General features: G+C 40.3%; 50 protein-coding genes (1 of these 50 only partly in view). 15 read left to right on the top strand and 35 right to left on the bottom strand.

Annotated features, from left to right (window positions below):
- Nucleotides 1–93 precede the first annotated feature (93 nt).
- The 5 genes from prfA to B3P16_RS14805 form a co-directional block, all read right to left on the bottom strand.
- Nucleotides 94–1,167: a peptide chain release factor 1 gene (gene prfA, locus B3P16_RS14785; protein WP_070563288.1), complete on the bottom strand. Its 1,074-nt coding sequence runs from the start codon at nt 1,165–1,167 to the stop codon at nt 94–96.
- Between the two features lie 98 nt (nt 1,168–1,265).
- Nucleotides 1,266–1,595 carry a DMT family transporter gene (locus tag B3P16_RS14790; RefSeq protein ID WP_070563291.1) on the bottom strand — a complete coding sequence of 110 codons (330 nt, stop codon included), beginning with the start codon at nt 1,593–1,595 and terminating at the stop codon, nt 1,266–1,268.
- Between the two features lie 66 nt (nt 1,596–1,661).
- Nucleotides 1,662–2,252: a Crp/Fnr family transcriptional regulator gene (locus B3P16_RS14795; RefSeq protein WP_286843418.1), complete on the bottom strand. Its 591-nt coding sequence runs from the start codon at nt 2,250–2,252 to the stop codon at nt 1,662–1,664.
- Nucleotides 2,234–2,989: a UDP-2,3-diacylglucosamine diphosphatase gene (locus tag B3P16_RS14800; protein WP_070563293.1), complete on the bottom strand. Its 756-nt coding sequence runs from the start codon at nt 2,987–2,989 to the stop codon at nt 2,234–2,236. Before B3P16_RS14800 ends, B3P16_RS14795 begins: the two co-directional genes overlap by 19 nt.
- 59 nt (nt 2,990–3,048) lie before the next feature.
- Nucleotides 3,049–5,217 (bottom strand): M1 family aminopeptidase, encoded by a 2,169-nt coding sequence (locus B3P16_RS14805; RefSeq protein WP_286843419.1) that lies wholly within the window; start codon nt 5,215–5,217, stop codon nt 3,049–3,051.
- Between the two features lie 321 nt (nt 5,218–5,538).
- On the opposite strand from B3P16_RS14805, the gene B3P16_RS14810 reads away from it, so the two are divergent.
- On the top strand, nt 5,539–7,662 hold the full coding sequence (locus B3P16_RS14810) for a prolyl oligopeptidase family serine peptidase (protein ID WP_286843420.1): 2,124 nt from the start codon (nt 5,539–5,541) through the stop codon (nt 7,660–7,662).
- 111 nt (nt 7,663–7,773) lie between these two features.
- Here the strand turns inward: B3P16_RS14810 and B3P16_RS14815 are convergent, their stop codons facing one another.
- The 19 genes from B3P16_RS14815 to B3P16_RS14905 all read right to left on the bottom strand — a co-directional run bounded on the left by B3P16_RS14815 (nt 7,774) and on the right by B3P16_RS14905 (nt 27,336).
- Nucleotides 7,774–9,012 (bottom strand): thioredoxin family protein, encoded by a 1,239-nt coding sequence (locus B3P16_RS14815; RefSeq protein ID WP_286767610.1) that lies wholly within the window; start codon nt 9,010–9,012, stop codon nt 7,774–7,776.
- A gap of 53 nt (nt 9,013–9,065) precedes the next feature.
- Nucleotides 9,066–10,304, bottom strand: coding sequence for a thioredoxin family protein (locus B3P16_RS14820; protein WP_070563305.1), 1,239 nt, complete (start codon nt 10,302–10,304; stop codon nt 9,066–9,068).
- A gap of 111 nt (nt 10,305–10,415) precedes the next feature.
- Nucleotides 10,416–11,603: an aminopeptidase C gene (locus B3P16_RS14825; protein WP_286752243.1), complete on the bottom strand. Its 1,188-nt coding sequence runs from the start codon at nt 11,601–11,603 to the stop codon at nt 10,416–10,418.
- A 266-nt stretch (nt 11,604–11,869) separates the two neighbouring features.
- Nucleotides 11,870–12,922, bottom strand: coding sequence for a TerC family protein (locus B3P16_RS14830; protein WP_286752244.1), 1,053 nt, complete (start codon nt 12,920–12,922; stop codon nt 11,870–11,872).
- Between the two features lies 1 nt (nt 12,923).
- Nucleotides 12,924–13,895, bottom strand: coding sequence for a polyprenyl synthetase family protein (locus B3P16_RS14835; RefSeq protein ID WP_070563314.1), 972 nt, complete (start codon nt 13,893–13,895; stop codon nt 12,924–12,926).
- Nucleotides 13,896–13,945: 50 nt separating this feature from the next.
- Complete coding sequence (locus B3P16_RS14840) at nt 13,946–14,509, bottom strand: DUF3109 family protein (RefSeq protein ID WP_070563316.1); 564 nt, start codon at nt 14,507–14,509, stop codon at nt 13,946–13,948.
- Nucleotides 14,510–14,514: 5 nt separating this feature from the next.
- Complete coding sequence (locus B3P16_RS14845) at nt 14,515–15,300, bottom strand: DUF3108 domain-containing protein (protein WP_070563318.1); 786 nt, start codon at nt 15,298–15,300, stop codon at nt 14,515–14,517.
- A 117-nt stretch (nt 15,301–15,417) separates the two neighbouring features.
- Nucleotides 15,418–15,939, bottom strand: a complete 522-nt coding sequence (locus tag B3P16_RS14850; protein ID WP_286767611.1) for a DUF2480 family protein — start codon at nt 15,937–15,939, stop codon at nt 15,418–15,420.
- A gap of 62 nt (nt 15,940–16,001) precedes the next feature.
- Complete coding sequence (locus B3P16_RS14855) at nt 16,002–18,107, bottom strand: peptidylprolyl isomerase (protein ID WP_070563322.1); 2,106 nt, start codon at nt 18,105–18,107, stop codon at nt 16,002–16,004.
- Nucleotides 18,108–18,400: 293 nt separating this feature from the next.
- Nucleotides 18,401–19,030, bottom strand: coding sequence for an LPS export ABC transporter periplasmic protein LptC (lptC, locus tag B3P16_RS14860; protein ID WP_286752246.1), 630 nt, complete (start codon nt 19,028–19,030; stop codon nt 18,401–18,403).
- An 8-nt stretch (nt 19,031–19,038) separates the two neighbouring features.
- Entirely contained in the window at nt 19,039–20,364 is a 1,326-nt protein-coding gene (locus B3P16_RS14865) for a membrane protein (RefSeq protein WP_046672330.1), read from the bottom strand.
- A gap of 175 nt (nt 20,365–20,539) precedes the next feature.
- Nucleotides 20,540–21,523 (bottom strand): DUF6427 family protein, encoded by a 984-nt coding sequence (locus tag B3P16_RS14870; RefSeq protein ID WP_070563329.1) that lies wholly within the window; start codon nt 21,521–21,523, stop codon nt 20,540–20,542.
- A 20-nt stretch (nt 21,524–21,543) separates the two neighbouring features.
- On the bottom strand, nt 21,544–21,753 hold the full coding sequence (locus tag B3P16_RS14875) for a CcmD family protein (RefSeq protein WP_046672332.1): 210 nt from the start codon (nt 21,751–21,753) through the stop codon (nt 21,544–21,546).
- Nucleotides 21,754–21,900: 147 nt separating this feature from the next.
- Nucleotides 21,901–22,563 carry a cytochrome c biogenesis protein gene (gene ccsA, locus B3P16_RS14880; RefSeq protein ID WP_046672333.1) on the bottom strand — a complete coding sequence of 221 codons (663 nt, stop codon included), beginning with the start codon at nt 22,561–22,563 and terminating at the stop codon, nt 21,901–21,903.
- Nucleotides 22,564–22,600: 37 nt separating this feature from the next.
- Nucleotides 22,601–23,260 (bottom strand): heme exporter protein CcmB, encoded by a 660-nt coding sequence (locus B3P16_RS14885; RefSeq protein ID WP_046672334.1) that lies wholly within the window; start codon nt 23,258–23,260, stop codon nt 22,601–22,603.
- Nucleotides 23,261–23,337: 77 nt separating this feature from the next.
- Nucleotides 23,338–23,736, bottom strand: coding sequence for a hypothetical protein (locus B3P16_RS14890; RefSeq protein WP_070563336.1), 399 nt, complete (start codon nt 23,734–23,736; stop codon nt 23,338–23,340).
- 103 nt (nt 23,737–23,839) lie between these two features.
- On the bottom strand, nt 23,840–25,675 hold the full coding sequence (locus B3P16_RS14895; RefSeq protein WP_286752247.1) for an ABC transporter ATP-binding protein: 1,836 nt from the start codon (nt 25,673–25,675) through the stop codon (nt 23,840–23,842).
- Between the two features lie 160 nt (nt 25,676–25,835).
- A complete protein-coding gene (locus B3P16_RS14900) occupies nt 25,836–26,390 on the bottom strand; it encodes a hypothetical protein (protein WP_286752248.1) in 555 nt (184 codons plus the stop codon).
- A gap of 157 nt (nt 26,391–26,547) precedes the next feature.
- Nucleotides 26,548–27,336: an SAM hydrolase/SAM-dependent halogenase family protein gene (locus B3P16_RS14905; protein WP_046672337.1), complete on the bottom strand. Its 789-nt coding sequence runs from the start codon at nt 27,334–27,336 to the stop codon at nt 26,548–26,550.
- Nucleotides 27,337–27,687: 351 nt separating this feature from the next.
- On the opposite strand from B3P16_RS14905, the gene B3P16_RS14910 reads away from it, so the two are divergent.
- The 13 genes from B3P16_RS14910 (at nt 27,688) to B3P16_RS14970 (ending at nt 39,419) form a co-directional block, all read left to right on the top strand.
- Nucleotides 27,688–28,653 carry a PhoH family protein gene (locus B3P16_RS14910; protein ID WP_046672338.1) on the top strand — a complete coding sequence of 322 codons (966 nt, stop codon included), beginning with the start codon at nt 27,688–27,690 and terminating at the stop codon, nt 28,651–28,653.
- A 200-nt stretch (nt 28,654–28,853) separates the two neighbouring features.
- Nucleotides 28,854–29,804, top strand: a complete 951-nt coding sequence (locus B3P16_RS14915; RefSeq protein WP_286752378.1) for a phosphoribosylaminoimidazolesuccinocarboxamide synthase — start codon at nt 28,854–28,856, stop codon at nt 29,802–29,804.
- Between the two features lie 33 nt (nt 29,805–29,837).
- On the top strand, nt 29,838–30,218 hold the full coding sequence (locus B3P16_RS14920; protein WP_046672339.1) for an STAS domain-containing protein: 381 nt from the start codon (nt 29,838–29,840) through the stop codon (nt 30,216–30,218).
- A 1-nt stretch (nt 30,219) separates the two neighbouring features.
- Nucleotides 30,220–31,131, top strand: a complete 912-nt coding sequence (locus B3P16_RS14925) for a ribonuclease Z (RefSeq protein WP_046672340.1) — start codon at nt 30,220–30,222, stop codon at nt 31,129–31,131.
- A gap of 118 nt (nt 31,132–31,249) precedes the next feature.
- Entirely contained in the window at nt 31,250–32,308 is a 1,059-nt protein-coding gene (gene hisC, locus B3P16_RS14930) for a histidinol-phosphate transaminase (RefSeq protein ID WP_286752249.1), read from the top strand.
- A 4-nt stretch (nt 32,309–32,312) separates the two neighbouring features.
- On the top strand, nt 32,313–33,452 hold the full coding sequence (gene hisB / locus B3P16_RS14935; RefSeq protein WP_286752250.1) for a bifunctional histidinol-phosphatase/imidazoleglycerol-phosphate dehydratase HisB: 1,140 nt from the start codon (nt 32,313–32,315) through the stop codon (nt 33,450–33,452).
- Between the two features lies 1 nt (nt 33,453).
- Complete coding sequence (gene hisH / locus B3P16_RS14940) at nt 33,454–34,053, top strand: imidazole glycerol phosphate synthase subunit HisH (RefSeq protein WP_286752251.1); 600 nt, start codon at nt 33,454–33,456, stop codon at nt 34,051–34,053.
- A 12-nt stretch (nt 34,054–34,065) separates the two neighbouring features.
- Nucleotides 34,066–34,818 (top strand): HisA/HisF-related TIM barrel protein, encoded by a 753-nt coding sequence (locus tag B3P16_RS14945; RefSeq protein WP_046672344.1) that lies wholly within the window; start codon nt 34,066–34,068, stop codon nt 34,816–34,818.
- A 1-nt stretch (nt 34,819) separates the two neighbouring features.
- Nucleotides 34,820–35,572 carry an imidazole glycerol phosphate synthase subunit HisF gene (gene hisF / locus B3P16_RS14950; RefSeq protein ID WP_286752252.1) on the top strand — a complete coding sequence of 251 codons (753 nt, stop codon included), beginning with the start codon at nt 34,820–34,822 and terminating at the stop codon, nt 35,570–35,572.
- A 123-nt stretch (nt 35,573–35,695) separates the two neighbouring features.
- Complete coding sequence (gene hisIE, locus B3P16_RS14955) at nt 35,696–36,280, top strand: bifunctional phosphoribosyl-AMP cyclohydrolase/phosphoribosyl-ATP diphosphatase HisIE (protein ID WP_115047132.1); 585 nt, start codon at nt 35,696–35,698, stop codon at nt 36,278–36,280.
- Nucleotides 36,281–36,538: 258 nt separating this feature from the next.
- On the top strand, nt 36,539–37,441 hold the full coding sequence (locus tag B3P16_RS14960) for a WD40 repeat domain-containing protein (protein ID WP_286767615.1): 903 nt from the start codon (nt 36,539–36,541) through the stop codon (nt 37,439–37,441).
- Nucleotides 37,442–37,564: 123 nt separating this feature from the next.
- Nucleotides 37,565–38,785, top strand: coding sequence for an LVIVD repeat-containing protein (locus tag B3P16_RS14965; RefSeq protein WP_286843421.1), 1,221 nt, complete (start codon nt 37,565–37,567; stop codon nt 38,783–38,785).
- Between the two features lie 31 nt (nt 38,786–38,816).
- Nucleotides 38,817–39,419, top strand: a complete 603-nt coding sequence (locus B3P16_RS14970; protein ID WP_286843423.1) for a hypothetical protein — start codon at nt 38,817–38,819, stop codon at nt 39,417–39,419.
- 136 nt (nt 39,420–39,555) lie between these two features.
- Here the strand turns inward: B3P16_RS14970 and B3P16_RS14975 are convergent, their stop codons facing one another.
- The 5 genes from B3P16_RS14975 to dacB all read right to left on the bottom strand — a co-directional run bounded on the left by B3P16_RS14975 (nt 39,556) and on the right by dacB (nt 47,141).
- The gene (locus B3P16_RS14975) at nt 39,556–40,032 is read right to left on the bottom strand and encodes a GAF domain-containing protein (RefSeq protein ID WP_286843424.1); all 477 of its coding nucleotides are present in this window, start codon (nt 40,030–40,032) and stop codon (nt 39,556–39,558) included.
- Between the two features lie 178 nt (nt 40,033–40,210).
- Nucleotides 40,211–42,067 (bottom strand): beta-N-acetylhexosaminidase, encoded by a 1,857-nt coding sequence (locus tag B3P16_RS14980; RefSeq protein ID WP_286752255.1) that lies wholly within the window; start codon nt 42,065–42,067, stop codon nt 40,211–40,213.
- Nucleotides 42,068–42,726: 659 nt separating this feature from the next.
- On the bottom strand, nt 42,727–43,308 hold the full coding sequence (gene ruvA, locus B3P16_RS14985; protein WP_046672352.1) for a Holliday junction branch migration protein RuvA: 582 nt from the start codon (nt 43,306–43,308) through the stop codon (nt 42,727–42,729).
- A 32-nt stretch (nt 43,309–43,340) separates the two neighbouring features.
- A complete protein-coding gene (locus tag B3P16_RS14990; protein WP_070563373.1) occupies nt 43,341–45,623 on the bottom strand; it encodes an NADP-dependent malic enzyme in 2,283 nt (760 codons plus the stop codon).
- Nucleotides 45,624–45,716: 93 nt separating this feature from the next.
- The gene (gene dacB, locus B3P16_RS14995) at nt 45,717–47,141 is read right to left on the bottom strand and encodes a D-alanyl-D-alanine carboxypeptidase/D-alanyl-D-alanine endopeptidase (protein WP_286752256.1); all 1,425 of its coding nucleotides are present in this window, start codon (nt 47,139–47,141) and stop codon (nt 45,717–45,719) included.
- 234 nt (nt 47,142–47,375) lie between these two features.
- Here dacB and B3P16_RS15000 point away from each other — a divergent pair, with 234 nt between their 5' ends.
- Complete coding sequence (locus tag B3P16_RS15000) at nt 47,376–49,151, top strand: aminopeptidase P family protein (RefSeq protein ID WP_286752257.1); 1,776 nt, start codon at nt 47,376–47,378, stop codon at nt 49,149–49,151.
- A 103-nt stretch (nt 49,152–49,254) separates the two neighbouring features.
- On the opposite strand, the gene B3P16_RS15005 is transcribed toward B3P16_RS15000, so the two are convergent.
- From B3P16_RS15005 to B3P16_RS15030, 6 genes are all read right to left on the bottom strand, one after another.
- Nucleotides 49,255–49,662: a response regulator gene (locus B3P16_RS15005; protein ID WP_286752258.1), complete on the bottom strand. Its 408-nt coding sequence runs from the start codon at nt 49,660–49,662 to the stop codon at nt 49,255–49,257.
- 158 nt (nt 49,663–49,820) lie between these two features.
- A complete protein-coding gene (locus B3P16_RS15010; protein WP_286843426.1) occupies nt 49,821–51,689 on the bottom strand; it encodes a sensor histidine kinase in 1,869 nt (622 codons plus the stop codon).
- Between the two features lie 240 nt (nt 51,690–51,929).
- A complete protein-coding gene (locus B3P16_RS15015; protein ID WP_286752260.1) occupies nt 51,930–53,723 on the bottom strand; it encodes an alpha-L-fucosidase in 1,794 nt (597 codons plus the stop codon).
- Nucleotides 53,724–53,888: 165 nt separating this feature from the next.
- On the bottom strand, nt 53,889–55,742 hold the full coding sequence (locus B3P16_RS15020; protein ID WP_286752261.1) for an alkaline phosphatase: 1,854 nt from the start codon (nt 55,740–55,742) through the stop codon (nt 53,889–53,891).
- Complete coding sequence (locus tag B3P16_RS15025; protein WP_286752262.1) at nt 55,736–57,256, bottom strand: RagB/SusD family nutrient uptake outer membrane protein; 1,521 nt, start codon at nt 57,254–57,256, stop codon at nt 55,736–55,738. Before B3P16_RS15025 ends, B3P16_RS15020 begins: the two co-directional genes overlap by 7 nt.
- A 53-nt stretch (nt 57,257–57,309) precedes the next feature.
- A protein-coding gene (locus tag B3P16_RS15030; protein WP_286752263.1) for a SusC/RagA family TonB-linked outer membrane protein crosses the window boundary here: on the bottom strand, nt 57,310–57,671 show its final stretch. Its footprint extends 2,983 nt past the window's final position; the window shows 362 of its 3,345 coding nt (coding positions 2,984–3,345); its start codon lies off the right edge, out of view; it ends in the stop codon at nt 57,310–57,312.

The following is a 57,671-nucleotide window of genomic DNA, read 5'->3' on the forward strand; positions in this document are numbered from 1 at the left end:
ACCAGCTGAACTACCAGACCTCAACCCTTCTCCTCAGAAGGTGTGCAAATATAGCGTTTGTTTACGTATCTGCAAAGATTTTTTGAAAAAAAACTAATCTACTTGACCGTCTTTCATCTTCTCTGCATTCTCCGCAAACTGCAATGCATCGATAATACCTTGAATATCACCGTCCATAATTGCCGGTAAGTTGTACATCGTCATTCCAATACGGTGCTCCGTTACGCGACCTTGTGGATAGTTATAGGTACGAATTTTTGCCGAACGGTCTCCAGTAGATACCAAAGTTTTTCTTTTTGCAGCGATGTCGCCGTTCTTTTTGTTCAACTCGAGCTCGTAAAGTTTGTTCCGCAACATCTCCATCGCTAACTCACGGTTGGCTAATTGGGAACGTTCTACCTGACAAACCACAACGATACCACTTGGTTTATGCGTCAACTGCACTTTTGTTTCAACCTTGTTGACGTTCTGTCCACCAGCACCACCTGAACGGGATGTCTGTAATTCAATATCACCCGGATTGATCTCAACATCGACATCTTCAGCTTCAGGAAGAACTGCAACAGATGCTGCAGAAGTATGTACACGACCCTGTGTCTCCGTATCCGGAACGCGTTGTACACGATGTACACCTGATTCGTATTTCAATTGTCCGTAAACGTCTTCACCGATGACTTTTAAGATCACCTCCTTATAACCGCCAGAAGTTCCTTCGGTAACGTCCATTACTTCGTTGCGCCAGCCTTTGGTTTCGAAATAACGTGTGTACATGCGGTAAAGGTCGCCAGCGAATAAGGCTGCTTCATCACCACCTGATCCACCACGAATTTCGATAATGGCATTTTTCGCATCTTCAGGATCCTTAGGAATCAACATTAAGCGAATTTCTTCTTCTTTTTCTTCTTTTGCTACGTATAAAAGATCCAATTCCTCTTTAGCCATCTCACGAAGTTCTTGATCCTTCTCGTTCATGATGATGTCCTTATTGGTATCAATATTACTCACCATATTTTTGTAAATATGGTACTGATCCACGATTTTGCCCAAATCTTTGTACTCTTTATTCAATTTGGCAAAACGTTTCATATCTTGCATGGTATCAGGGTTGCTCAATTCAGCTTCCACTTCTTCCCATCTTTCTTTTATCGCTTGTAATTTATCTAACATATATCAAAAATGCTTCTTCTAGGAATGTATGACCTAGATTACTATTGAGTGTACAAAAGTAAGGAAATTTTGTTGCTTTTAAACAACCTAGCCTGCTATTAATGAGAGGAAACTGCTTTTAGTCCCACGATGGAAGCAATCAGCGTGAAAATAAAGAATATGCGCCAAAAATCTGCAGGCTCCTTAAAGAAGATGATCCCCATTAAAACTGTGCCTACTGCACCTATTCCGGTCCAAACAGCATAAGCTGTGCCTAAGGGAAGTGTCTGTGTAGCTTTGATCAATAAGCCCATACTTGCAAATAAGAATACGACAAACGCACCGTACCAGAGCCATTGTGCATTTCCGGTTGCATCTTTGGCTTTACCTAAGCAGGTCGTAAAGCCGATTTCACATAATCCACCCAATATTAAAAATACCCAGTTCATATCTTTTTTGATTTTTTGTTTCGATACAAAGATCCGGCTTTAGGGCGATAATAATTTTTACAAATGTTAAAAATTTGTGTGAATATTTGCGCGAATCCGGCTTAGGGTAACCTGACTGACACCGAGATAGGAGGCGATGTAACCAAGTTTGATCCGTTGAATATATTGAGGGTATTTTTGAAGTAACTCGGCATAGCGCTCTTGGGCAGTATTAAAGAGCTTGGACATGGTTCGTTGCTCGGCCTTGATAAATTCAAGTTCAGCCATCTTTCTTCCCCAGTTGGCAATGGCAATATCACTTTCGTAGAGATCAAAAAGTTGCTTTTGGTCTATCTGATAAACAACACTGTCCTCCAACAGGTCTATATTTTCATAACCTGGGGTATCATGGACATAACTATTCATGGATATGAGCGTTCCACCGGGTGAAACGAAATCCAGGGTAATCTGACGGTTGGCCGTCTCGTAGTAAACGCGGGCTAATCCGGAAGCCAGAAAATAGAGATTTTTTTGAATTTTGTCCTGTTCGATCAGCAGGCTATTTCTTTTCGCTGTGATTTTCGTACTGACCTGCTCCAATTTTGCAGCACTTTCAGGCGTTAGAAAGTGGTAACCGTTCAGACAATCGGATAAAGAAATTAGGATTTGCTCGCCCATTTTTCCAAACGTAAAGTTTCACCATCCCATACTGCATAGGTATGGTAATTGATCCATTCCCCTAAATTTAGAATACGGCTATTGGAGTTGAGTTCAACATCATAGGGAAGATGTCTATGGCCAAAGATATAATAGTCGTGATGTTGGGTCGACTCCAGCTCCTTTGCATAGCCAATCAGCCATTCTTTGTCTTCACCCAAAAACTTTTCGTCCTCATTATTCGAAAGCCTACTATGTTTGGACCAGCGTGTCGCGATTCCGATTCCAAAATTTGGGTGCAACCGCGCAAATAACCATTGGCAGAGACGGCTCCGAAATACTTTCTTGAGTACCTTGTATTTGTAATCACCCGAACCTAATCCATCGCCGTGGTGAATATAAAAGTGTTTTCCGTTGAGTTTTAATTCCAGCTCATTGTCGATGATCTGAACATTTAATTCCTTTTTGAGGTAGTCAAACATCCACATATCGTGGTTTCCTTTAAATAAAGTAATGGGAATGCCGAGATCCGAAATTTCGGCTAATTTACCCAAAAAGCGGATATAGCCTTTCGGGACAACCGTGGCATATTCAAACCAGAAATCAAAAATATCACCAACAAGATAGAGCTGTGCAGCATCTGTTTTGATCTGGTCCAGCCACTGTATAATTTGCAGCTCCCTTTCCCGTGAACGTTCCAAGGGGTAAGATCCAAGATGAAAGTCGGAGGCAAAATAAATTTTTGTTCTTGTTGACATGTGGCCAAAACTAAAAAAAATGGCGGCGAATACAAAATTCGCCGCCACAATATAATTTGCTATGATTTCGATAATTCGGTGATGAGCGCCTTTAGATATTCCGTGGCATCGGGGTCAATGCGCTTCAAAGACTGCTGAAGTTGATCGGGATAAGCACTTTTTATCGCCATGATTGAACTTGCGATAACCATATAAGATTTGTCATTTACAGCGTTCAGAATTAGACTTTTGTATTTTTTATCTTTTGTCTGTGCGAGCTTTTGAATCGCAGAGGCGCGGATGACAGAGGCTTCGGATTTCTCCGCAAGTGTCAAGATTGTTTTTTCTGTTGATTTGCGAACCGTGGGATTGCTTAAATCGAGCCCTTGAATTGCTGTTGCAGCAAGATCCGCATCGGTATCCGCCAATGCTTTTGTTAAGATTTGCTGGCTGATGGTATTTGTCGGATTTTTTGAGGCGTATGCAATCGCACCGACGCGGTTAGCAAATGAAGGTGCATGCTCATATTGATACAGATAGTCGGCATCTGACTTATCGATTTGAATTTGACCAACGAGTGTTTTTTCGGGATCGACATCAATAAATTCAACAGCAGCAGGTAAAGGAATCATAAATTGGGCATTCCGCTTGTTGAGTTGAAAGGTCTGTCTGATCTTCCCATTTTTCGTATAGATATCGACGGCTAAGGGAAGCTGGAATGTCTGCACGGTTGAATCTTGAATTTGGGCTACATTCAGGATGATACTGTTCTCTCCGTTTCTTGTCGTGATTTTCAAAATTGGATGCCCACCTTGGTAATACCATTGATTGAAGTACGGAGCCCAGTCTTTTCCGGTCACCTCTTCCATCGCTAGACGGAGCTGTTGCGGTTCGCCGGTTTTAAAGGAATTGTCTGTCAAATATTTTTTCAGCGATTGATAGAACGCTTCATCACCCATTTGTTCTTTTAAAGCATAGAGAATCAATGAACCTTTTGCATAGCTGATATTATCAAACATATCTTCTTTATCATGATAATAATAACGGGCTAAAGTCGGACTTTTTCCATTTTTTGTCGATTTGAGATAAGACTGGAGTTTTTCAAATCTAGATTTATCGCCACGATCTTTACCACCATCGTGCTCACGCCAGATAACCTCGCCGAAAGTAGCGAAAGATTCATTCATGGTCAAATTGGACCAAGATTCTGCTGTTACCAAATCGCCAAACCACTGGTGAAACAGTTCATGGGCAATCGTTCCCTCCTGATTATCGTCCAACAATTCGCGTTTTGTCTTTTGTACATGTTCGCCATGTAGGGTTGCACTTGTATTTTCCATGGCGCCTGAGACATAATCGCGACAGACAATCTGTGCATACTTATTCCAAGGGTAAGGAACGTCTAGAGTCTTGCTGTAAAAATCCATCATGGCCGGTGTCTTTCCGAAGATATCTTTGGCATAGGGTGCATATTTCGGTTCAAGGTAGTAGTCAACGGGGATATTGTTGTACTTGTCCTGATAGATTTTAAAATCACCAACGGCCATCATAAATAGATATGGGGCATGTGGTAAATCCATTTTCCAGGTATCTGTACGTGTGCCATCACTATTTTTCTGTTGATTGCTCAATGCACCGTTCGATAAACTGACGTAATTGTCAAGAACGGTCATGGAGATTTCAGCCGTCGTCTTTTGGTTGGGGCGATCAATTGTCGGGAACCAGGCTGATGATGCTTCAGTCTCGCCCTGTGTCCATATTTGACGAGGTTTGTTGGGTGTGCGTTCATCTGGATTGATAAAATAAAGCCCCTTAGCATCGTTGATTGCTGCACTGCCCCGCGCCTTCAATAAATTGGGCTTTGCGGTATAATCGAGGTATACTGTATATTGCTCCTTTGCAAGGTAATTCCGGTCGAGCTTAATCAGTAGAGAGTGATCATCATAGGTATATTTCAAGGGAATCATTTGTGTGCCATTGACCAAAGATACCTGTTTAATATCCATGCCTTTTGCGTCAAGGCGGAGGGAGTCTGTTGGGTAGAAATAGGGTTGTAAAGTGACCCATTCTTTGCCATTCAGAAATTGGTTTGTATAGTCAAAACGTACATCGAGTTTGGTGTGGACAAGATCATTGATCTTGGTAGGGGTGGCTCGATATTGCTGATCTATAGGTAATTGTTGTGCTTCGCTTATTCCGATTTGAAGAATGGAAATCGACAAAGAAAGGTATATGACTTTTTTAAACATGGTTATAGTATTTTCAAGATTTAAATAAATCTAAAGAAATTTCGGTTGTGATAAAAATATACGCTGCAGAAATGTATCTAACGCTACTATGAGCGGCCCATGTTTTGTTTATTTATTCGCTTTGATTTAGGTAGTTTGGATGCTAACGTAAAGGACAAGCGGGAAGTGATGAATCTAGGCTTTTTAGTTATTATTCGAGGAAGAGAAAAAACTGCCTGAGGTAGGTAAGAGGTCGATAAATTTGTTTATATTCAACTCAAATTGAATTTTCAAATGCTAAGTGAATAAAACTTAGATTGGTTGAAACAAGTATAAGGTTTTATGATAAATAAGAATTTTGGTCTTATCCTAATGATGATAGGTATGGCAGGTACAGAGACGACTGGTTATGGACAACAGTTGACATATCCGACGACAAATAAAGGAACCGTCGTGGATGAATTTTGGGGTGAAAAGATAGCCGATCCTTACCGCTGGTTGGAAGATGATCGTTCAGCTGAAACAAAAAGCTGGGTACAGGCAGAGAATAAAGTGACTTTTGACTACTTGAATGCTATTCCATTCCGTACAAAATTAAAAGATCAATTAACCGAAATATGGAATTATGAAAAAATAGGAACCCCGTTTAAGGAAGGCGAGTACACTTATTTTTTTAAGAATAATGGCTTGCAGCAACATGCTGTCCTCTACCGTAAACTGGGGGAGGGAGGAGCAGAAGAAGTTTTCTTGGACCCAAATACGTTCTCGAAAGATGGGTCGACTTCATTGGCCGATGTTTCGTTTTCAAAGGATGGGAGTTTAGTCGCCTATTCTATTTCTGAAGGGGGATCGGACTGGCGGAAAGTCATTGTACTGAATGCCAAAGATAAGGCGCCTGTGGGAGAAATATTAGTAGATGTCAAATTCTCTGGTATTGCTTGGAAAGGAAACGATGGTTTTTATTACTCGAGTTACGATAAGCCAAAGGGATCTGAACTTTCTGAAAAAACAGACCAACATAAATTATACTACCATAAACTTAAAACAGCTCAGTCTACAGATAAATTGGTTTTTGGCGGTGCTGCAACACCGAGACGTTATGTCGGTGCTTCATTAACAGACGATCAACGTTACCTGATTATTTCAGCTGCAAATACGACAACAGGAAATGAACTTTATTATCAGGATCTCCAGCAACCGAATAGCAAGATTGTCTGCCTACAAGATCATTTTGATGCCAATACAAGTGTCGTTGACAATATTGGGGATAGTTTCTTATTGGAGACAAACTACAAGGCTGCCAACAACCGTTTGGTAAGAGTGGATTTGAAGAATCCTGCAAAGGAGAACTGGAAAGATGTTATTCCAGAAACTGAAAATGTGCTTTCGATCAGCACCGGAGGTGGTTATCTTTTTGCAAATTATTTGAAAGATGCGGTTTCAGTGGTGATTCAATATGATTATACCGGTAAAAAGATTCGGCAAATAGAATTGCCAGGTGTAGGCACAGCGAGTGGTTTTTCGGGCAAGAAAAAGGAAAAAGAAATTTATTTTGGTTTTTCAAATTACATTACGCCTTCTTCAAGTTATAAGTTTGACGTGAATTCTGGTCAGTCTGCACTTTATATCAAACCTAAGGTGAAGTTTGATTCCGATCAGTATGAATCGAAACAGGTTTTCTACACATCCAAAGATGGTACTAAGGTTCCGATGATTATTACGTACAAAAAGGGGATTGTCTTGAATGGGAAAAACCCGACGATTGTGTATGGTTATGGCGGCTTTAATATCAGCTTGACACCTGCCTTTAGTACTTCCGTTGCGGTGTGGTTGGCAAATGGCGGTGTTTATGCTGTTCCGAATTTACGTGGGGGCGGCGAATATGGTCAGAAATGGCATGATGGCGGCAGACAGTTCAATAAGTTGAATGTGTTTAATGATTTTATTGCCGCCGCACATTATCTTCAGGAGAATGGTTATACATCACCCGAGTACACCGCTTTATCGGGGGGATCCAATGGTGGTTTGCTCGTGGGGGCAACAATGACAATAGATCCCAAAGTAGCCAAGGTCGCACTTCCCGAGGTTGGTGTTTTGGACATGTTGCGTTATCATACCTTCACAGCCGGTGCAGGTTGGTCCTATGATTATGGTACAGTCAATGATAGCAAAGAAATGTTTGACTATCTGAAAGCATATTCTCCGGTGCACAATGTGAAAACTGGAGTTTGTTACCCAGCGACGATGGTCTTTACGGGAGATCATGATGATCGGGTGGTACCGGCGCACTCCTATAAGTTTGCTTCCGAACTACAGGCAAAACAAGCTTGTGATAATCCTGTATTGATTCGTATTGAGACAAAAGCTGGTCACGGTGCGGGAAGGTCAACAGAAGTCCTGATCAATAGTACAGTTGATAAATATGCTTTTGCCCTTTGGAATATGGGTATTAAAGAATTAAAATAAGCGGACAGCAGTCAAAGACTCAACATATTGTCTGTCTTGTTCTCCATAAAAAAGCCGCGATCAATAATTTGATTGCGGCTTTTTTTATTCATTGACTATTCGAATATCTTCTTATTGCCAGGTCTTTTCACCCTTTTTCATTTTTTGTAATGTTGCTACATATTCTTCTTTTTGAGTAGCATCGGTAATGAGTGAGATCGCTTTTTCTTGCGTTTTAATTGCTTTTTCTTTTTCTCCGAGGCGATATAATATGTTTGCAAAAGTGTCTAAATACATGGGTGCATCTTTTTCTTTTTCGTTGGATAATTTGCTCCATTCAGCTGCTGCTTTTAGGCACGCTGGGTCATTGCAGTTTTCAAAAATGGACCACGCCATGTTGTTTAGTTCTGCAGCGGTAATGGTTGAACCATATTTTGCAATGTATTTATTGAAGCTATCTCTTAAACCAGGGTAATTTTTGGTATAACCATAATAACGTGGTTGCATTTCGAGACTTGCTTTCTCTGTATTCACAGTCGGATATTTTTGCGCCAATTCTTTTTCTATGCTCGTAAAATCAACTGTTTCCTTTGCACGAATTTTGGTGTTTACTGCATTACTAACCAACAGTTGGGAGAGGAAGTCATTTGCTTTCACTTTTTCACTAACGACATCAAATTTAGCAGGATTGTCTTTGATTAAATTAAAAGCCTTAGAATCGACAACATTCGCCGCTGAAAGTAATAAACTAACATTCTCCTTTGTAAAGATTTGATCCGTAGACAAGGACGCTAATACGACTCCTTCCGCTTTTGCTTGGGTCTCTTGATCATAAGCTTCTTTGGCAGCTATAGCCATACTTTTGGCGATGTTTACATTTGTTGGGTCGGCATTGAATTTTGCCAATAGTGTTTCATATTGTGTATTTGGATCAAGTGATTTTTGTGTTTTCGCTATAAAATCGTCCGCTTCACCACCACCTACGATACGATGCACAAGGGTACCTTTTGAGTCAAAGATCAGAAAAGTTGGGTAGGCTCTAACTTTATATTCTTTGGCAAAACGATCGGCCTCTTCGTACCATGATTTTACATCTTCATTGTCATTCTTAGTTTTATCCATCTGAATTTTTGCATTGACAAATTTAGCATTGAAAAAATCGCCTACTTTGGCTTGTGGGAAGATGGTACTCGACATATATTTACAGGGGCCACACCAGGTTGTAAAACAGTCTACAAAAATGAATTTGTTTTCTTTAGCCGCTTTTTCTTTAATCTGACTCCAATTGAGCCCATGCTCAAATTTGACCCCTTCGCTCTGCGCAAATAGGAGGGTTGGAATTAGAAATAGCATTAAAATCAATTTTTTCATAATGTTGGTATTTTGGATTTTTAATTTAATCGTTCGTATTGGTCGGGATAGGTTTAGTTTTCCCAAGTTTTTATTCCTTTCATCATTTTGTCCAGTGTTTCTTGATAGATAGGACGATCGTCCTCACTGGCCATTTCGATCGCTTTGTTTTGCCACTTTATGGCTTTTTCTTTTTCTCCTTTCTTATAGAGCAGATTTGCATAGGTATCCAAAAATGCACTGCTTGGATCCTCAAGGATGGATTTCTTGCTCCAGCTTAACGCGGATTCAATACATGCAGTATCACTGCTATTATTAAAAATAGTCCAGGCAAAGGTATTTAATTGGTGTGGGGTAAAATCTTCTGACGAAAGGTAATCATTGATGGTATTCTTCATGGCGACGTAATTCTTCACCTGAAGGTAATAGTGTGCTTTTATTTTCTTGAACATCGGGATGAAATCGATGTCTGGATATTTTGCAGCGAGTTCATTCTGATAACTATCCCAGTTGGGTTCATGTTTGGCATCAATCTTAATCTGAAATAATTCGTTGACGACAACATTAGCCAGGGTGCGGTTGGCAATACCTGGTGACTCTAATAGAATATCGATTTTCTCTTTATTGTTGCGAATAAGATTAAAAGCTTTTGAATTGGTGAATTTGGCAGCTGCCAATAAAATATGGACATTTTCTTTTTTGAATAACTCATCCGTACCCAATGAATTCGCTAAGGTATTTTCTGCCTTTCGTGCAGTATTTTCATCGTAAGCGATATTTGCTGCTTTCAGCATCTGCTTGGCCGTATAAATATCTTGGGGTCTTTTCTCGAATTTTTTTAACAGCGTGTAATACTGTGTTTCGGGATTTAGTCCATCCATCACATGTCCGACAAATTCGGGAGCATCACTTGCACCGACAATCCGGTGTACCGCCTGCCCATCGGGATTAAAGATAAGAAATGTGGGAAAGGATTGAATATTGTATTCATTGGAAATAGCACGCGCATCGGCATACCATTTTTTGACATTGGCATTGTCGGACTCTGTCGAATCCATTTGCACTTTTACACTAATGAAGTTCTGATTGATTGGCTGCCCCACCTGCTCTAGGGGAAAGATCTCATTGCTCATATATTGGCATGGGCCACACCAGGTTGCAAATAGCTCTACGAAGATAAACTTGTTCTCAGCTTGTGCCCGTTCCTTTATCTGCTTCCAACTCAACCCTTCTACAAATTTCACTCCCTTAGTCTGGGCTTGAGCCAAATTCCCGAATAAAATTGTAAGGCATAACGCGATTATACTTCTCATACTCACTCAACAAAAGATTCATAATTATGTTTAAGTTATTAAATTAATCTGAAAACAAAAACACCTCTGAAGTATTAATTTCAGAGGTGTTTTCGTGGACTGATAAATCGCTTATTTGATATTTATCTTCGATTTTAAATCTTTTGTTAGACCGTCTTTATGTAACATCAAAGAAGTTGTTTTATATCGTACAAATTCTTTTGATGCATACAAATAACCATGGTAGTCATTTGTTGTACCCCAAGAGTTTTTAACGATGTAATACTCTTTTCCGTTTTGATCTTTTACAAGACCTACGATATGCATACCGTGGTCATCTGTAGTTTGCCAGTTGTCGAAAGCTTTTTGTCTTTCTTCCGGTGTTACTTTTAACTCTGGTTTAGGACCAACAAACATTGTGGACTTTTCTTGATCTGTCATTTCCTCGAAAGGTTTTTCTGGTACATAAGCTACACCGTTTTTCCAAGAGAAACCTTTTTCTGATACGTCAGTAGCCCAAGCTACCGTATAACCTTTTTGTAAAGCGTTGTCAATAATGTCCGTTAAATCGTTCATCTTAACATTATAGAAACGGTCGAATGACCAGTTGTCTGGAATCAACAATACGAATTGGCTGTAGTATGGATGGTCAGTTACCGAAGCAATACCCACGTAATCATCCGGATTGATACCGATTACCTGATCAGCAAAGGTGCGCGGTGTATAGGATTTACCGTTATAGTCAAATTTCTCAGGTACTTCCCCAAGATAAGAATCCATCGCAGCGGTATAGGCTTTTTCCCAGTTTGGCGTTAACGTTTTACCTTTTACTACTGCTCCTAACATCGCATCCAACATATTGGTCATTTCACCAAAGTTGTTACGTGTAGTACCGTAGTGAAGACCTGTGTAAGCCGATTGCGGCATTGTACCATATTTACGGAAAGAGTTCAACACATCATGGAATTGACCACCTTCACCCAATGACAATCCGCCATGAAGGCGTACATACGTGCGTGCTTTATCTAAATACGTGTTGCGCGCGGTATAGATTTGTGAGATCTCCACTGGTTTTTTACCCATACGGATCATTTCTGACTCCAGGAAAGAGTTACCTGAATAAGACCAACAAGTACCAGATGAACCTTGGTTTTTGATGGATGTGTTACCCAGATTGATAACTTCAGTAAATGTAAATCCAGATTTGCTATTGTCATTTTGATTTGCTTTTAGCGCATTGATCAAATTGTCTTGTGCTTGTACTTGGAATGAAGCTGCGAAAAGTGAAGCCGCTAGTACAATCGTTTTATTCCAATTCATTGTTAGTATTTTGTTAATTTAGTGTGGTGCTAAATTAAATAAATAAAATTTAGTAAGGTAAATTCCTCTGTAAAATAATTGTTCTTAAAAATCTGCTGTTTTTCTGCAATCTTTTGCTGGAGAATAGGATATGCATAAAGCATATATCACATAAAAATGGTCAGAAATTTCTTTCTGACCATGGTGTTCTGTATCGTTTATAATTTCGCGCGGATTACCGGAGTTTCTCGCCGAATAATGACCGTCGGTACGCTTTCAATAGTCGTTTAATCAGTCGGTTCAGCTTTTTTCGGAAAAAGCAGCGAAGCAATGATACTCAATGCAAGTATGCCGACAATAACGATCAAAGAATGTGTTGTTGTAAAACCTACTTCGGCCAACCAATGATGCAGCAGCATCTTTAAACCAATGAAGACCAGCAAAAATGCTAAACCTACTTTGAGGTATTGGAATTTGTGGATGATATTGACCAAAAGGAAGAACATCGACCGCAATCCAAGTATTGCAAAAATATTGGAGAAAAATACAACATAGGGATCTTTGGTAACCGAGAAAATTGCAGGGATAGAATCCACAGCAAAAATCAAATCCGTAAATTCTATGACCAGCAGTACAAGAAATAGCGGTGTCATATATTTCACGCCGTTCTCTACATGGAAGAAGTGTCCACCATCTAATTTGGGGGTTACCTTAAAGTATCGGGAAGCAAATTTAACGACCGGGTGATTCTGTGGATCCACTTCTTCGTCCTGGTTACGGTTGATAAACATTTTGACCCCTGTAAAGACCAAGAAAGCACCAAAAACATAGAGGATCCAGCCGAATTTAGCAATAAGGGTTGCGCCAAGGAAAATAAACAAGAAACGCATAATGATTGCGCCCAAAATTCCCCACACCAAAACTTTATGGTAATAGCGCTCCGGAATGCCAAAAGAAGTAAATAATAATACCATCACAAAGATATTATCTACGGATAGGGCATATTCCACAACGTAACCGGTGATATATTCCAGACCAAGGTTTTTGTTGTAGAGCTCGAGACTCGCCGCTAAATCACCGGGAATGATTTTAATATCGTGGTGGTGTTTGGTAATGATTTCTTGAAGGTGGTCCAAGTCATGGATATTGTGCAATTCAAATCCATAGTGACGGAGAAGCCAATAGAAACCCAAGGAGAATAAGACCCAGATGGCGCTCATGACGCTAGCCATCTTTAGGCTAACAGGTTTGTCGCCTTTGGAGAATAAGCCTAGATCTATTGCTAGCATAAGTGCAATAAAGATGAGGAATCCGCCAAAAAACATTAATTCGTGACTCATTTTATTTTTTTCTTTCTGTTGTATATTTTACCAGTTGCTCCAACCCCGATTTGTATTCACTGTCGGGAAAGTCTTCCAAGATCCGGAAAGCATCTTGTTGGTATTCCAGCATCTTATTTGTAGCGTATTCGAGCCCACCACTCTGGCGGACAAAGTCGATGACTTCAGCCACTTTGTGTGTGTCTTCATTATGGTTTTTAATCAAATTAATGATCCTTCGCTTTTCACTTGAAGTCACTTGATTCAAGGCATAGATTAACGGTAAGGTCATTTTCTTCTCTTTGATGTCATTGCCGAGTGGTTTGCCAACGTCATCTAAACCAAAGTCGAATAAATCGTCCTTGATTTGAAATGCAATTCCGATCTTTTCACCAAATTGATGGAGCTTGTCGATTGTCTCCTGATCTGCATTCGAAGAAGCCGATCCACAGGCACAGCAAGAGGCAATCAGCGAAGCTGTTTTCTTTCGAATGACCTCAAAATAAATAGACTCTTCGATATCCAGTTTACGGGCCTTTTCGATTTGAAGCAATTCACCTTCGCTCATCTGATCAACAGCTTCCGATACAATTTTTAGTAAGTGATAATCCTGATGTTTTACAGAAAGGAGCAGGCCCCTTGACAGCAGAAAATCACCCACCAAAACAGCAATTTTATTTTTCCACAAAGCATTGATGGAAAAAAAACCTCTGCGTTCGTAGGAGTTGTCTACCACATCATCATGTACGAGTGATGCGGTATGCAGCAATTCTACGAGAGCAGCTCCTCTGTAGGTGGATTCATTGATTCCGTTGCATATCCCAGCAGAAAAGAACACAAACATGGGCCGCATTTGTTTGCCTTTACGTTTGATCAGGTATTGTGTAATGCGATCCAACAAGGGGACGGAGCTTTTCATTGAAGCTTTGAATTTTTTTTCAAAAGCCTCAAGTTCATGGGCAATAGGACGTTGGATCTCTCTTAATTTTGACATGAATTGGGGTGAAATACCAAAATAGTTAAAGCTTAAAGATAGTGATTTTGTTACAACTCTTCGACTGCTTTCTCAAGATTTTTGTACCATTCCTCACCATAGGTTCGGATGAGAGGATCCTTTAAAAATTTAAATACAGGGACCTGTAATTCTTTACCAAATGAGCATGCATCTTTACAGATATGCCAACGGTCATAGTGAAGTACGTCGAATTCGGGGTAATGTGTTGTCCTGATAGGATAGAGGTGACACGAAACGGGTTTTCGCCAATGCACCTCGCCAAGTTCGTAAGCTTTTTCGATAGCGCATTTTGTAATGCCATTTTCCCAGGTCACATAGGCACATTCTTTATTCCCATCAACACAAGTGGTCGTTAGATCGCCATCAATATCGACAACATACTTCCCTTGCTCTTCAATCGCTTCAATACCTTTCTCGGTCATATAGGGCTTTACTTTGGGATAAATCTCCTCCAATATAGCCTTTTCACTCTCCAATAAAGGTGCGCCTGAATCGCCTTCAATACAACAAATTCCTTTACATTTTGATAAATTACACACAAAGTCATTGTTGATTAGATCTTCGTGCACCAATACATTTCCTACTTCAATCATTCTAATTATTTTGAGTAGCTTGCTTTCTGTCCCAATTTGTATTTTAATCCACTGGCTTCGAGTAATTCCAGTGTTACCGAACCGATTAGAATATCTACATTGGCTTTGACCGGAATACGGTTGCCATCATTGGTTACCCACAGATAAAGCTTGCTATTTTTTTTAAAGATACGTCCTGGTTTAATCTCAGGACTGAATTTGAGACATTCTAAAGTGCCTAATTCCGTTTTTATTTTTTCTATTCCAATATATTGTATGCCTAAGGTGGCAATCTCATCATTCAAAAAATAAGTCAGCTTAAAAGATTCTCCTGGTTTAACAGTCGACAGATCTAGATTTCGGGCGAAATAATAGGAAGAAAGCAAGTCGAAAGTCTGATCTACCTTCGAATTGAAAGTCCCCTTGTTGCCTACAACACTATTTGTCTCCTGGTTGAAGCGCACCTTATCGTTCCGTCTATATCCTCCTTCACGAATGTTTTCCGTATAGTAATACGGTAAAAATGTCTTGCTATTGATATACGAGTTGTATTCATTTCTCACCGTATATATGGCAAAGGCGCCAGCTGTTTTGCCGGCAGCGTATAGATGAAAGGAAGGGTTTCCGGCTCCATCCTTGGTATCCTCAACGGTTAATGTCCCTGTTGCGGCTGAAATAAAGCCATAACGGAGTTTATATTTTAATTTCTCGCCACCTTTAAATGCCGATTCTTTTAAATGCGGTAAATCTTGAGCGAAAGCAGTACTTACGATAACGGATAAGTAAAGGAGCAAAGTCGATATAAGTTTCATGTACGTAAGTTTACGAAATTTGTTTGAAAAAGAAATGTTAATTTCATTCAAATAAATTTAACTTTTGAAGTTAATGAGACCTTCATGGACGATGACATATACTTATGTTGAGCTGAGTTATTTAGGCTGTGTCCGCTTAAATACGGGGACCGTAGAACAGGGTTCACCATACATAATACTCTTTGCTACCTTACTCAATTTTACCGTAAACTGCACAAAGGTAGACTCCGGAATAAAAATATCACCACAACCTTTCACAACCACACGTTGATCTCGAAATTGTTCCATGTCAATCTGTTCGATTGCCGCAGCATACTGCATACGCAACAACTCTTCTGAGTCGCCAAAAATAACTGTCTTCGCATAGGGTTCCAATTTGTTGGCTAATAACATATAAGCCCAGGTCGGAACAATAGCATCGGCAGTACACGTAATTGCGACATGTTTACCTTCGTATTGCGACCAGTCGTGTGTCTTAATGAATTCTCGGAAATCCTTTTCTTTAAGAATCAAGCCATGGAAGAGATTATCCTTAATATCATAGACTACATTGTCTGCTTTAGGATGGTAGTTGGCCAGGTCAACTGTGACTAACCCACTTTGCGCAACTTTGTTGACAATATCTGTTTGAATATCCATATTTACATCAAAAAAAAAGCCGGACGATAATTCGTCCGGCTACAAATTTACTTAAAAATCTTTTAAAAGAATTTCACTCTATTGTCAATGATTTCAGCTTTGTCTTGTAAAGCGCGGAAAATAGATCCCCAAGCGCGTTGTGCTTTAGCTGCAAGCATTTGTTTCTTTTGTCCGTTGATATCCGAAATCGCGGCAGGATTGGTAAAACCATTTACTTGTACAACATATACACCGGTATTGCCTTCAATCGCTTTGGAAGGTTTGTTTGGCTGTAGCCCAAAAACAGTACCAACCACTTTGTTTTCTAATGCAACACCAGGAATAACTGGATTTGCGAAGACAACATTTTCAACGTGAATAGCTGCTTTACCAACTTTTTGTGCTACTTGATCAATAGAAGATGTACCTGCTAAAGCCTTGTCAAATTTATCTTTCAAGATTCTAGCTTTAACCATATTTCTTACTGCAGGTTCGATATCTTTCTTAACAGCATCCAAGGAAAGAGTTCCTTTAGGCTGTATGTCGACCAAGTTTGCTAAGATATAAGAGGTTTCAGTTTCGAAAACTTTATCTGAAATATCGCCTTTTTTAGCTTCGAAAGCCCATTTGATTAAATCACGTGGAGCTTCGGCGCCATCTAATACATTGTCCATCGCTGTTACTCGTGAGGCTGTTTTTGCTTCCAGACCAAGTTTTTTCGCTTCTTGAGCAAAGTTCTGTGCTGTAGCTGCAGATAAGAATGCTGTTGCTTTGCTATGTGCATTGTTCAACGTTTCTTTTCCGCTGTTGATCACTTTGTCAATGATAGCAACTTTTGCATATTTTGAACTTCCTGATTGTTTTTCAATTTTAATGACATGGACACCATATTGTGATTTTACAACTTTGATATCGCCTGTTTTACTTTCGAAGATGGCTGTCTCAAGATCTGGAGCCATACGGCCTCTTGTTAAAGTACCCAGCTCGCCACCGTTGGTTTTGCTCTCTGGATCTTTGCTGAATTGAACCGCCAATGCCGCAAAATTGTCTCCTTTTTGAATCAATCCTTTGATCGAATCTGCTTTCGCCAATGCTTTATCCATTCCACCTTCGGCAGCAGGATCCAATAGTATGTGTGATGCTTTCACAGAGTCAGGGCTTACGATCGTCGAAACAACTTTTGCAATTTCATACGCATTGTTGTTTAAGAAAGGTCCCACAGTTGTTCCGGCCGCAACATTGAAGACAACGGAATCCAATGAAGGACTCAACTGTCCTTTTTTCACATAAGTAAACGGAAATTTGTTGTCTGAATTGATCGAAGCAAATAAAGAGTCATCTTTAGCAACGATTAAATCTTGTTTCAATTTATTGATCGTCTCTTTTACGGCCAATGAATCTTTTGCAAGAGGTTTTGCATCCACCATTACGTATTGGATCGCACGTGTTTCCTCTTGTGTTTTGAACATACTTTTATGCTCATTATAATATTCTTGGTAATCTGCATCAGTCAATTTGGCATCAGCATCCTTAACAGAAGCGTAATCCAAAAGAATGTATTTGAAGTCTGCTAGTTTATTACGCTCTTGGTATTCTTCGTTTGCTTCCAAAGAAGTAACATATACGCTATTAGAAAGCAATTCGCCATATTTGCTGCTTAAACGCTCATCTCTAACGCCTTTCAGTAGTTCCTCCCATTGTTCAGCCACTTGTTGGTTACCTGATGTGTTCATTTGGGTGATAAAAGCACGCAGTTGACTCGGGTCAAATTGTCCTGTTTGTGGGTTGGTAAACGCTTGAACGATTTGAGGTGAAGGGTTGTTACCTTGCACTAAATCATTTAATTCGTCTTTACCGACAGTCAAACCGATTTTTTCAATTTCCTTTTTCAAGATTTCTCTTGATAAAAATTGATTCCATACTTGTTGAACAGCGTAGGTCCGCATTTGAGGGGTCACTGCACCGCCCATTTGTTGTTTGAACATTTCCTCTGTTTGTTCAACTTGCTTACTGAACTCAGGATATTCAATTTCAGTTCCGTTGACTTCCCCTACACGATTTTGATGTCTCGCCCAAAAAGGAGCTCCCCCTCGAACGACATCGCCTAGTAAAAATGCTAAAATTGCGATAGCCATAGCTGCGGTCAAGATGACACCAGCTTTGTTACGCAAAAAGCCCATTAATCCCATAGTCTGCTTATTGTGTTTATATTGTGTAAATACTTGTATTTCGTTAATTTATGCATAGCATAGCAAAATGCGGTGCAAGATACAATTTTTATAAAAAAAAACGGAATATTTTCCTGAATGTAACAAAACAAATTTGAAAACTATTTGTATAAAGTGGAGTTTTTTGTGCTCTTTTAGTTCAAATGATTCGTTTTGAACAACTTAATCGTATAAATAAACTGCCTGGAGGTATTGTCTCGGATCTATACCTGCTGTTAAGCTAAACCTGAATCTGGTTTATGGCCTGCAAATAGTTATTTACCTAAGGAAGGGAAAAGACTGTTGTTGGTGATCACCGTATAACCAGTTGCATTGGCTATATTGACGTGTTTAAAATCCTTGTCCGAAGTAAATGATGAACCTTGTAAGTTACCGCGATTATCCCGAAAGAATGCCGTAATGGGGACATGATTATAAAAGGTCATGTTGCTGTTGCTATCGGCTTTACTTTCGTCATAGATGATCTCTTCTGTTTTGATGACAGAACCGTCAGCCATAGTAACCACCACATTTTTGGTAAATACGGTGGTCTTTTCTTTTTCCCGCCGAATAGCATGGTCGGAAGTAATTCGCTGAGTTTCCTTTAAATTGTCGTCGTAAAAGATGATTTTTATGCTTTTTGGAAATTCGTATACTTCGGTGCTATCGTGTTTGATACGCATTTCAGGGGCTGTGAGATTCGCTTTTACCCGTGTGGAATCGCTATAAATAATATCGACATGACGCGAAATGTCGACCGCCTCTTCCTTTTTCATATTGGCAATGCGGTCTACCTCTTTTAGATCCGGTTCGCAAGAGGTCAATGAGAGCGCCCCTAGTAAAAATAAGAATACTAGGGGCGATATATTTTGGAATATGGATGAAGCAAATGTCTTGCGTACCATCGTATTAATTAATCTAAAGGCGGTTTTCTAAACCAGCGGTCATTGAGGGTAAAGCCGATATTAAAGTTAATATAGCGTTCACGTAGGAGACTGTTGCTGATTTTGCCCATTTGGCCAAATTCTGCAGAGAAGTTTATTTTAGAGAAAGCTCCTGAAAATTGATTTCTTGCCAACGGCAGTCCCACACCTACAGTAACCGCCATATCGTTGATATTCTGGTCGCTTAAGAAATATTGTGTTTTATTATACCTGAAACCAACTCTATAGTCTACTTGGTTCAGATATTTAAGCGAAGTAACATCTGGTGTAATCTGACCACCAATCGCTACGCCATAATTCTTCCGTAGTTCGTTTTCACCCGCTCTGGTCTGAAATCTTGACCAATCGGCATATTTAAAATCGGCCCCGATTAACCATCGGTTGTTACGTGCAAGGGTAATACCTACATTATGTCGCAACGGAAGCGTCAAATGCCTGCTGCTACGGTCCGAAACATAGGTGCTATCCAACGGGATATTTTGGTTGTCTGGATCCGTTGAAGGTGTAACCCGTGTATTAAAAATTGTTGCTCTTTCTTTGATATCATTATTGAGCGACCCTGAATAACCAACGATCAACGAGTATTCTCTATTTAAAGGTTGTTCGTATTGCAGACCATAATCAAAGATAATCCCTTGGATTTCGCGCTTATTTTGTTGTTGTGTATTTAATGCTCCGGATGAAGGCAAAAACTCTACACGGCTATAATCATTTAGGGTTCCAAATAGATAAGACATATTGGCACCAATACTCAGACCTTTTACAATGCGTACCCCCCAACCTGCATAGGCTTTAGTTAAACCACCTTCGCCGGTGAAAACTTTTGTATAGGGATCAGAATTGACTGTTCCCGTTGAAGATGTCCGATAGCCTATATCTGAATAGGGAAGGATACCCAAGCTGATACCACCAAATCGTTTCATTGGGAATGTCATGGTGATGTGGCTAAAGGCAAAGTCAGCGGTATTATCCGATCTTGTTGTCGAATTTAACTGCGTGTAGTTCCCGTATAAACCAGCATCAAAGGTCGTAAACTGTGTAGCAGAATAAGATGCAGGGTTGCTTGGGTTGGTATTATACACGCCATTGATTCTCCGGACAGCGGTATTGACACCTCCCATCCCTCTATATTGTGGCAATAAATCTTCACGCATCTGACCAAGTCCAAATTGAGAATAAGGTGATGCGGATGTCGTTTTTTGTGCAAATGCGGTAGTAGAACTAGCTAAAATTCCACCTGCTAACAACAGTTGGAGTGATTTATTTCTTAGAGAGCTTGTAAAGCGTTTCTGCATGGTCAATCTATAAAATTGAGAAACTAATGTTTATTTAGTTTTAGTGAAATTTTCGAGTTATCTGACTCTTATATTAAATGTTCTTTGCTTTTAATCGCATACAAAACTATTCAATTTTTGCGAGCTTGTTAAGCCGATTTTGTTAAAAAAGGTTAAACACTTATTGTACAGTCGTTTAGAAAAACTGAAAGTAGATTATGGTCAGTGTTATGATGGCATATACAACTTCAAAAAACCATTTCTTTTTGGCATAAGTGAAATAATAAGCCATATAAATAGCGATGGAGGGGGCACAAAGTAAAAAATGGGCCTCCGTTAGTTTTTTATTCCAGTAAAAAGAAACTATCGCAAGGCATAACATAAAAAACAACAGTTGAAATGACTTGCGAATATGCACGACACTTTTGAAAAAATTGTCTTTCAATACCAAGAGGAAGAGTATTAATGTAAAGATTACTGGTACGAGTACCAGATAATCGACTAACTGAATGCGAATAGCAGTAGGGAATTTGTAGGTAAACGGTAGCCAAATGGTATAAAACTGCTCCATTTTACCCATCCAAAGGTAGATAACCGCTAAGATGAAATAGACCGTTGCTAGGCCAAGTAAAGGTGTGATCCACTCGCGCCAGTTGAATGGCCTAAAAATGAGTAGGCCTATCCATAGTAAGGCGAACATACTCAGAAAAGGGAAGTAGATCAGACTTCCTATACCTACAATCATACCGAGATCAAACATTTCGGCTTTAACATCTGTCTGCCGATAGAGGGAGAGCAATTTGCTTAACATCCATATCGAAATGAAATTACAGATCAGTGTGGGTGAAAGTACCAAAAATGGTAAAAACAGGCTGGCCAGTGTCATGTACATCAAAGCAACCAAGAAACTGGGTTTACCCAGCAGGTTAAAATGGCTTGTGATGCGATTGAGTATCGTTGCCTGAGAAATCGTCAGGATCAGTGTGATAAAAACATTGGTCGAAGGAGAGAGGTTGATTAAGTTATTTTCTCCCAAAAGATTCCCCAAGGCAGGCTCAAAGATTACAGAATCAAGTTTGTCCGGAAGGTGAAGAAATATGCCTAAACATAAAACAAAACCCACGATGGATAGAAATAAAATATTGATGGGTGAATAATTTCTAAACTGACTTATAATCATCGTATGCAATCAATAAAATGCTATTTATTCTTTTTTTCCAATTTGCTGATACGGCGATCGAGCAAGAAAAGGAAGAAAGCCAAACCTAGAAAAATGACCAACATGACCAATACAACAACGTAGATCTTACCTTCGCTACGTAATCCAGTCGCCATCTCGACATCATCCTGTGCAAATGTGCTCAAAGTTGATAAGAGTAGTAAGGCGATTGACAATGTTATTTTTTTCATTTGTTTAAAATATTATTCGTGTCGTTTTCATTGTTATGTATGATTCGATACACGCTATTTGATTTATGTAATATTCTGTTTTTTACTGATTGGGTTTTACCGGATTTCTTTATTTTAGAAATAAAGTACGGTATTAGCCGTTCAATATTATGCGTTCAAGTCTTTCTTTTCGAGCAGGCGTACTCTATAGCGAAGTGAACAAATCCAAGCTGCAATCATTGGCCAGCCGATCATCGCGGCATAAAATGTAGGGCGTAGCTCGCTGCTCATTTTTAAATCGCCAAAGGCTGCGTTTCCTCCACTTCCAGGGTGAAGAGAGTCTGTCATCTTTGGCAGAATATAAAGTAACACGATGATAATCGGAAATGCAAAGATATTGTACACAGCCGATATTTTGGCTCTTTTTTGTTCTTCTTCCAGCGCATTGCGGAGCACCAAATAGGCTAGATACATCAGTGTTGCTATGGCAGAGCCATTAAGCTTCGGGTCGTTTGGCCAAGGTTCTCCCCAGGTGATGTTTGCCCAAAGCATACCTGTTGCAAGTCCAAGAAAACAAAATGTTATTCCGGTATTAACGGCTTCAATGGCCATTAAATCATACTCCTGTTTGCCCGTATTGAGGTATTTGATACTATAAATAACAGAAACCAGGTACATAACGAACATAGCCGACCACATTGGGACATGAAAATAAACGTTGCGTATGCTTTCGTGAAGGATGAATAGGCGGGGAACAGGTCCCAAAAGACCATTGATAATGACCGCACAGATAATCATTACCGCTAATATTTTCCACCATTTTTTTCTCATGGATAAATTGAATTTAGTTTGTTCTCAATTCTGACACTTAATCTCGCCAAAGGTACGGAAATAACAATAAAGAAATAGTGATGGTGATTACATTAATTGCAAGTAATACGATTATTTCTTTGCTGCTGGAAGCCCTTTCCAGGCCTTCTATTGCATTGCGGGATAGCTTGATTAATACGATTAACAGTGGGATGATGGCAGGGAAACTCAAGATGGCCATTAAGGTGCTGTTGTTGCCTGCTTTGGAGCTGATCCCGGAGATCATGGTAAAGACTGTGGCGAAACTGATGCTGCCTAAGATGACCGAAATGAAGTAAAGTGTTGGATCACCGACAGGGTTTCTGAATATCGTCGAATAGACAAAATATGCAATGATCGCCAGCAGGGTCATCATCATCATATTGTAAATGACTTTCGCTAAAATGATCGCTCTGGGATCAACCAGTGAATAGTAGTAAAGTTGCCGGTTTGGGTTTTCTTGGACGAAGCTTTTGTTGATTGCATTGATCGAAGCGAAGAGCATAATGATCCAAAATAATGCATTCCATGTAGCCGTATCAACTGATTTGAACGCTTGATAGCAGACGAAAACAGTTGATACGACATATAGTAGAATTCCGTTAATAGCATATTTTGAACGCCATTCCAGAATGATGTCTTTAAGAATTAAAGTTTTTACCTGTTGCAGCAAAGTCATATGCAGCAAAGATACAAATGTATTTTGACCACGGGAGTGACCAAAACCATCAATTCTTAAAAAAGCTGTTTTTTTACTTATGCGTTAGAAATTTTGGATTTTGCAGCATCAGTTGTATTGTCGATTTTGCTTGCCAAATTTTGAGCGGCATTGTTAGCGTGGTCCAAAGCTTCTCTGCCGGCTTCTTTTGCTTTGTTTTTCAGTGCATCTGCATCATCCGATGCTTTGCTGAAAGCTGCTTGTGCTTTTGATTTCAAATTGTCTAATTCAGCCGAAGCTCTGTTCGCTAGTTTTTGTGCCTTTTTAGCTTCTTTTTTTGAAAGATCTTTCAATGACTTAGTTAAGCTTTTAATGCCGTCATTTGCACGATCTAATTGTTTTTTCCCATCATCAGTTCCTAAAAGATACCATGCAGCAGCTCCCGCAGCTAATCCTACCAAAGCAAATGCCACTAATCCATTTTTGCTATTTTTCATAATTCTTCTATTTTGTTATATATTCAAATGATAATCAAGTATGATACCAAATGAACAATCCCAGGGTGAATTTGTTTAAAAAGAATCAATAATTAACAAAATTTTACATATCAATTTTCTGCTGCTTTGATTGCAGATTATAGAGGTGCTGATAAAGACCGCTTTCTTTTTGGAGCAGTTCAAAGTGCGTACCGCTCTCAGACACGATTCCATTTTCGATAACGATAATTTTATCGGCATCAATAATGGTCGATAGTCGGTGTGCAATAATGATCGAGGTGCGTCCACGCATTAATTCTTCCAACGCCTCCTGCACTTGTCTTTCTGATTCTGAGTCTAGGGAAGAAGTGGCTTCGTCCAAGATAAGGATTGCAGGATCTTTTAATAGTGCACGCGCAATGGCGATTCGTTGGCGCTGACCACCAGAGAGTTTAACGCCACGTTCACCAACTAAGGTGTCATAGCTTTCGGGGAAATTTAATATAAATTGATGTGCGTTGGCACGTTTTGCAGCCGCTATTATTTCATCTTCCGTGGCATCGAGCTTACCATAGGCTATATTTTCACGTATTGTTCCGCCAAACAGCAAAACATCTTGCGGCACGATAGCGACCTGGTTGCGGATATCGCAAAGTTCAAAATCGGATGCCGGGTTGTCATCGTAATATACTTCCCCTTTATTGGCTGTGTAGAATTGAAGAATCAATGAAGCTATTGTTGATTTTCCGGTTCCACTCGGTCCAACGATGGCTATTTTATCGCCAGCATTGGCTGTAAAGTTGATGTCTTTCAGAATTTCAATATTGGGGCGGCTTGGATAGGCAAAGGAAACATGATTGAAGCTTAGTTTTCCGGTCATGGTCTTGTGCACTTCCTTGCAAGTTGGTTTTACATTGAGGTGTTCTTGGGGCTCATCTAAAATTTCCAAGATCCGCTCACTTGCACCCAAAGAGCGTTGGATATTGGCATAGAGCTCGGGGAAACTGCCCATGGAGCCTGCAACAAACATCGAATACAAGATATAAGTAGTCAGGTCGCCTACAGTCATTTCATGGATAGAAACCAATGCTGCGCCGTACCAGATGACAGCAATCACCGCACCGAAAATACAGAAAATAATAAAAGAGGCAAATGCACCACGGAAAGTAGCTCCTTTGACTGCCAACTTTACCACTGAATCCATTTGATTGCTGTAGCGATTAAACTCGAAGTACTCATTCACAAAGGCTTTTACGTTGCTTATCCCCAATAATGTTTCTTGAACGATACTATTTGACTCGGCCATTTTATCCTGTGCCTGTCTGGACAATTCGCGGATGAATTTTCCGAAAATAATGGCCGCTACAACGATAATCGGTAAAATACAAAGGTTCATGAGGGCAAGTTTGGGCGATACCCAAACCAAAAGGAACACACCGAAACAAAGACTAATCAACTGTCTTAAGATTTCAGCCAGAGTTGTTGTTAACGTATCCTGGATCTGTGAAAGGTCTGCAGACAGGCGGCTGTTTAATTCCCCAACACGACGATTGGCGAAAAATTCAATTGGCAAAGAAATCAGCTTAAGATAAGTATCCTTGCGTAACGCGGATAGCGTACGTTCAGCAATCTCAACAAAAATTCGGATACGAAAAAAAGAAACGACTGACAGAAAAGACAGAATAATAAAGGCAATTCCACCAATATAATAAACATGTGGTGCAAGCCATGGATAAGTTTGCTTGCCTTGCGCGGCATCAATCATGGCACCAAGCAAAGCCGGAAAGGCGAGCATGGCCAAACTGGATAATACCAAGAAAAACATGCCGATCCCAAATTTAAAACGATAAGGTTTTAAATAGGTCATCAATTTAGATGCTCTCAATAGGAGCTCTTTATTCAATTTTGGTTTTGGTAGATCTTCTTCTTGTTTGTTACCGCTGTTGAATCCTCTTGCCATATCCGCTACTTCAAATTTTGTTGCGAGGACAAATGTAAAGAGATTAAAAATATTTTGCTATCATACTTTAGTCAATTTTTTGAACTAAACCGTACTTTTTCTGATTTTAAACGGCTGTTTTAAGTGGCTTGTACTTCTGCAAATGCTTGTTGCCGCTGCTTTATCCTAAATTTTGTTGTTTCGAAGCTTTTAGTTGCGCGTTAAATTTATACAGTAAATATCCTAATACGGCGATAACAAGTAAAGCGATATAGAGCAGAATATTGCCTATACCTCCGTTGCCTGATGTTTTGTCAATCTGTGCCCGCAGTTTCTCGTTCTCTTTTTGAAGCTTACTTATGGTGCCGATATAGGCTGATACCTGCTTGTCGTAATCTGTTGCCAATTGTTGGAATTTATCCTTCTCAAAATCTTTGATTTTCAATAGTTTTTGAGTCTCTAAGAAAATGTTATTGTCGGTGATAACAATATCTTTAAGGATATCAATGCTCTTTTGCATGTCACCTTTTGATTTGAAAAGGCCAAAAAGCCCTGTTTTTTGAGTGAGGCTCGTGTCATAGGCGCCGAATTTCTGTTGACGGGCATCGAGTAGGTCATTTACACGGCTTCGTTGGACCTCAAAAGAGCTGGAGTCTGGGTTGTTTTGCGACTTGGCCTGTTCAAAGAAGCAAAATAGAACGGCGATTGGAAGTAGGAATTTTAAAAATTTCATCATGTAATTGGACGATCTATTTAATCAAATCTATAGTTAAACTAACGTTGATGGTAAAATTTTATTTTGCCACGGAGCTACACCTGCAATTTTAGCCTTGTGGTCAGTTTGACCAAGGATAAAAAAATGGAGCGAAAGCACGACAAATGAATTTATGAAATTAATCTTTAAATTCTATACGAATAACATTAGAATCGTCATCATGAAGTCCGAGTAGCTGGCTGGCATTACCTTTATTGATGGCGATTTCAAGGTAGTTGGAAATACCGAATAAACAAAGTTTCTCTCCTTCTCCGACTTCATTGTAATGCCAGGAAAGATTGGTAATGGTTTCATTACGTTTAAAATAGAGGACAAAATGACGTCCTTTCTGAACTTTATTGAATAGATCTTTCGAGATATTGGTAATGGCGTTGCCGAATGCATCAACATAAATGACATTGCCTCGGATCATGTCTTTATCAAAGATAGGCTGCAAAGTTACTTTTTCGATGAGCTGTTGCATTGAAGTACCGATTTCTTTCAGCTTGCCCCCCTTAGCAATATGACAGGCGGATTTAGAAAGAATATCTGCGAGCGGAAAGTGAAGGTACCGGAGGTCCTGCATTAAGTTGAGCTCATACAGTTCCTGGGGTTCATTGCCATTCAACAATAAGCTGAAAATTCCGTTGTCGGCCCCGACGAAATAATGATCGTTGTATTTCATGCCGATATATTTCGACTCCTCATGAAACAGGGTGTTAATTCCGATAATATGTACGGTTCCTTTAGGGAAATAATGATAAGCATTGCCTAATACAAAGGCCGCCCGAGGGATATTGAATGCTGGAATTTCATGGGTAATATCAACAATATTGGCACCGGACAACTGCGATAAAAGACTACCTTTTAACGCGGCTTGATAAAAATCTTTGTGTCCTAAGTCTGTTGTTAATGTAATTACTGCCATTATAATCTAAATCCTAGATCGAATTGCTGTCGAATTCCCTTAAATATACCCTTAAATTTATCTAAATAGTGGACAAAATTACTATTTATCAGATGATTTATAAAGTTAATTGGATAACTTATTTTGAATCTGTCTTTTTTCGATTGATATACACAAACATAGCGAAGATTTTATGCATAACGAAATCTTTGTGCCCCTTTGTCGGCTGTCTCCATAAGCTTATAAATCATCGTCGTTTGTACGCCGTATCTTCTTGGTTGTTTCGTTAGAATACGTTAATTTTGAATAGTATTATACAGGAACGATATTGTGTAATGGCTACAATCTAATTAATTCTAAATAGGATAAAATTTGAACGAATTACTAATTGCATTAGATGGTCTGAATTTGCCCATATTATGGGGAGCAGACAATGAGCACTTCGATTATTTGAAGAAGCAATTCCCAAAACTGCGGATTGTAGCTCGCGGAAGTGAAATGAAGGTGTTGGGAGACGCGAAGGAATTAGACCTGTTTGAGCAATCGTTTAAGGAAGTCATGGCTCATCTGGAGAAATTTAACAACATTACTTTATTGGATTTTGAAAATCTCCTTGGAGCAAGTGCAGGTTCTGCTGTTCAGCAGGAAAAAGAACTTGCGGCCAAACATGCAGCCTTTGGATCCGAACCGATCGTGTATGGACCTAATGGCCTTATTGTACGTGCACGTACGGCCAACCAACGGAAGATGGTGGATAGTATTTCGAAAAATGATATCTTATTTGCTATTGGACCGGCGGGTACAGGAAAGACCTATACGGCGGTTGCATTAGCTGTTAGGGCACTTCGAAATAAAGAAATCAAAAGGATCATTCTAACGAGACCAGCCGTCGAGGCCGGCGAAAATCTCGGTTTTTTACCGGGCGACTTAAAGGAGAAGGTAGACCCCTATTTGAGACCGCTCTACGATGCATTGGACGATATGATTCCAGCAGAAAAGCTAAAAGGTTACCTGGAAAATCGGACCATTGAAGTTGCACCTCTAGCGTTTATGCGTGGACGAACATTGGACAACTGCTTTGTGATTCTGGACGAAGCTCAGAATGCAACGGATATGCAGCTGAAGATGTTTTTGACACGTATGGGGCCAACGGCAAAATTTATCGTTACCGGTGATATGACACAGGTAGATTTACCGAAAAAAAATCAATCTGGATTGTCTACTTCAATTCGCCTATTGGAGAATATCGAAGGAATAGACATTATCCACCTCAGCGGTGGAGATGTGGTTCGCCATAAATTGGTTCGCCGCATCCTCGAAGCGTATGGCGATATTTAATCGGTCTATGCTGCAAACGTATGATTTGGGATATCCCAGTTTGGCATGGGTACAAAAGGTGCCGACTGATATAGTTCAAATAGCCTTATTAAAAGGCAAATCGAGTACAGTGAGCTCTTAAATAAATGCGCTGCATTTATGAATGCCGTTGAACGCAGTCATAAATGAACAATTACTTACATTTGAATTTTACGTTGAACATGAATGCTATAAAAGAAACAAATTTCAATTTCGAAAACCAGACTGCTTTTTACCGGGGAAAAGTACGTGACGTGTATACGATTGCCGATACGTATTTGGCGATGGTTGCCTCAGATCGTATTTCGGCATTTGATGTGGTACTTCCACGTCCTATTCCTTATAAAGGGCAGGTGTTGAATCAAATTGCAGCCAAATTTTTAAAGGCTACGGCTGATATTATTCCAAATTGGGTCGTGTCTGTTCCGGACCCCAGTGTAACTATCGGTCAGCTATGCGAGCCGTTTAAAGTTGAAATGGTTATTCGGGGCTACTTGTCAGGACACGCTTGGCGCGAATATGCTGCGGGTAAACGTGAAGTATGTGGTGAGGCATTGCCAGAAGGACTGAAAGAAAATGACAAATTGCCTGAGCCAATTATTACACCGACAACAAAGGCTGCTGTTGGACATGATGAGGATATTTCACGTGTCGATATCTTGAAAAAAGGCATCGTAAGCGAAGAAGACTATGTTCAATTGGAGCAATATACCAAAGCGTTGTTCCAAAGGGGTACCGAAATTGCCGCACAAAGAGGGCTTATTTTGGTGGATACAAAATATGAGTTTGGAAAAAAAGATGGGAAAATTGTGCTGATCGACGAAATTCATACACCAGATTCTTCCCGTTATTTTTATGCGGAAGGTTATCAGGAACGTCAGGAAAAAGGGGAGGCACAAAAGCAATTGTCGAAGGAGTTTGTTCGCAAATGGTTAATTGAAAACGGCTTCCAAGGGAAAGACGGTCAGGTTGTTCCGGAGATGACGGATGAGATTGTCGCTTCCATTTCTGAACGTTATATTGAGCTTTACGAGCATATCGTCGGAGAGAAGTTTGTGTATCCAGATCAGGAAAACGTACTGGAACGTGTGGAAAGAAATGTGGCAAAGGCCTTGAAAACGCTAAATTATTAGTACATTGTATCCTCAAACAAAGGAGATAGACTAATGAAGTATACCATTGATAAGCACGATCGCTATATTGTCATAGAACCTCATGTCGATGTGATTGACGCGGATAATGCCGCTAAACTCAAAGGGGAGTTTTTGTTGCGGAATACGATTGGACAACGGAATATCGTTTTGGATATGATCCACGTTAAGCAAACGGACGAGGTCGGTATCCGTTTAGGTGTGCTTGCCCATCGTTTATGTCAGTCTGTTGGGGGCATATTTATTTTGGTTAATCTTTGTCCAACGTTAATGGATATGGTTCGTGTGTCGCATTTGGATAAATCGCTTAAAATAGCACCATCTTTAAAGGTGGCGGAAGATTTAATCTTTGCACACGAATTGGAATCTGAGTATCGGGGGGCAATCGAGGATTAATATGAAGTTTGAAGTTCTGATATTAGGAAATAGCTCGGCCACACCGATGTTTGATCGTCATCCGACTAGCCAAGTGTTGAACTTTAATGAGCAATTGTTTTTGATCGACTGTGGAGAAGGTACACAAATGCAACTTAGCCGATACGGCATCAAAAGCAATCGTTTAGGACATATATTTATTAGCCATCTGCATGGGGATCATTATTTGGGTTTGGTGGGGCTGCTTTCATCGATGCACCTTGTCGGCCGAAAAAGTGATCTCCATTTGTATGGGCCACCTGCGTTAAAGGAAATTTTAGACGTGCAATTTTTGCATTCCGAGACTATTTTACGCTATAATCTTGTTTTTCATCCGATTTCACCCGAACAGCCGGGGGTCATTTTTGAAAACAGAACATTAAAAGTAAGCACTTTTCCATTAAAGCATCGTATTGCCTGTACAGGCTTTCGTTTTGATGAGGGTCCCCGTGCACGAACATTGCTTGGCGATGTCGTACAGGAACTGAATATACCCACCGCTTATTTTCCGATGATCAAAAAAGGATTTGATTACGTCGATGAAAGTGGTAAAGTATATACTGCAGATGACCTGAGCCTTCCTGCTCCCTTATCGCGCAGTTATGTGTATTGTTCGGATACCGTACGGACGCCGGAATACCTGCCTTATGTGCAAAAGGCTAATCTGATGTATCATGAGTCCACATTCTTGCACGATATGGTCGACCGCGCAAAAGAGACATTTCACACCACAGCGCTGGAGGCTGGAGAGATCGCCCAGGAAACTCATGCAAAGAAGTTGCTATTGGGTCATTATTCAGCGCGGTACAGAGATTTAAATCCCCTATTGGAAGAAGCGAGAACTGTATTCCCAAATACGGAACTCTCTGTGGAAGGTCGGTGGTTTTCCGTTTAATTTTTTTGAATTTTCTCTGATATCCCAACGATAAACGGGTTAACACCTATGAATAATTGCTTATTATATTGCATATGATGAACAATTTATCTAAGTTTACGGCTCTAATTTTTTTATAATGGATAATCCATTCAACTTAAACAACCTACTACGGGAAAATATTAAGAAGCTCGTACCTTATTCATCCGCAAGAGATGAATTTAAAGGGGAGGCATCCATATTAATTGATGCCAATGAAAATCCTTTTGGATCCCCCTTAAACCATGATTACAACCGATATCCAGACCCTCTCCAACATCAAGTTAAAGCAAAACTTTCTAAAATAAAAGGTGTACCATCAGAGAATATCTTTTTGGGAAATGGAAGTGATGAAGCTATTGATATTTTATACCGTGCATTTTGTACCCCTGGTGTTGACAATGTCATATTAGTTCCGCCAACCTACGGGATGTATGAAGTCTCGGCGAACATCAATGATGTTGCTTTCAAAAAGGTAAACCTTACTGCTGATTACCAGCTGGATTTGGATGGTATTGCCAATGCAATAGACGCACATACTAAACTGATTTTTATCTGTTCTCCGAATAATCCAACCGGAAACTCAATCCGTCGTCAGGATATTGAAGCAATCCTGAATAATTTCCAGGGGGTTGTGGTAGTGGATGAGGCCTATATTAATTTTTCTGCTGTCAAGTCATTTACGCAAGAACTGGCTGAATACCCCAATCTAGTGGTATTGCAGACCTTATCCAAAGCCTGGGGGCTTGCGGCCTTACGCTTGGGTATGGCTTTTGCCAGTAAGGAGATTATCGCTGTTTACAATAAAATAAAACCACCATACAACATTAATCAAGCGACACAAGATATTGTATTGGAAGCCTTAGATCAGGTTGATCAAGTCAATGACTGGATCAAGGAGACAGTAGCAGAACGTGAGCAACTAGTGCGTGGATTGCTTGAACTGGATTATGTGCAGCATATTACACCTTCTGATGCCAACTTTATTTTGGTGAAGATGGAGCAGCCACGTGAAGTTTACGATTATCTCGTTCAATATGGAATTATCGTTAGAGATAGATCCAAAGTCGAACTGTGTGAAGGCTGTCTACGGATCACGGTCGGTACACCGGCTGAAAATAAAACATTGTTAGAAAAACTTAATCAAATCAATAAATAATACTATGCCTGATAACTTAAAACGTGTACTGTTTATAGACCGCGATGGAACATTGATTTTGGAACCTGAAGACGAACAAATCGATTCTTTTGCCAAATTAAAATTCTATCCTGGTGCTTTGCAGTATCTACCACGTATCGCAAAGGAGCTGGATTTCGAATTGATCTTGGTTTCTAACCAAGATGGTTTAGGAACGTCTTCCCATCCGGAAGAGAATTTCTGGCCAGTCCATCATTTTGTGATTGATACGTTTGCAGGAGAAGGCGTAGTGTTTGCCGAGGAACATATTGATAAAACCTTTCCACACGAGAATGCGGAAACCCGAAAACCGGGAGTTGGTATGCTTGGAGCCTATTTTGATGTGTCGAAATACGATTTGAGCCAATCCTTCGTCATCGGCGATCGTGTGAACGATGTTAAATTGGCACAAAACCTCGGTGCAAAGGCAATTTGGCTGCGTGCAAACGATCAATTAGGTGCTTTGGAAAACCTTGCGATAGATTCAACTGTTATAGCTTTAGAGACAACGGATTGGAAGACGGTGTATGAATTCCTTAAATTGGGTACGCGCACTGCCGAACATCATCGTAAAACCAATGAAACGGATATTTTTATTCAGTTGAATCTGGATGGTTCGGGTAAGTCAGACATCGAAACAGGGTTGCCGTTTTTCGACCATATGCTGGATCAATTGGCTCGACATGGAGCACTTGATTTGACCATTAAGGCGAAAGGGGATCTTCATATCGACGAACATCATACCATCGAAGATACGGGTATTGCGCTGGGCGAGATCTTTTTGAAGGTTTTAGGGGATAAACGTGGAATTGAGCGCTACTCCTATACGTTGCCGATGGATGATTGTTTGGCTCAGGTTGCATTGGATTTTGGTGGTCGCAACTGGATAGTGTGGGATGCGGCATTTAAGCGGGAGAAGATCGGCGATATGCCTACGGAAATGTTTTTCCACTTCTTTAAGTCGTTTTCAGATGCTTCACGATCGAATTTAAACATTAAAGCTGAAGGTGACAATGAGCACCATAAGATCGAAGCGATTTTCAAAGCTTTTGCTAAATCTATCAAGAAAGCGGTAAGACGCGATGCCGACCATATGCAATTGCCAAGTACAAAAGGAGTATTGTAAGATGATAGGAATTATTAATTACGGTGCGGGGAATATTTTCTCCTTGACAGCGGCACTGGATCGTGTTGGGCTTACCTATGGTATGGTCAATACTGCCGATGAGATCGATCAATACGATCGTATCATCATTCCTGGAGTGGGCCACGCTGGAGCCGCGATGGACAAACTACAGGAATCGGGATTGGTGCCCTATATCAAAAAGCTAAAAAAGCCTGTGTTGGGTATTTGTGTTGGTATGCAATTACTGACGGCTTTTTCAGAAGAAGGAAATGCCGAAATGTTAAAGCTATTTCCTTTGAAGACCTTACATTTTGATGCCGAAAAGTCGGGTAAAGTACCACATATGGGCTGGAATAGTGTTTCCGTGCCAGCAGACAGTCCTTTATTTGCACATATTGAAGACCAGACTTATTTTTATTTTGTCCACTCGTACTTTATCGAATTCGATGCGACATATACCGCGGCGAAATGTGTCTATGGACAGCCTTTTTCGGCTGCAATTTCCAAAGACAATTTCTTTGGCGTACAATTTCATCCAGAGAAATCTGGAAAAGCAGGAGAGCAGCTGCTGCTCAATTTTTCAACTATTCAAATTGATTAAAAATATTCGACTATGTATATCATTCCAGCAATAGATGTCTTGGACAAAAAAGTTGTCCGCTTGAGAGAGGGTAACTACAATGACGTTACAACGTATGCGATTAGTTTAGAAGAGCAAATCGAAACCTACCGTGCAAATGGTACGGAACTCGTCCATATCATTGATTTAAATGGTGCAAAAGGAGACTTCAGCAATCAGGCCTATTTATTTGATATCATCCAAAAGACAGATATGAAAATTCAGTATGGCGGTGGTGTAAGAAGTATCGAAAAGGTTAAGGAATTGGTTGATGCAGGGATTTATCGCGTTATTGTCGGAACACAGGCAATCACCAATCCTTCATTCTTGGAGGAGCTGGCTACGTTGAACGAAGGTAAAGTAAAATATGCCGACCACATCGTTATTGCAATCGACGTTTTGGATGAGGTAATCAAATACTCGGGTTGGTTGGAAAGTTCGCCAATCAAATTGATCGAATATATTGATAAATGCTTGGTTTTAGGATTCTTTAGGTTCTTATGTACCGATATTAGTAAAGATGGAAAATTGGGAGGTGCAGGCGTTGAACTGTACCAAAAGTTGTTGAGCCATTCTCCGATTATCAAGTTAATAGCTTCTGGCGGGATCAGTTCAATGGACGATATTCAGAAACTTCAGGAATTGGGCAGTGTAGAATCTGTTGTCGTTGGTAAAGCAATCTATGAAAATAGAATCTCGATCGATGAAATCAAAGATTGGAATTTAAAATCGTTAATCAGATTTTAAAATGCTGGCAAAACGTATAATTCCCTGTTTGGATGTCAAAGATGGGCGGACGGTAAAAGGAGTCAATTTTGTGGATCTGCGCGATGCAGGTGATCCTGTTGAATTGGCCTATGAATATTCTCAACAAGGGGCTGATGAACTCGTTTTCCTAGATATTACAGCAACGCATGAGGGGCGTAAAACGACAATTGATCTGGTCAAAGCAGTCGCACGTCAAGTGAATATTCCCTTTACAATCGGCGGTGGTATCAATGAAATCAGAGATGCTGATATCTTGTTGAATGCAGGTGCGGACAAAATATCCATCAATTCTGCTGCGGTACGCAATCCTGCTCTTATCAACCAGATGGCTGCAGCTTTTGGTGCACAATTTGTTGTGGTTGCTGTGGATACCCGGTCGATCGAAGGTCAGAATTTTGTGCATCTGAGCGGCGGACGCATTAAGACGGAATTGGAAACAGCGGATTGGATCCTTGAAGCGCAAGAACGTGGAGCAGGAGAGATCCTGTTGACGTCAATGGATCATGATGGAACAAAAAATGGCTTTGACAATGGTTTTTTAAAAACAATAAACGACCAGATTCATATTCCACTGATTGCTTCTGGCGGTGCCGGTAATCAACAGCATTTTGTCGATGTTTTTCAACAAGCTAACGTGGATGCTGCCCTGGCGGCATCGGTCTTCCATTATGGTGAAATATTGATCCCCGATCTTAAAGCTACCTTACGCCAAAATGGTATTGTCGTAAGATAGGATAGCGGAATAAAGATCGATAATCAAAGGGGTGGAAGTTATAAACTTGCTGAAAGAAATCCTGAGAAATTAAACTGGGCTCATGGCTCTTCGAAAATAATTAAAAATTGAAATACTAAAATCATGTTAGATTTTGCAAAAAGTGACGGCCTTGTTCCAGTGATTGTGCAGGACTTCCAAACATTGGAAGTGTTGATGTTAGGCTATATGAACGAGGAAGCTTGGGAGAAGACACAAGCAGAGAAACGCGTTACGTTTTTCTCCCGAAGCAAAAATCGCCTCTGGACAAAAGGAGAGGAAAGTGGAAACTTTTTGAATGTAAAAAGCATCCATGTTGATTGCGATAAGGATACTGTTTTGATCAAAGCAGAACCAATGGGACCTACCTGTCATACAGGAAGCAGAAGTTGTTTTAATACAGACTTCAACCAAAACTTTCTGTTGGAGCTAGAGCGTATTGTCAACCATCGCTATGAACATCCTTCTGACGAATCTTATGTCAATCGTCTGCGTTCTCGCGGTATCAATAAGATTGCGCAAAAGGTTGGCGAGGAAGCCGTAGAAACAGTCATTGCAGCATTGACCGAAACGGATACTGATTTTATTAATGAAACTTCAGACTTATTGTTTCATTTGATCGTATTGTTGCGTGAGAAAGGATTTTCTTTGGAAACAATTGCGAAAAACCTCGAGAGCAGACATCAATAGGTATTTGGACGACGGCATCAGCGTTGAACAAAATCTGAAGCGGAAAGAAGGCTTTAAGCTAAGATGACAAAATAATCTAAGAAGTGCAGTATATTTGTGGATATACTGCACTTCTTGTTTCTACCGACTAACAATACGTATTGCTGTATTGATCTTTACTGGATCACAGCTCAGTCAGCGGAGAATTCGGTCCTATAACATAAAAAAATAGGCTTAAAACAGGTGCTCCGAATAGAGAAGGCATTTTAGCGAATTACTATGGATATTACATTAAAATCGACGTTACCAGGGCATCAAAACCCTATTTTTTGTGTAGAGAAGGGCTACTATGCAGATACTTTTTTTACGGCTGGTAACGATAAGGGCGTTGTCGAATGGGATATTGAGCAAAATGCATTTAAGCGTATTCTCTGTGCGGTAAGTTCATCGGTTTATGCTTTACGGTTGATCCCGGGGACGCCGATTCTGGCCATAGCCTTGCGTGAGGGTAAACTGCTTTTTGTAGATGTCGAAGAGCAAAAGCTTGGAGCAAGTATACAGCTGAGCAACAAAGCTATTTTTGCATTGGCTTATATGTCCTGGAAAAATGAACTTCTGGCAGTAGGTGAAGAAGGAACATTGTATGTCATCGATTTGACAACTTATAAATGTATTTACGAAAAGCGTATATCCCCGACAACAATTCGCGCAATTGCAATTGATGAAGGACTTGGACGAATAGCATTAGGGGATAAAGATGGGAAAGTTTATACCTTGGACAGTACTGACTTTCATGTTATTACTGATGCAAAATTGCATAGCATGCCCGCTACGTCGCTGGCATTTATCCATAATAAATTGCTAAGCGGTGGACGGGATGCGCAATTGGTGATTTCAGACCCCAATCAATTGACAACTAATTTTTCGTTTGTACCGCATCTGTTTACCGTATATGGAATATATCCCCATCCTGAAGCACCAATTTTTGTTACTGTCAGTCGCGACAAATCGTTGAAATTTTGGTCCACAGCCGATTTTGCACTATTGAAAAATATGAGCCGCGAGAAGATGCAAGATGGTCATCATTTATCTGTAAATGCGGGAGCATGGTCCGAAAATGGGCAATATTTCTTTAGCGTCAGCGATGACAAACTAGTGAAAATCTGGGAATTTCATGTATAAAAGATCGGGCAGGAAGTGCGGACTAACTTAGGGGCATAAAAAGTAAAGTCATTTGTAGCGAATTCATAATTATATCGTTAACTATGGTAATTATAAATTTAATTGACCTTATAGTTATATTTTATGAAAAGAATTTGGCTTATCCTATTAGGCTGTATAGCGCTTTCGAGCTGTGATAAAATCGAAAGTAAAGGAATGTATCTAGCTAGCGTGCCCATATTCGAAACAATGGAAAGTATACGAGCTAAAGCTAATCCCGTAAGCGGCCCTACGACAATTGTTCAAACCGGAAAGATTTATATTTATCAAGATTACTTGTTTATAAATGAGCCAGGGAAAGGAGTTCATATCTTTAATAATGTTGATCCGTCAAAACCCGTGGCGATGGCATTCTTAAGTATTCCCGGCAATGTGGATCTTGCGGTTCTAGATGGAAAGCTGTATGCGGATAGTTTTACAGATCTGTTGACCTTCGATCTCGAAAATCCTGCATCTCCAAAATTATTGACACGAAATAAGGATGTGTTTAAGATGTTGCTTCAAATGGATTACTTGAATAATACTGCCGATCGCATCATTACAGGATACCGAGATAGCCTGGTAAGCTATAGCCAAAAAGATAAATATTCACCTTATGATCGAAAAGAACCTCTCTATAACGAGACCAATTCGGGCTCGGGACAGGGCGGATCCATGGCGCGATTTACCATTGCCAATAAACATCTATATGCCGTGGACCAAACGACGTTGCACCTTTTTGACGTGCAGAATGCGAGTAAACCTGCCTATGTAAAGGATATCAAAATAGGTCCTGGCATCGAAACAATTTTTCCCTTTAAAAACAACCTGTTTATCGGCTCCAATACAGGTATGGTGATTTATGATATCACGACGGCATCAGCTCCCGTAGAGCTGTCGCGTTATACACATATTCGTGCCTGTGATCCTGTCGTTGTCAATGAGAAATATGCCTTTGTAACCTTACGTGCAGGCGTGGTATGTGGGGGGCAGCAAAATTTGTTGGAAGTTATCGATATCCAAGATTTGACGAAACCGATGCTGAAACATAGCTTCACTTTGGAGAATCCTTACGGACTGGCGCTATCGGACCACACGCTGTATATCTGTGATGGAAAATTCGGGTTGAAGTCATTCGATGCCAGTGATGTTAGTCAAATAGGTAATAAGCTTTTAGAAACTCACAAAGACCTGATGAGTATGGATGTTATCGCTGGACCAAAATCGCTAATTATTGTTGGAGAAAAAGGTGTACATCAATATGATTATAGCAATAAGGCCAAATTGAAGGAATTGAGCATTATTCCTGTTATTAGACCCAATTAAGACACTATTTCAAGAGCTTCATTATTCTGATATGAAAAGACTTTCGATTGCCATTTTGGCTCTTCTCGGGTATTTAACTGTTGATGCCCAAACAAAAAAATATACAAATCATAATGAATTTTCGGTTATTACTTATGGCCCTGCTTTTCTCGAATCTGGATTTGGCTTACATACATTCCATGGGGTGCAGCTCCATGAAAATATCGCTCTGGGTTTAAATACAGGGGTGGATAGGTATCCTGTAAACAATGAAGGATCAAAATGGTTTTTACCACTCTCAGCCAAAGTAAATTATGTGGAATTCCCTGACAGAAAACGTAGTTTTTTTGCAGGATTGGATTTAGGCTATAGTTTTGCTTTCTTGAATAAAAATCTAGTCGAGAGCAATTTAAAATATGAGTATCAGGGTGGCTTGCTGGTAAATCCACAGTTGGGTTGGCGCTTTAAATTTAAGAATTCAGCGAAATATTGGTCTTTGGCAACTGGCTACCGATATCAGCACTATAGTCGAAAGGATACTTATACCCGACCGTCAACAAGCTTACCGGACACTAATTTATGGTATGGAGCAGCACAAATGGATAAAAATTATGATCTGCACCGTTTTACCCTGCAGGTAGGTTTTGGTTTCTAGGTATCGATCGGATGAATATTTTGCTGTATCAATAGGTGTCGATTGCTTTAATTGTAAAAAATAGCGTAAGTAAACGGTTCGTTATTTAAATCCAAGCCGATCTTACGCTATTTCACTCTTTCGTTGTGTAACTTATTTATTCGCTGTCTAAAAGCTGTAAGATCTGCGTAAGGTATTTCTCATCGACTTCATCAAAACTATTTAGTTCGCTGCTGTCAACGTCAAGCACACCGATAATCTGCCCCTGTTTAAAAAGGGGTAGCACGATTTCGGATCGCGAGAGCGAACTACAGGCAATATGTCCCGGAAATTCTTCCACATCAGGAACGATTAGTGTTTTTTCCTCTGCCCAAGCACCCCCACATACACCACGTCCTTTTTTGATGCGTGTGCATGCAACGGGCCCCTGAAAAGGGGCTAATACGAGCTCTTCGCCATCAATAAGATAGAATCCAACCCAGAAAAAATTGAATTGTTCTTTCAATGCAGCAGCGATGTTAGCCAGATTGGCAATTTGATTAGGCTCGCCTTGCAATAGTCCCCCAATCTGAGGAAGTAAATTTTGATATTGTTCTTCTTTGCTACCTTTAGCTATTTGTAAATCCTCGGCCATAAAAATCGATGTAAAAAAATAATCATGCATTTGCTATCAGGACTATAATGCCAAACATGTTTTGCCTGCCCAGAAAGCTTCAGAACATGTCGGATCCCAACCTGCATGAAATGAAAAAGCGCTAATACGCTGTTCAAAGTTAACAGAATATTAGCGCTTTCTTATCAGGCAAATGTTATTATTTCTTGGTGTTGATAATATTCACCCGAATGTAGTTGCTTCTTTTGCCGGAAGGCGTTACAACAACGGCTTTGAAAACACGTTCCTTGCCATTAGGAACCGTAATTTTCACTGGACCTGTATATTCTAAATCCAATTCTGAAGGATCGTAGTTGTCCAATGTGTAATAAATTTTGGCCCCTTCGACAGATGGTTTCAAGCCTCTGATCGTATATTCCGAAGCATATACGGTGGTATCTGTTATGCCATATACTTCCGGTACACGATAGAATGTATTGGTTTGGTCAAGTTTAGCCAGCTGATTTGCTGCACGCTGTTCTGAGAAATTTTTCCAATTCTTTTTCTCTGGCTGTGTCCAGGCAATTTCAGAAAGCGCTAAAACGCGCGGTAACACTGTAAATTCGACTTTATTGGATGATCCAATATACTCTGTCCAAATATTTGCTTGTACACCTAGAACGTGTTTCTTGTTGTTTTCAGCAATTTTGCTAGGCATTGGGTCTGACGCATATACTTTGCTCAATGTGGAAAGTCCGCCGATACTTAAAGGTTCTCTGTTTTGATCAGGACCTTGTTTGTGATCAAAATATAGACCATAGCTGTTTGCCGTTATGATCACATCGTGACCTTGATTGGCTGCATCAATCGCACCTTGGTCGCCTCTCCAGCTCATGACAGTCGCATTAGGCGCTAAACCACCCTCTAAGATCTCATCCCATCCAATGATACGTTTACCTTTGCTATTGATATATTTTTCCATACGTTGGATAAAATAGCTCTGTAACTCGTGTTCATCTTTGAGGTTGTTATCTTTGATTCTTTTTTGACAAAATGGACATGTTTTCCATTTTGTTTTTGGACACTCATCACCGCCGATGTGGATATATTCACTCGGGAATAGGGGAATGACTTCGTCAATGACATCTTCCAACAACTTGAATGTTTCTTCTTTTCCAGCACAGAAAACATCGTCAAAGACCCCCCAAGTCTGCGCGGCCGTGTAAGGTCCTGGCTTATCACCACAGCCCAATTCTGGATAAGCCGAAAGTGCTGCTAACGCATGCCCAGGCATTTCGATTTCGGGTATAACCGTTACATATTTAGCTTTAGCATAAGCAACCACTTCTTTGATTTGGTCTTGGGTATAGAAACCGCCATAAGGTGTGTTATCATAATCACCATCTGTCTTGTAGTTACCCAGTAGTGTCTGCTTGCGGTAACCGCCAATCTGAGTCAATTTTGGATGTGATTTGATTTCGATACGCCAGCCTTGGTCGTCTGTCAAATGCCAATGAAACGTATTCAATTTGTAAGACGCCAGAATATCAATGTATTTTTTTACAAACTCTACTGGAAAGAAATGACGGCCAACATCGAGATGTAATCCACGGTAAGCAAAGCGAGGTTCATCCTGGATTGAAGCTTGTTGAATTTCTATGCTGGCCTTTTTATCCACAGGTAGCAACTGGATCAACGATTGCATACCATAAAATAGACCGGCAGCTTTTCCGCTAATAGTTGCGCGGTCTGAACTTATGTTAAGTTCATACGCTTCAGCATTAGTGGATTTTGCGTTTTTGGAGGAGAAATAGATCGTATTGCTGCTCGCTGATTTCACTAGGGATAAATTGAGACTGTAGTTGCTTTTTAGGAAATCCTGAAACAGCGTTGCAACTTTTTTGTCCTCTTCGCTATCAAAGGCGATTTTGGTGTTAGCGTTGATTTTAAATGTACCATTTTTAATTTGAACCTGTTGCGGTAAGGGCACAATGTTCAAGGTAGCATCTTTCTTTTCTTGCGCAAATACTGCTGCTCCTATACTTAGAGCCAGCGCAAGTGAAAATAGTTTCTTCATGCGTGAGATTATAACTGAAATAAGAAGTTCTAAAAATAGGTGAATAAATACGTTTTAGCAAAGAGGAAATGTAACAAATAGGGTATGAAAACACTGTTGAAAGTGTTTTTGGGCACTTAGAAGTAGTTTGGATAATAACGTGTTTGGGTTAGATCAATCGTTTGTTTAGTCTGTTAAAGGGGATATTTTACTTCGGGGAATAGTATCTAAATTTAGGTAAAAAAATATGCCTTTTTAAATGTTCGTATCTCCTGTGAGCTGATGCTTTATCACTAAACCTTCTTTCGTTGTACAGATTATTTCGATCACGTGAAGGGAAGATAACGACCTTATAACTTCTTCTGAATGATGTCGTTTTTGATGCGTTTTTAATGCTTAGTTTATAGGTACATTCAACGGAGCTGATAGGGCTTTATCCGAATAAGGTCCGAATGAGGTCCCTATAAAGTCCCTATCAGCTCCTTATTATTTATAGCAATATCTTTTTGATGTTTCAAATTTGAAGCACTGTTAATAAGGCGCGAAGTATTGCAAAACTGAGGTTCGGGAAATGACAAAGGAACCGGAAGGTTCCTTTATATCTTTTACGCTACAGCATGAACAGCACGTATCCGTCATCTAATGATTAATACCGGATATGTTCAGCAAATGTTTATGATTTAAAGTCGTTTCAATGCTAATTTGATCATATCCTCTACGGAAAGATTGCTTTCGGTCTTTAAAATGGTATTTAACACCTTCTCTGCCGCGACTTTGTTGAATCCGAGCATCACTAGTGCTGACAATGCTTCGTCCGGAACTGATTGGGATTGGATAGGTGATGCCAAAGCTTCGAAGCCCTGTTTTTTTAATTTATCCTGAAGTTCCAGTATAAGACGTTGTGCTGTTTTAGGGCCAATTCCCTTAATCTTTTGAATGAGGGCAACCTGGCCATTGACGATGGCAGACTGGATCTCATCGGGTGTGTTTGACGATAGGATCATACGGCCTGTATTGGGGCCAATACCAGAAACAGAGATCAAATTTTCGAATAATTTTTTCTCGCCTTCTGTTGCAAAGCCATAAAGCGTGTGTGAGTCTTCCCGAACTTGAAGTGAAATAAATAGTTTACAGTTTTCCTGATCCTTGATTTGGGAGAAGGTATAGAGCGAGATGTGGACATAATAACCAATCCCACTCACATCGATAACAACATGAGTGGGGGCTTTATATGCTAATTTTCCATTGAAATATTCGTACATAGTATACGAATATAGGAAGATTTTAAGCTATTCTATAAATTTTTAAGATGTGCTTGTACATCTACTACGGCAATGGTAACCATATTGACGATTTCGCGCACAGAGCTATCCAGTTGCAATACGTGAATAGGTTTGTTCATACCCAAAAGGATTGGACCTACTGCCTCAGCTTCACCAACTTCTTGCAATAATTTATAAGCGATATTTCCGGACTCCAAATTAGGAAATACGAGTGTATTCGCCGATTTTCCATTTAAGCAGCTGAACGGGAAGTTTGCTGTCAACATTTCGCTGTTCAAGGCGAAATTTGCTTGTAAATCACCATCAGCAATAATCTCTGGATGTTGATCGTGTAGGATCTGCGCTGCTGCTCTCACTTTTGTTGGCGTTTTTCCCTCACTTGAACCAAAATTAGAGTAGGATAGTAATGCAATACGTGGCTGAATGTTCATACGTCTCACCGCTTTATCCAGTAACAGCGTAATGTCTGCTAATTCTTGTGCTGTAGGGTCTTCATTTACGGTTGTATCCCCCATGAAGATTGGTCCTTTTTTAGTTAACATCATATACATACCTGCGACACGGCTGCCTGGTTTAGCACCGATTACATGTAATGCCGGACGGATTGTATTTGCATAATTTTTGGTCATACCGGAAATTAGGGTATCAGCTTCGCCAAATTCCACTAAAGAGGCGCCAAAATAGTTGCGGTCGTACATCAACTTACGCGCATCGTATTTCGATATACCACGACGTTGTCTTTTGACATATAGATGCTCAATAAATTTCTTCGAGCGCTCCGTTTCGTTATCAACTTCAGCAACTGGGTCGATAATTTCAAGGCCATCCAGTTCAAAAGCATATTCTTTGATTAGACGTTCGATTTTATCTCTTCTACCCAAAAGAATTGGAATCGCAATACCTTCTTCTTTAACAATCTGTGCCGCACGTAACGTTTTGTAATTGTCTGCTTCTGCAAAAACAACACGTTTAGGATCTCTTTTAGCAGCCATGGTCAAATTGCGCATAATCGCATCATCTTTACCAAGACGTTTACGTAGGGAATCGCTGTATTGATCCCAGTCTTCGATTACGGTCTGTGCTACACCTGATGCGATGGCCGCTTTTGCAACAGCCATAGAAACTTCAGTGATCAAACGCGGATCGGTAGGTTTTGGAATGATATATTCTTCCGAGAATTTTAAATTGCTGGTATTATAGGCTTGATTTACTTCTTCTGGAACAGGTTGTTTCGCCAAGTCTGCAATTGCACGCACTGCAGCAATTTTCATTTCTTCGTTAATTGCTGTTGCACGTACGTCCAAAGCACCACGGAAGATATAGGGGAAACCCAATACATTGTTTACTTGGTTAGGATAATCTGAACGACCTGTACCCATGATAATATCGTTACGTGTTGCCATCGCCAAATCGTAAGCAATCTCAGGATTTGGATTTGCCATCGCCAATACAATTGGGTTCGGAGCCATTGATAACAACATCTCTGCCGACATGACGTCTGCTGCCGAGAGACCGATAAATACATCTGAATCTTTTACAGCGTCTGCCAGTGTGCGAATATCGCGATCTGTTGCATATTGTGCTTTCATACTGTCTAGATTTTCTCTATCGGTACGGATTACACCTTTGCTATCCAGCATCACAATATTTTCTTTGCTAGCACCTACTGAAATATACATTGCTGTACATGACATTGCAGCTGCTCCGGCGCCATTGACGACGATTTTTACTTTTGAAATATCTTTACCAATAATTTCACAGGCATTGATCAATGCTGCACCTGAAATGATTGCAGTACCATGTTGGTCATCGTGCATCACAGGGATGTTCATTTCTTCTTTTAGACGGCGTTCGATTTCAAAACATTCCGGTGCTTTGATATCTTCCAGGTTGATACCTCCAAAAGTCGGCTCCAATGCTTTGACGATATTGACGAACTCATCGACATTTTTGGTGTCCACTTCGATGTCAAATACATCAATGTCGGCAAAAATTTTGAATAATAAACCCTTACCTTCCATGACTGGTTTACCAGCTTGGGCGCCGATATCGCCTAAGCCCAATACTGCTGTACCATTACTGATAACAGCAACAAGGTTTCCTTTTGCGGTATATTTATAAGCATCTTCTTTGTTCTCAGCAATAGCCAAACATGGCTCCGCTACACCTGGAGAATATGCTAATGACAAGTCTCTTTGCGAATTTGTTGGTTTGGTCGGAACAACAGCTATTTTACCAGGTCTACCCATTGCGTGGTAGTTTAACGCTGCCTGTTTACGATTAGTGTTACTCATTACGATTTTATTAATTTAAGGCTACAAATCTATCATTCTTTTTGATAATTGGAAATATTTGCCAATATCTTATTATAATTAGACAATAATATGTTACTTCAGGACATCCAATAGTTTAAACATTTGCTGACGCATGCTGGACGCCGATCCTGCATAGTTGTTGACCAGTAAAGTATAAGTAAACGACTGCCCTGTTTTATTGGTATGCACACCTGTATAACCAAGTACGCCGCCAATTGTTCCACTTTTCATCTTCATATTGTTATAGGTGGGAAGACTTTCGTAGAAGGCAGGATACCAACTCTGTTTTTGTGCATACTGCATAATCTTATTCATCGCTGATGTGGTCACTCGATTTTGAGGCGAGAGTCCCGAACCGTCCATACTATTGAGTTCACTGGATTTTATGCCTAATTTGGCATTCCAATATTTTTGTACATAATACGCGCCATCGTCGGTGCCCGTTTTACCAGCTGTTGTATAAGCAATCGCTTTCAACAAGGCCTCTCCATAAAGGTTGATGCTCTTTTGGTTAAACCAGAAGACAATTTTGTCTAAGGTTGGAGATAAATGGATATCGAGGGTCTGTTTTTTTGAAATATCAACTGAATCCATCTTGGTCCCGGTAGCTGGTAGTTCGCTGGCGGTGATACCGTTGTTACTTAGTACTTCATTTAATTGATAAGCGAGATCATAGGCCGGGTCTGGCGAAGAGAGCTCGATAGTTTTCTTTAGGTCCTGTCCATAGGTGCCGCGCACAAATATCTTGGTCGAATAGGGAGCGGCATAGGCGTACACATTGTCTCCGCTTCCCGATTTACCCGTGGTTGTTTCATTGATGATTTCCAGATACGGAACTGGCGTTGTGTAATTGGCGATCTCAGCTTTAGCTCCGACTTTAGTGCTTGGCAGAAAATTTATGCCAAAGGCATTTTCACACCAATTGAGGGAAGAAATTCCAGCACCATAGTAATTGCCCATGTCGGTCCAGATCCAGCCCCCTGGAAGCTGGTTGCCATTGTAAAGCCGGTCATCGGCGATGATTGCGCCATTTATACTTTTAATACCGGCATTCTGGACTGCTGTAAGCCACTTGTTCAGTATCGTTGTTGCTTGAGTCTCCGGGTAGCGGGCGCTGCCGAGGGTAGGATCTCCAGTACCTGTCACTATAATATTTCCGTTTAACACTCCGTTCTCGTCGATTTCACCTGTATAATACAGGGTTGTTTTGAACTGAAAATTCTTGCCCAGGAAGTCCAAGGCCGTAGCCGAAGTGATGACCTTCATGGTGGAGGCGGTCGCCAATCCGACGTTCTCATTTGCTGCGAATACAGTCTGGCCTGTTTTTGCGTCGAAAACAGTCAATGAGCTCAAACCATTTCTGAGGTTTTCCTGATTTTGAAATTGCGTGAATGCATCCTGAATTTTACTACGAAGATCCTGTGCATATACTGGCGTAGCAACGGTCGTTAACGTGTAGGCTGAAAAGGCAATGGCACTTAGCACAAATTGGTTCATATATCATGTTTTTATAGTCCTATGGTATATCCAGCTTATCTTCGATGAGCTTGTTGGCACGGTTATTTTTATTCGTGTTTGGAACTCATGGATATTCCATTGGACGTATTGTAATTCCTGGAACGCTGCCAATTTTAGGGAAAAGCGTTTGCTGTAGTTCGTTTATTTTATTTGGCTTAAAGTTAGGCATTCGACCCTAAAAAATCCTAACTTGCATAAAATTGTATAGACGACATGAAGCATATCGAAAAATTAGCTGCCATTCGTGAGGCGATGAAGGTTCAGGGAATCGATGGATATATCATTCCATCTTCAGATCCTCATATTAGTGAATATCTACCGGAACGTTATAAATGTATTGCCTGGGCGTCTGGTTTTACCGGATCAGCAGGGACGTTGGCAATCACACAGGATTTTGCCGGCCTTTGGACCGATTCTCGTTACTTTGTCCAAGCATCAGAGCAATTGGCGGGAACAGGCTTTGAATTGGTGAAATTGAAAGTGCAAGGTGCAGCGGAGTATGCAGATTGGTTGGGCGAACAGTTGGGCGCTGGTGCTAAAGTTGCTTTTGACGGCAATCTCGCTTCTTTATTAGTGGCTCAATCTGTTCAGCATACTTTGGAGCCTTTGGAGATCAAAGTAGATGGTCATGTTGACCTGTTGTCGTCATTATGGGAAGGACGACCAGCGCTGCCTAAGGCACAGGCCTACCTGCTGGACGAAAATATTACGGGACAGTCAACGGTTTCTAAAATTGAAGCTGTTCGTGCGGAGATGAAAAAGAATAGAACGGAAGCTCATCTGATCTCATCTTTGGATGACTTGGCCTGGTTATTAAACATCCGTGGTCAAGATGTACCATGTAATCCTGTTGTTTTGGGATTTGTATTGATTACCCCAGAAAATGCAACGCTTTATATCGAACCTTCGAAGCTGACAACTCAGGCGACTGAAGAACTTAAAGGCTATGGTGTGGGTGTTTCGGCTTATGAAGATATTTTTAAAGCGATTCCTTCATTGGATGTTGCTTCAATTTTAATTGATCCTAAACGTACCTGTTTTGCTGTTTACGACAGCATACCTAAAGAGGTTAAGATTGTCGAAAAAATAAACCCCTCGACAAGTTTAAAAGCGATTAAGAATAAGGTTGAAGTTGAAAATAACCGCCATACCTTTGTGAAAGACGGTATAGCGTTGACGCGTTTCTTCAAATGGTTGGAAGAGAATGTCTCCTCTGGTGAGCTTTCTGAATTATCTATTGCGGAGAAATTACGTGGATTTCGCGAAAGTCAAGAGGGTTTTGTCGATGTCTCATTCACGACAATTGCGGGATACTTGGATCACGGTGCCCTACCGCATTATTCAGCCAATGAAAAATCGAACTATATATTACAACCTAAAGGTTTACTATTGGTCGATTCTGGCGGACAATATACTACTGGTACAACGGATATTACAAGGGTGGTAACGCTTGGTGGTCTTACGCAGGAGGAAAAAGAGGATTATACGCTTGTACTCAAGGGAACAATAGAAGGCTCTCAGGCCATTTTCCCTACTGGAACGCGCGGCTATCAGATCGATGCCATTACGCGTCGTCCATTGTGGGAAACATTGCGCAATTATGGACATGGTACAGGACATGGCGTCGGTTTCTTCCTAAACGTACACGAAGGTCCGCAAGTGTTCAATGCAGCTGCAATAGATGTTGCTGTTGAACCAGGGATGATTACATCGATAGAACCCGGATTGTATCGCGTAGGCAAACATGGTATCCGCATTGAAAATCTTGTGTTGACCCGTAAGGCAGGTTCTTCTGAATTTGGAGACTTTCTGGATTTTGAGACACTAACAATATGTTATATCGCAACCGATTTAATCGAAAAATCCCTATTGGATAAAAAACACATTGCTTGGTTGAATAACTATAATCAGTGGGTGTTTGATCAATTATCGACTCATCTTACTGCTGAGGAAAAGAATTGGTTGGCAGACAAGTGTCAGGCGATTTAATCCAAAAAGAATAACAACAGTGGTTATCCGCTGCGCACAACACGAAGTTGTCAACATAAACGGTCCCCCAATACTTAGGCAGAAAAGTTGGGGGACCGTTTTTTTAATCGGGTTTTTTCAAAATCTCATAAATGGATTCTTTTCCAAAAGGTTTCAGAATGAAACCGCTTATAAAAGGGTAATTTGCCAGTTGCTCCTGATCGTTTTTGCTCGTGGAGGAACTGACGATAAAAATCTTGGTTTGCTTGATGAAATCGGTCCGGTTTTCAAGTACATCCATTAACTCCCAACCAGTCATAAATGGCATATTGATATCCACAAAGAGTATTGCTGGCATCAACGACTGGCTGATGTCATTGTTCTCCAAATAATCCAATGCATCCAGTGCATTTTTGAAAGAATGATAGTCAATTTCATATTCGGTAAATCCCTGTAGCATATGGGCGAAAATAGTCCGTAAAATGGCATTATCATCAATGAGAATGATCGTTCTTTTGGTTTCAGGAGTCATGGTCTTTTTGATTAATAATTGTTTTCATCGTGTCAATAACCCTCATCTTGGTTTTGATTGACAGCGCAGTTTTTCTTTCACTCTTTTATTTATGAGATCACGCTGTCCAGGATTGTAGCAGTTATTTTCTGCTTCAGGATTGAACGCTGATTTTTTTATTATAGCTGTATCAGCGGATCTGTATATGCTTTTTCTAAAAATTTGACATAAAAGGTGCTACCCGAATCGATTTTACTTTGTACATCGATTTTTCCACCCAATGATTCGATCTGATATCTAATGAGAAACAATCCGACACCTTTACTCTCAAATCCACGGTGAAAAACCTTTTTGAACATAAACAGCTCCGATTTGTATTTTGGCAGGTTAATGCCCAGCCCGTTGTCTCTAACCGTTAATAACGTTCCTTCTTGTTCCTGATGTGTATGTATTTCGATCTTAGGGGCTCGGTCTGTCGCTGTAAATCGGAGCGCATTACTGATGAGGTTGCTGAAAATACTTTCCAGATAAATCTTAGGATAATAGATGTCTTTTACATTGAATTCGATGGAAATAGTTGCATTTTTTTGCTGTATTTCTTCCATAAATTGCTGCTGCACTTTTTTGAATATATCTAAAAAATTACATTGTTCATAAATCAGTGAATTGTTTGATTTAATATCAAGTATTCCGTCCAAATTATGTAACGTTTCAGTCAGATCGTCACTGCTCGTATGCAGCAGGTTCACAAAATCAGCCTTTATTTTTTCATCATGTGTTAACTTAATTTCAGCAATAAGCATCTGTATATTGCTGAGTGGGCCTTTTAGATCATGAGCAAGTATGTTCGCAAATTCTTCCAGTTGCCGTATTTTGGTTTCAAGATCTATTTTGACTAAATCCGATTCAATTTTTTGCCGTTTTAGGATTTCGATATTCTTTTTTGATTCGGAAATATCCTGCACCTGGACGATGAGAAATTGTGCGGTATTGGTATTATCAAAAACTGCCGCAACCGTTACAGAACACCAGACAAAATGTCCTAATTTATGTATATAGCGTTTTTGAAGCGTAAATGCGTCGATTTCACCCCTGACAAGTTTTTCTCTAAGTTCAACATCTTTGTTTATATCGTCGGGGTGCGTTCTATCAGTAAACTTGGTTTTCGACATTTCTTCGTGAGAATAACCAAGAATTTTGGTTAACATATTATTGGATTCTATGGAGTAGCCTTCGAGACTCGTCAATGAAATTCCCAGACCTGATAAATAAAATGCTTGATTAAACTTGTGTTCATTGAATTTACTTTTTTCATTGGACTCGACTTGTTTTGTAATGTCGGAAATAACCAGGGCTACCCGGTTCTGAGCCCTATGTATAGGTTTAATCTGTAAACGATACCATTTGTCCTTGTGCTCGTTTAAATTGGATTGAAAATCCATCTTAAGTTCGCGGTCCAATTTTAATGAATTTTGTATCAATTGGACAGTGGGTACAGCAAGATCCGGCGGAAAGAGTTCTGTGAGACTCTTGTTTAGAAATTCTTCGGGACTGTAGAACAAGAGATCTGGATTGTTGGTCCAGTAGTTTTTAAATACACCAGCATCGGTTACTTCAAATACGAGATCATTCAATGAGGCAACAAGCAATTGAAGTTGGTGTTGTTTATCTTCCAGGACGCGGTTTTTATTGACCAATTTCGATACATCCATAAATGAAATTAAAAGACCTTTTTTATTGTCTTTTATCATAACATGAACATCGAATTGATACCATTTAAACTCTTGATCCTTTTTTCTTCCTAGGATAATTTCATTTTGGTCTTGGTTTTTGGAAAGAGCTGTAAAAAATGGCGTTTCTGTAGGCGACAATACCGAAAGATCATCTGCTGTGTAAAACGTTATTAATTCCTGTATTTTGTAGCTATCTGCCGTACTATCGAAGTCTAAAAGTTCTTGAGCCCTTTTGTTGAATAGTAGAATAGTGCCATCATCTGTGGTCGTGATTGTTCCCTCCAACCTTGTATTTACAGTTTGATCAAAAAGCATAGATAAAGAGTCCCGCTGCTGATGCATTATTCAACCATATTTAGGGTTAATTTTCTCATTTAAAAGTATAAGCAACTCATTGAGTACTTAATTTGCAAAATTGGTAACTTTTACCCCAAAATAATAAATAAATATTAAAATATGTAACTTTTTATATAAAATACTAGCAGGTATATTGTTATGTATGCATAACAATATACCTACTAGTATTTTACCTCTTCTGTGCCTAAGACCTTCTGTCTAATTCTTAATTTTTTCTAGCCACATCCAGTTGAACCAAAGTGGTTGTACTTGTTTACTATTAAAGGTTATGATATACTTTCCGGGCTTATCGAATTTAAATTTGCCGATGCGGTTTTCGACAAATTCTTCTGTATAATTGTTTTCATTGGGCTCGACCACCATTTTGTTGGTCGAAGCAAAACTTCCTTCCAACCGCTGATTGGTCGTACTGACTTCAAAAACACTGTTTTCTTTATTGGGATTATGTGCTGAAAAATCGAGTGAGTAGATGCCCGCTTCAGGGATGGTTACCTCCCAATCGATCTTCGTATCCCCCGTCAGGATCGCATGCGTTGGGTTTTTGCCGTTATAGCGTACAATTTTGAGTCCTTGGTTGAGGCTATTGGTTGATTTCAATGAAAAGCCACCAAAGGTTGATTCTGGGACCGTATTTTTGTCTAGTTCCACCGGCCCATTAAAGGTTAATTTAACTTCTGAAACATAATGATCCGGCTGCGCGTCAGGCAATTGGATATGGATTAAACTGAGACTTTGATCAAATTTTAGTGCCGTTGATACACTTCCCTTCATCAGGGAAACCTGTTCTGGTGTCGATTTGATTCCTGTAATCCGAAGTGTATGGTCTAAGGGCCAATTAAAGACGTGTGCATACACGAGTGTTTTTTGCCCTTCCTTTTTAGTTGTCAGGTAACCCCAATCGAACTGGTTGTTTTTTAGATCAAGGCCGGTGCTGCCGTAGATGCCCTCTCCGTATGTGTTTAGCCAATTTCCGACTTCGTGCAGACGACTGACACTTTCGTAGGGCACTGTTCCATTGGCACGTGGCCCGATATTTAAGGTGAACCCGCCGTTGAGACTTACATTGGAGATTAAGGACTGGAAAATTTGACTGGTTGACTTCCACTCATTTTCCTGACCATTGTAACCCCAAGAATGGGCAATTGTTCCAGGGGTTTCCCAGGGATGGTTAATGTAATTGCTACCAAATTGGTTGTCACCTAATGTTTCGAAATCCACATTTTCAGCATCCGTAGGAAGACCTAGACGTGAATTAATCAAGCAATTAGGTTGTAGTTCACGGATAAGTTTGACAACCTGAAGTAATTGTTCTTTTTTAATAATAGATTTTTGATAAGGGATCCACATGTCGAACCATATCAAGGCAATGTCGCCATAATTGGTCATCAGTTCGCGCAGTTGAGGGATGACTTTTTCTTGCCAATATTGATTGTATTGGGCATCGGTAACATGTCCCGACAGCTCCTGTTGATGGTTCCAGCCGTATGGATGTTCCCAGTCAATCCAATGTGAATAATAAAAACCCAATTTCATACCGTGCTTTCTACAGGCTACTGCAATATCTTTGATGACATCCCGATTGGAACCACTCAATTGTGGAAGGCTATAATGACCAACTTTTGTGTCCCAAAGAGCAACACCATCGTGATGTTTGGCGGTGATGATAATGTATTTCATCCCAGCTTCTTTTGCTAGAAGAACCCATTGCTCAGGATCTATTTTACTCCAGTCGAAACGTTTTGCCAAGGTACCGTATTCTTCTTTGGAGACGCGGTTGCGATATCTTAACCACTCGGCATAGTTATTCATATAACGCAAAGGTTCGCCCTTCCACATGCCTTCAGCTGCACTGTACAGCCCCCAATGAATGAACATGCCAAAGCGGGCATCTTTAAACCATGAGGCTTTTTCAGAAGTTTGTGCAAATAGTTTGGCTGAAATACTGAATAGCAATAATGACAGAATCAGTAGTCGCTTGATTGATGGTATCATAAAGGTTGTTCTGTTTTTTGACTTACAAGATAGGCAAAAAATCGAATATCGATCCTTAAATTGGGTTTTGAAGTGGCTGTGAAGGATAAAATGTCGTCTGTAAAAAAGAGAAAACCCCTCGTATTTAAACGAAGGGTCTTTGTTTAGTATGAAGCTTTAACGCGATTATTTCAAGTTAAAGGCCTGGATAATCTTTTTAAAAACTGCTGTATTGTTGTAGATGCCAATAAAATTTTGCGCACCTGGTCCATAAGCAAAGACAGGTACCATAATATTGGTATGGTCATCGCTACTGAAATTGCCCCTAACAGTTCCCTTTTTATAATTGGCATCCAACACGGAAAGTCCGCCAGTTTCGTGATCTGCAGTGACAATGACGAGTGTTTCACCATCTTGGTCCGCAAATTTTAGGGCTTCCCCGACAAGCCGATCAAAGTCATGTTGTTCGGTAACAACATAGGGAAGATCGTTGGCATGGGCTCCATAGTCAATTTGTGCACCCTCGGCCATGATAAAGAAGCCATTTTTATTTTTAGACAAAAGCTCAATCGTTTTTGAGAGGGAAGTTTTTAGCATTTCTCCCCGTCCATCGAGTATTCTTCTTGTCGCAGAATCCGCCAGGAGTACGAGCTGTTTGCCTGATGTCGCTTTTTCAAAATCACTTAAATTTTGCTGAAGCTGATAACCTTTTGCCGTCAGTTGTTTCATCAGCGTGTTATCCTTGTTGTTGAGGAAGCTTTCGCGACGGGATCCAACGAGAATATCCACATGGCTATTTTTGAAATCTGCCGCAATTTCCTGTGACATGGTCCGATCGATCTGATGTGCGTAAAATGCAGCCGGAGTGGCATCTGTAATATCTCCCGCACTGATTATACCGCTTTTGATCCCGTGTTGAGCAAGTGTATCAGGAATAGCGCTCAACAATTTACCGTCTGCATCCACGCCAATGTAACGGTTATTGGTTTTATGTCCAGTAGCCAAAGCTGTCCCACCCGCAGCGGAGTCTGTAAAATCCGAGTTGGATGCTTCGGTGCGCGAAAGACCAATATGTTTCATATTGATGATATTGGACTGACCAAAATTGGCACTTAAACCTGCTTGTATTTGGGCTAAGCCCATTCCATCACCAATGAGTAAAATAACATTCTTGACCTTGCTCGTTGCACCATCATTTTTATAGGTTGGCTGATAGGGAATGTAGGCCTTTGGATTTGCGTATTCGACTTTAGCGTTGTTTAAATAGAAATTCTTAAGTGCAGTAGGGTGGTCTGTATTGATCCAGTCTACCCCCATGTGACCAAGCTCTTTCCAACTATTGGGACTATCTTTCGTAGCCCAAAAACGAAAGGGTTTACCTAATTTATGCGCTTTGTCTATTACAGATTTCATCTTTTCAAGGTCGGGCGGAGTGGGAGTTCCTTTGCCATTCCAGACAGAATACTGCTTAATATCCTGACTGATCATCCCAATATGTTTGAGCTGTGCCGGCGTATAGTCTTTTTCCGGCCTACCATCAAAATAAATCATCGATGGATAATTGTCGAACTTTTCGGGCGGTGGGATTTCACCGCTGACGACAATTTTAATGGCGGAAGGATTTTTCTGCTGGTCGAATACAGATTCGTTGCCCTTCAAATCGGCTAACAATTTAGACAATACCTGTTCGTAATTTTCCTTAATATCAATCACAAGCTGCAAGGTTTGCTCAGGTTTGGCATAAGGTTTATTGCCGTTCTCCTTAAAGAAAGCAATTAAAGGGTCGATGTAAAGTTTTTTCAACGTCTTCCCTGGTTTGATTTCGCTGCTTTCATGGGCAACGTAAAGCTCCCCATTGCGGTAGAAGACGTCCGCTTCGATAGAGCCCATTCCAGCATAGTAAGCCTCCAACAGCGGGATTTGTTGTTTGTAATCATTGTGGCTATGACCTGCATTGGCAGTCAGTTTCTGTTGTGCAGAAACTGACTGAATGCTTAGGCCGGCAAATAACAGCCACATTAATTTAGTGTTTTTTACCATCCTGCGTTTTGTTTAATGACACCGGAACTGTTGTCGATCTCGCGTTGTGGAACAGCCCAGACATCATGTACTTGCGGATTGAAATTTCTAGCCGGCCAAATTACAGCACCATCAAAATCGTGTAGCGGTTTGGCATAGGTAGCTTGCGCATCGCCCCATCTGACCAAATCGCGGTGACGGTCTGCCCATTCACCAGCAAGCTCATTGCGGCGCTCACGTTTTAGGTCTACGAGGGTCATTCCGCTTTTTGCGATTAAACCAGCTCTTTTTCTAATTTTATTTAATTCGGTATCACCAGCACCAGCGCCATTTAAATTAATGGCCGCCTCAGCTTTAATCAATAATACTTCGGCATAACGCATCAAGGGTACATTGAGGTCTGTAGTGCCGTTGTCACCATTTGGATTGACATGTGTTGGAATAGGGTTGGCATATGAAAATGGTTCCATGTACTTTTTGAACTGATAGTTCGAAGTCGCGCCACCGTCTTTAGTAAATGTACGTTCTGCGCCAAAAAACTGGAATTTGTCTCCTGGTTTCAAGATTGTTGCTTCACGACGCAAGTCACCTGTTTCAAAAGAATCGTAAAGTTCTTTTGTCGGCAGATAGTAACCCCAGCCGTTGTAAATTCCCCAAGCTTTGTTGGTCAACATCACACCTGGAAGTTTGCTGCCCCAGCCAGTACCACCACCATTTGGCGTACAGACCACCGACCAGATATATTCTTTGGACCAGTTGTTGGCGGCTTTAAACACATCCACAAAGTTGGTCAATAATTCATGTTTGCCCGAACTGATCACCATATCCGCGTACTTCGCTGCATTGGTATAATCTTTTTTGTACAGATATACTTTTGATAAATAGGCCCATGCAGCTGTTTTGTGGGCTTTACCATAATCGGTATCCTTCATCTCAGAAAAATAAGGAAGGTTGTCGGCCGCTTTTAATAGCAGTGAAATGATGTAATCGTAGTTTTCGTTAACGTTGTTTGCTCTGGCTACCGGAACGGAAGCATCTGTTTCAGGCGTAACAATAGGCACACCTGCCTTGTCGTTACCATAGTTTGCTGCCAGCTGAAAATAAACCAGGCCTGCATTGAAATAGGCGTCACCAATGATTTGTTTTTTTCGAGCTTCATCCATGGAGATATTGGGAACATTGATAATAATATCGTTGGCCCTTTTTATAATCGCATAACGCATGCTCCATTGCGATTCTGTATAACCGCCACCGATGTAATTGCGGTTGAAATTTTTGATATTGTCCGCTTCGGGTTTGTTACGTCCGGTCACCATGTCGTCACTGGCATTAATAAACCAGAACATTCCACGGCCATAATAATCCTCTTCGTTGTACTTTTCATACATACCAGCTTCTGCTTTGATCGCATCTTGTTCCGTTTTCCAGAAATTCTGTGCAGACGGGGAGCCCTCTGGCGTTATATCTAACTGTTTGTTGCACGATGCAAAAAATGCTAGTGCAGCTATTGCAAGGTATTTTATATTCGTTTTCATTTTTTTTTATTTTTTAGGGCTGATAAGTATAACTCATCTGCATTGTTTTAAGATTAGAAATTGACATTTAAACCGACAATAAAGCTTCGGGCTTGTGGATAACGGCCGACATCAAGACCATTGTTATCCATCCCAATTTCTGGGTCAAAACCTGTATATTTTGTAATGGTGAACAGATTATTGGCTGTTGCATAAATGCGTACGTTACCCGTCTTAAATTTGCTTGCAATTGATTTTGGTAAAGTGTAGCCTAATGTAACGTTACGAATGCGGAGGTAAGAACCGTTTTCAATGTAAAAATCGGATGCATTGAAGTTTCCGTTCGCATCTGAGGTGGAAATGATTGGCACTTTACCATTTGGATTTTCTGGAGACCAGGCGTCCAAAATACCCGTTAACTTATTGTAAGAAGGGC

It is taken from the genome of Sphingobacterium sp. UBA7631 (assembly GCF_002483935.1).
GTDB classification, from domain to species: Bacteria; Bacteroidota; Bacteroidia; order Sphingobacteriales; family Sphingobacteriaceae; genus Sphingobacterium; species Sphingobacterium multivorum.

Coding starts and splice junctions, on each gene's coding strand:
- prfA (WP_070563288.1), bottom strand. CDS start 1,167: ATGTTAGATAAATTACAAGCGATAAAAGAAAGATGGGAAGAAGTGGAA.
- B3P16_RS14790 (WP_070563291.1), bottom strand. CDS start 1,595: ATGAACTGGGTATTTTTAATATTGGGTGGATTATGTGAAATCGGCTTT.
- B3P16_RS14795 (WP_286843418.1), bottom strand. CDS start 2,252: ATGGGCGAGCAAATCCTAATTTCTTTATCCGATTGTCTGAACGGTTAC.
- B3P16_RS14800 (WP_070563293.1), bottom strand. CDS start 2,989: ATGTCAACAAGAACAAAAATTTATTTTGCCTCCGACTTTCATCTTGGA.
- B3P16_RS14805 (WP_286843419.1), bottom strand. CDS start 5,217: ATGTTTAAAAAAGTCATATACCTTTCTTTGTCGATTTCCATTCTTCAA.
- B3P16_RS14810 (WP_286843420.1), top strand. CDS start 5,539: ATGATAAATAAGAATTTTGGTCTTATCCTAATGATGATAGGTATGGCA.
- B3P16_RS14815 (WP_286767610.1), bottom strand. CDS start 9,012: ATGAAAAAATTGATTTTAATGCTATTTCTAATTCCAACCCTCCTATTT.
- B3P16_RS14820 (WP_070563305.1), bottom strand. CDS start 10,304: ATGAGAAGTATAATCGCGTTATGCCTTACAATTTTATTCGGGAATTTG.
- B3P16_RS14825 (WP_286752243.1), bottom strand. CDS start 11,603: ATGAATTGGAATAAAACGATTGTACTAGCGGCTTCACTTTTCGCAGCT.
- B3P16_RS14830 (WP_286752244.1), bottom strand. CDS start 12,922: ATGAGTCACGAATTAATGTTTTTTGGCGGATTCCTCATCTTTATTGCA.
- B3P16_RS14835 (WP_070563314.1), bottom strand. CDS start 13,895: ATGTCAAAATTAAGAGAGATCCAACGTCCTATTGCCCATGAACTTGAG.
- B3P16_RS14840 (WP_070563316.1), bottom strand. CDS start 14,509: ATGATTGAAGTAGGAAATGTATTGGTGCACGAAGATCTAATCAACAAT.
- B3P16_RS14845 (WP_070563318.1), bottom strand. CDS start 15,300: ATGAAACTTATATCGACTTTGCTCCTTTACTTATCCGTTATCGTAAGT.
- B3P16_RS14850 (WP_286767611.1), bottom strand. CDS start 15,939: ATGGATATTCAAACAGATATTGTCAACAAAGTTGCGCAAAGTGGGTTA.
- B3P16_RS14855 (WP_070563322.1), bottom strand. CDS start 18,107: ATGGGATTAATGGGCTTTTTGCGTAACAAAGCTGGTGTCATCTTGACC.
- lptC (WP_286752246.1), bottom strand. CDS start 19,030: ATGGTACGCAAGACATTTGCTTCATCCATATTCCAAAATATATCGCCC.
- B3P16_RS14865 (WP_046672330.1), bottom strand. CDS start 20,364: ATGCAGAAACGCTTTACAAGCTCTCTAAGAAATAAATCACTCCAACTG.
- B3P16_RS14870 (WP_070563329.1), bottom strand. CDS start 21,523: ATGATTATAAGTCAGTTTAGAAATTATTCACCCATCAATATTTTATTT.
- B3P16_RS14875 (WP_046672332.1), bottom strand. CDS start 21,753: ATGAAAAAAATAACATTGTCAATCGCCTTACTACTCTTATCAACTTTG.
- ccsA (WP_046672333.1), bottom strand. CDS start 22,563: ATGAGAAAAAAATGGTGGAAAATATTAGCGGTAATGATTATCTGTGCG.
- B3P16_RS14885 (WP_046672334.1), bottom strand. CDS start 23,260: ATGACTTTGCTGCAACAGGTAAAAACTTTAATTCTTAAAGACATCATT.
- B3P16_RS14890 (WP_070563336.1), bottom strand. CDS start 23,736: ATGAAAAATAGCAAAAATGGATTAGTGGCATTTGCTTTGGTAGGATTA.
- B3P16_RS14895 (WP_286752247.1), bottom strand. CDS start 25,675: ATGGCAAGAGGATTCAACAGCGGTAACAAACAAGAAGAAGATCTACCA.
- B3P16_RS14900 (WP_286752248.1), bottom strand. CDS start 26,390: ATGATGAAATTTTTAAAATTCCTACTTCCAATCGCCGTTCTATTTTGC.
- B3P16_RS14905 (WP_046672337.1), bottom strand. CDS start 27,336: ATGGCAGTAATTACATTAACAACAGACTTAGGACACAAAGATTTTTAT.
- B3P16_RS14915 (WP_286752378.1), top strand. CDS start 28,854: ATGAATGCTATAAAAGAAACAAATTTCAATTTCGAAAACCAGACTGCT.
- B3P16_RS14920 (WP_046672339.1), top strand. CDS start 29,838: ATGAAGTATACCATTGATAAGCACGATCGCTATATTGTCATAGAACCT.
- B3P16_RS14925 (WP_046672340.1), top strand. CDS start 30,220: ATGAAGTTTGAAGTTCTGATATTAGGAAATAGCTCGGCCACACCGATG.
- hisC (WP_286752249.1), top strand. CDS start 31,250: ATGGATAATCCATTCAACTTAAACAACCTACTACGGGAAAATATTAAG.
- hisB (WP_286752250.1), top strand. CDS start 32,313: ATGCCTGATAACTTAAAACGTGTACTGTTTATAGACCGCGATGGAACA.
- hisH (WP_286752251.1), top strand. CDS start 33,454: ATGATAGGAATTATTAATTACGGTGCGGGGAATATTTTCTCCTTGACA.
- B3P16_RS14945 (WP_046672344.1), top strand. CDS start 34,066: ATGTATATCATTCCAGCAATAGATGTCTTGGACAAAAAAGTTGTCCGC.
- hisF (WP_286752252.1), top strand. CDS start 34,820: ATGCTGGCAAAACGTATAATTCCCTGTTTGGATGTCAAAGATGGGCGG.
- hisIE (WP_115047132.1), top strand. CDS start 35,696: ATGTTAGATTTTGCAAAAAGTGACGGCCTTGTTCCAGTGATTGTGCAG.
- B3P16_RS14960 (WP_286767615.1), top strand. CDS start 36,539: ATGGATATTACATTAAAATCGACGTTACCAGGGCATCAAAACCCTATT.
- B3P16_RS14965 (WP_286843421.1), top strand. CDS start 37,565: ATGAAAAGAATTTGGCTTATCCTATTAGGCTGTATAGCGCTTTCGAGC.
- B3P16_RS14970 (WP_286843423.1), top strand. CDS start 38,817: ATGAAAAGACTTTCGATTGCCATTTTGGCTCTTCTCGGGTATTTAACT.
- B3P16_RS14975 (WP_286843424.1), bottom strand. CDS start 40,032: ATGGCCGAGGATTTACAAATAGCTAAAGGTAGCAAAGAAGAACAATAT.
- B3P16_RS14980 (WP_286752255.1), bottom strand. CDS start 42,067: ATGAAGAAACTATTTTCACTTGCGCTGGCTCTAAGTATAGGAGCAGCA.
- ruvA (WP_046672352.1), bottom strand. CDS start 43,308: ATGTACGAATATTTCAATGGAAAATTAGCATATAAAGCCCCCACTCAT.
- B3P16_RS14990 (WP_070563373.1), bottom strand. CDS start 45,623: ATGAGTAACACTAATCGTAAACAGGCAGCGTTAAACTACCACGCAATG.
- dacB (WP_286752256.1), bottom strand. CDS start 47,141: ATGAACCAATTTGTGCTAAGTGCCATTGCCTTTTCAGCCTACACGTTA.
- B3P16_RS15000 (WP_286752257.1), top strand. CDS start 47,376: ATGAAGCATATCGAAAAATTAGCTGCCATTCGTGAGGCGATGAAGGTT.
- B3P16_RS15005 (WP_286752258.1), bottom strand. CDS start 49,662: ATGACTCCTGAAACCAAAAGAACGATCATTCTCATTGATGATAATGCC.
- B3P16_RS15010 (WP_286843426.1), bottom strand. CDS start 51,689: ATGCTTTTTGATCAAACTGTAAATACAAGGTTGGAGGGAACAATCACG.
- B3P16_RS15015 (WP_286752260.1), bottom strand. CDS start 53,723: ATGATACCATCAATCAAGCGACTACTGATTCTGTCATTATTGCTATTC.
- B3P16_RS15020 (WP_286752261.1), bottom strand. CDS start 55,742: ATGGTAAAAAACACTAAATTAATGTGGCTGTTATTTGCCGGCCTAAGC.
- B3P16_RS15025 (WP_286752262.1), bottom strand. CDS start 57,256: ATGAAAACGAATATAAAATACCTTGCAATAGCTGCACTAGCATTTTTT.